This window comes from Parasphingorhabdus pacifica (assembly GCF_054779195.1).
Map to the genome: position 1 here is coordinate 228,898 of NZ_BAAGYS010000004.1, position 57,671 is coordinate 286,568.

49 protein-coding genes and 1 pseudogene (2 of these 50 only partly in view) are annotated in these 57,671 nt (G+C 67.7%); 24 read left to right on the forward strand and 26 right to left on the reverse strand.

The annotated features are described in order from the left end of the window. Positions 1-644, reverse strand: partial view of a sulfurtransferase gene (locus ACYVAN_RS05070; RefSeq protein WP_460956147.1) — the 5' portion only. It extends 178 nt beyond the left edge of the window; the window shows 644 of its 822 coding nt (coding positions 1-644); the start codon lies at positions 642-644; its stop codon lies off the left edge, out of view. A gap of 155 nt (positions 645-799) precedes the next feature. On the opposite strand from ACYVAN_RS05070, the gene ACYVAN_RS05075 reads away from it, so the two are divergent. From ACYVAN_RS05075 to galE, 3 genes are all read left to right on the forward strand, one after another. After that, positions 800-1,495 carry a metal-dependent transcriptional regulator gene (locus ACYVAN_RS05075; protein ID WP_460956149.1) on the forward strand — a complete coding sequence of 232 codons (696 nt, stop codon included), beginning with the start codon at positions 800-802 and terminating at the stop codon, positions 1,493-1,495. Further along, positions 1,492-2,670: a galactokinase gene (gene galK / locus ACYVAN_RS05080; protein ID WP_460956151.1), complete on the forward strand. Its 1,179-nt coding sequence runs from the start codon at positions 1,492-1,494 to the stop codon at positions 2,668-2,670. The genes ACYVAN_RS05075 and galK overlap by 4 nt, the downstream gene beginning before the upstream one ends. 81 nt (positions 2,671-2,751) lie before the next feature. Beyond that, the gene (galE, locus tag ACYVAN_RS05085; protein ID WP_460956153.1) at positions 2,752-3,714 is read left to right on the forward strand and encodes a UDP-glucose 4-epimerase GalE; all 963 of its coding nucleotides are present in this window, start codon (positions 2,752-2,754) and stop codon (positions 3,712-3,714) included. Positions 3,715-3,740: 26 nt separating this feature from the next. Here galE and ACYVAN_RS05090 read toward each other — a convergent pair. Continuing rightward, positions 3,741-4,923: pseudogene (locus tag ACYVAN_RS05090) on the reverse strand (DUF4192 domain-containing protein). A gap of 313 nt (positions 4,924-5,236) precedes the next feature. Continuing rightward, entirely contained in the window at positions 5,237-7,057 is a 1,821-nt protein-coding gene (locus ACYVAN_RS05095; RefSeq protein WP_460956155.1) for a Xaa-Pro dipeptidyl-peptidase, read from the reverse strand. Positions 7,058-7,389: 332 nt separating this feature from the next. Here ACYVAN_RS05095 and ACYVAN_RS05100 point away from each other — a divergent pair, with 332 nt between their 5' ends. Next, positions 7,390-7,695 (forward strand): hypothetical protein, encoded by a 306-nt coding sequence (locus ACYVAN_RS05100; protein ID WP_460956157.1) that lies wholly within the window; start codon positions 7,390-7,392, stop codon positions 7,693-7,695. Between the two features lie 281 nt (positions 7,696-7,976). On the opposite strand, the gene ACYVAN_RS05105 is transcribed toward ACYVAN_RS05100, so the two are convergent. After that, positions 7,977-10,838: a vitamin B12-dependent ribonucleotide reductase gene (locus ACYVAN_RS05105; RefSeq protein ID WP_460956159.1), complete on the reverse strand. Its 2,862-nt coding sequence runs from the start codon at positions 10,836-10,838 to the stop codon at positions 7,977-7,979. 157 nt (positions 10,839-10,995) lie between these two features. Beyond that, positions 10,996-11,508 (reverse strand): transcriptional regulator NrdR, encoded by a 513-nt coding sequence (nrdR, locus tag ACYVAN_RS05110; RefSeq protein WP_460956161.1) that lies wholly within the window; start codon positions 11,506-11,508, stop codon positions 10,996-10,998. Positions 11,509-12,713: 1,205 nt separating this feature from the next. Between nrdR and lexA the strand changes: the two genes are divergently transcribed. Continuing rightward, positions 12,714-13,517 (forward strand): transcriptional repressor LexA, encoded by an 804-nt coding sequence (lexA, locus tag ACYVAN_RS05115; protein WP_460956163.1) that lies wholly within the window; start codon positions 12,714-12,716, stop codon positions 13,515-13,517. Between the two features lie 139 nt (positions 13,518-13,656). On the opposite strand, the gene ACYVAN_RS05120 is transcribed toward lexA, so the two are convergent. From ACYVAN_RS05120 to ACYVAN_RS05140, 5 genes are all read right to left on the reverse strand, one after another. Further along, positions 13,657-14,694, reverse strand: a complete 1,038-nt coding sequence (locus tag ACYVAN_RS05120; protein WP_460956165.1) for a hypothetical protein — start codon at positions 14,692-14,694, stop codon at positions 13,657-13,659. 32 nt (positions 14,695-14,726) lie between these two features. Then, positions 14,727-16,202, reverse strand: coding sequence for a GTPase HflX (gene hflX / locus ACYVAN_RS05125; RefSeq protein WP_460956167.1), 1,476 nt, complete (start codon positions 16,200-16,202; stop codon positions 14,727-14,729). Positions 16,203-16,267: 65 nt separating this feature from the next. After that, the gene (gene dapF, locus ACYVAN_RS05130) at positions 16,268-17,119 is read right to left on the reverse strand and encodes a diaminopimelate epimerase (protein WP_460956169.1); all 852 of its coding nucleotides are present in this window, start codon (positions 17,117-17,119) and stop codon (positions 16,268-16,270) included. A gap of 10 nt (positions 17,120-17,129) precedes the next feature. After that, positions 17,130-18,047 (reverse strand): tRNA (adenosine(37)-N6)-dimethylallyltransferase MiaA, encoded by a 918-nt coding sequence (miaA, locus tag ACYVAN_RS05135; protein ID WP_460956171.1) that lies wholly within the window; start codon positions 18,045-18,047, stop codon positions 17,130-17,132. 11 nt (positions 18,048-18,058) lie between these two features. Continuing rightward, positions 18,059-18,784: a class III extradiol ring-cleavage dioxygenase family protein gene (locus tag ACYVAN_RS05140; RefSeq protein ID WP_460956173.1), complete on the reverse strand. Its 726-nt coding sequence runs from the start codon at positions 18,782-18,784 to the stop codon at positions 18,059-18,061. Between the two features lie 377 nt (positions 18,785-19,161). Here ACYVAN_RS05140 and ACYVAN_RS05145 point away from each other — a divergent pair, with 377 nt between their 5' ends. Beyond that, on the forward strand, positions 19,162-20,487 hold the full coding sequence (locus ACYVAN_RS05145) for a DUF349 domain-containing protein (RefSeq protein ID WP_460956175.1): 1,326 nt from the start codon (positions 19,162-19,164) through the stop codon (positions 20,485-20,487). Positions 20,488-20,610: 123 nt separating this feature from the next. Here the strand turns inward: ACYVAN_RS05145 and ACYVAN_RS05150 are convergent, their stop codons facing one another. After that, a complete protein-coding gene (locus ACYVAN_RS05150) occupies positions 20,611-21,123 on the reverse strand; it encodes an Rv2732c family membrane protein (protein WP_460956177.1) in 513 nt (170 codons plus the stop codon). Continuing rightward, complete coding sequence (gene miaB / locus ACYVAN_RS05155; protein ID WP_460956374.1) at positions 21,120-22,601, reverse strand: tRNA (N6-isopentenyl adenosine(37)-C2)-methylthiotransferase MiaB; 1,482 nt, start codon at positions 22,599-22,601, stop codon at positions 21,120-21,122. The genes ACYVAN_RS05150 and miaB overlap by 4 nt, the downstream gene beginning before the upstream one ends. A 448-nt stretch (positions 22,602-23,049) precedes the next feature. Between miaB and ACYVAN_RS05160 the strand changes: the two genes are divergently transcribed. The 4 genes from ACYVAN_RS05160 (at position 23,050) to ACYVAN_RS05175 (ending at position 26,293) form a co-directional block, all read left to right on the forward strand. Continuing rightward, positions 23,050-23,778 carry an amino acid ABC transporter ATP-binding protein gene (locus ACYVAN_RS05160; RefSeq protein WP_460956376.1) on the forward strand — a complete coding sequence of 243 codons (729 nt, stop codon included), beginning with the start codon at positions 23,050-23,052 and terminating at the stop codon, positions 23,776-23,778. Positions 23,779-23,828: 50 nt separating this feature from the next. Continuing rightward, a complete protein-coding gene (locus tag ACYVAN_RS05165) occupies positions 23,829-24,719 on the forward strand; it encodes a glutamate ABC transporter substrate-binding protein (protein ID WP_460956179.1) in 891 nt (296 codons plus the stop codon). 63 nt (positions 24,720-24,782) lie between these two features. After that, a complete protein-coding gene (locus ACYVAN_RS05170) occupies positions 24,783-25,433 on the forward strand; it encodes an amino acid ABC transporter permease (protein WP_460956181.1) in 651 nt (216 codons plus the stop codon). Further along, positions 25,430-26,293, forward strand: coding sequence for an amino acid ABC transporter permease (locus ACYVAN_RS05175; protein WP_460956183.1), 864 nt, complete (start codon positions 25,430-25,432; stop codon positions 26,291-26,293). Before ACYVAN_RS05170 ends, ACYVAN_RS05175 begins: the two co-directional genes overlap by 4 nt. A gap of 260 nt (positions 26,294-26,553) precedes the next feature. On the opposite strand, the gene ACYVAN_RS05180 is transcribed toward ACYVAN_RS05175, so the two are convergent. Continuing rightward, complete coding sequence (locus ACYVAN_RS05180; protein ID WP_460956185.1) at positions 26,554-27,195, reverse strand: transporter substrate-binding domain-containing protein; 642 nt, start codon at positions 27,193-27,195, stop codon at positions 26,554-26,556. Between the two features lie 311 nt (positions 27,196-27,506). Here ACYVAN_RS05180 and edd point away from each other — a divergent pair, with 311 nt between their 5' ends. The 4 genes from edd to ACYVAN_RS05200 all read left to right on the forward strand — a co-directional run bounded on the left by edd (position 27,507) and on the right by ACYVAN_RS05200 (position 32,508). Then, positions 27,507-29,372, forward strand: coding sequence for a phosphogluconate dehydratase (edd, locus tag ACYVAN_RS05185; protein ID WP_460956187.1), 1,866 nt, complete (start codon positions 27,507-27,509; stop codon positions 29,370-29,372). A gap of 210 nt (positions 29,373-29,582) precedes the next feature. Beyond that, on the forward strand, positions 29,583-30,206 hold the full coding sequence (gene eda, locus ACYVAN_RS05190; protein ID WP_460956189.1) for a bifunctional 4-hydroxy-2-oxoglutarate aldolase/2-dehydro-3-deoxy-phosphogluconate aldolase: 624 nt from the start codon (positions 29,583-29,585) through the stop codon (positions 30,204-30,206). Between the two features lie 155 nt (positions 30,207-30,361). Continuing rightward, complete coding sequence (locus tag ACYVAN_RS05195) at positions 30,362-31,753, forward strand: polysaccharide deacetylase family protein (protein ID WP_460956191.1); 1,392 nt, start codon at positions 30,362-30,364, stop codon at positions 31,751-31,753. Beyond that, positions 31,723-32,508: a hypothetical protein gene (locus ACYVAN_RS05200; RefSeq protein ID WP_460956193.1), complete on the forward strand. Its 786-nt coding sequence runs from the start codon at positions 31,723-31,725 to the stop codon at positions 32,506-32,508. Before ACYVAN_RS05195 ends, ACYVAN_RS05200 begins: the two co-directional genes overlap by 31 nt. Before the next feature lie 49 nt (positions 32,509-32,557). On the opposite strand, the gene ACYVAN_RS05205 is transcribed toward ACYVAN_RS05200, so the two are convergent. Both ACYVAN_RS05205 and ACYVAN_RS05210 read right to left on the reverse strand, forming a co-directional pair. After that, positions 32,558-33,238, reverse strand: a complete 681-nt coding sequence (locus ACYVAN_RS05205; RefSeq protein ID WP_460956195.1) for an HAD family hydrolase — start codon at positions 33,236-33,238, stop codon at positions 32,558-32,560. A gap of 211 nt (positions 33,239-33,449) precedes the next feature. Beyond that, positions 33,450-33,686 (reverse strand): hypothetical protein, encoded by a 237-nt coding sequence (locus ACYVAN_RS05210; protein WP_460956384.1) that lies wholly within the window; start codon positions 33,684-33,686, stop codon positions 33,450-33,452. Between ACYVAN_RS05210 and ACYVAN_RS05215 the strand changes: the two genes are divergently transcribed. Further along, entirely contained in the window at positions 33,583-33,795 is a 213-nt protein-coding gene (locus ACYVAN_RS05215; protein ID WP_460956196.1) for an SDR family NAD(P)-dependent oxidoreductase, read from the forward strand. The genes ACYVAN_RS05210 and ACYVAN_RS05215 overlap by 104 nt on opposite strands. After that, positions 33,759-33,923, forward strand: a complete 165-nt coding sequence (locus ACYVAN_RS05220) for an SDR family oxidoreductase (protein ID WP_460956198.1) — start codon at positions 33,759-33,761, stop codon at positions 33,921-33,923. Before ACYVAN_RS05215 ends, ACYVAN_RS05220 begins: the two co-directional genes overlap by 37 nt. Before the next feature lie 186 nt (positions 33,924-34,109). On the opposite strand, the gene ACYVAN_RS05225 is transcribed toward ACYVAN_RS05220, so the two are convergent. The 3 genes from ACYVAN_RS05225 to ACYVAN_RS05235 form a co-directional block, all read right to left on the reverse strand. Then, positions 34,110-34,670, reverse strand: coding sequence for a regulatory protein RecX (locus tag ACYVAN_RS05225; RefSeq protein WP_460956200.1), 561 nt, complete (start codon positions 34,668-34,670; stop codon positions 34,110-34,112). A gap of 73 nt (positions 34,671-34,743) precedes the next feature. Then, the gene (gene recA, locus ACYVAN_RS05230) at positions 34,744-35,790 is read right to left on the reverse strand and encodes a recombinase RecA (RefSeq protein WP_460956202.1); all 1,047 of its coding nucleotides are present in this window, start codon (positions 35,788-35,790) and stop codon (positions 34,744-34,746) included. A 329-nt stretch (positions 35,791-36,119) separates the two neighbouring features. After that, positions 36,120-36,314, reverse strand: coding sequence for a DUF3046 domain-containing protein (locus tag ACYVAN_RS05235; protein WP_460956204.1), 195 nt, complete (start codon positions 36,312-36,314; stop codon positions 36,120-36,122). 175 nt (positions 36,315-36,489) lie between these two features. Between ACYVAN_RS05235 and ACYVAN_RS05240 the strand changes: the two genes are divergently transcribed. Both ACYVAN_RS05240 and ACYVAN_RS05245 read left to right on the forward strand, forming a co-directional pair. Further along, positions 36,490-36,615 (forward strand): hypothetical protein, encoded by a 126-nt coding sequence (locus ACYVAN_RS05240; protein WP_460956206.1) that lies wholly within the window; start codon positions 36,490-36,492, stop codon positions 36,613-36,615. 140 nt (positions 36,616-36,755) lie between these two features. After that, on the forward strand, positions 36,756-41,369 hold the full coding sequence (locus tag ACYVAN_RS05245) for an ATP-dependent helicase (protein ID WP_460956208.1): 4,614 nt from the start codon (positions 36,756-36,758) through the stop codon (positions 41,367-41,369). Between the two features lie 77 nt (positions 41,370-41,446). On the opposite strand, the gene ACYVAN_RS05250 is transcribed toward ACYVAN_RS05245, so the two are convergent. After that, positions 41,447-42,220, reverse strand: coding sequence for a maleylpyruvate isomerase N-terminal domain-containing protein (locus ACYVAN_RS05250; protein ID WP_460956378.1), 774 nt, complete (start codon positions 42,218-42,220; stop codon positions 41,447-41,449). A gap of 11 nt (positions 42,221-42,231) precedes the next feature. Then, positions 42,232-42,684 carry an SAV_6107 family HEPN domain-containing protein gene (locus tag ACYVAN_RS05255; protein ID WP_460956210.1) on the reverse strand — a complete coding sequence of 151 codons (453 nt, stop codon included), beginning with the start codon at positions 42,682-42,684 and terminating at the stop codon, positions 42,232-42,234. A 362-nt stretch (positions 42,685-43,046) separates the two neighbouring features. Here ACYVAN_RS05255 and ACYVAN_RS05260 point away from each other — a divergent pair, with 362 nt between their 5' ends. Continuing rightward, positions 43,047-43,625 carry a GNAT family N-acetyltransferase gene (locus ACYVAN_RS05260; RefSeq protein ID WP_460956212.1) on the forward strand — a complete coding sequence of 193 codons (579 nt, stop codon included), beginning with the start codon at positions 43,047-43,049 and terminating at the stop codon, positions 43,623-43,625. A gap of 52 nt (positions 43,626-43,677) precedes the next feature. Here ACYVAN_RS05260 and ACYVAN_RS05265 read toward each other — a convergent pair whose 3' ends face one another. After that, positions 43,678-45,363 (reverse strand): DUF885 domain-containing protein, encoded by a 1,686-nt coding sequence (locus tag ACYVAN_RS05265; protein ID WP_460956214.1) that lies wholly within the window; start codon positions 45,361-45,363, stop codon positions 43,678-43,680. Between ACYVAN_RS05265 and ACYVAN_RS05270 the strand changes: the two genes are divergently transcribed. From ACYVAN_RS05270 to crtI, 3 genes are all read left to right on the forward strand, one after another. Next, positions 45,357-46,181, forward strand: a complete 825-nt coding sequence (locus ACYVAN_RS05270) for a DUF3153 domain-containing protein (RefSeq protein WP_460956216.1) — start codon at positions 45,357-45,359, stop codon at positions 46,179-46,181. The two genes, ACYVAN_RS05265 and ACYVAN_RS05270, sit on opposite strands and share 7 nt — an antisense overlap. Positions 46,182-46,356: 175 nt before the next feature. Further along, the gene (locus ACYVAN_RS05275; protein WP_460956218.1) at positions 46,357-47,484 is read left to right on the forward strand and encodes a polyprenyl synthetase family protein; all 1,128 of its coding nucleotides are present in this window, start codon (positions 46,357-46,359) and stop codon (positions 47,482-47,484) included. Then, the gene (gene crtI, locus ACYVAN_RS05280) at positions 47,484-48,950 is read left to right on the forward strand and encodes a phytoene desaturase family protein (RefSeq protein ID WP_460956220.1); all 1,467 of its coding nucleotides are present in this window, start codon (positions 47,484-47,486) and stop codon (positions 48,948-48,950) included. Before ACYVAN_RS05275 ends, crtI begins: the two co-directional genes overlap by 1 nt. Before the next feature lie 36 nt (positions 48,951-48,986). Here crtI and ACYVAN_RS05285 read toward each other — a convergent pair whose 3' ends face one another. Continuing rightward, positions 48,987-49,400, reverse strand: a complete 414-nt coding sequence (locus ACYVAN_RS05285) for a hypothetical protein (RefSeq protein ID WP_460956222.1) — start codon at positions 49,398-49,400, stop codon at positions 48,987-48,989. Between the two features lie 333 nt (positions 49,401-49,733). After that, positions 49,734-50,099 (reverse strand): Rv2175c family DNA-binding protein, encoded by a 366-nt coding sequence (locus tag ACYVAN_RS05290; RefSeq protein ID WP_460956224.1) that lies wholly within the window; start codon positions 50,097-50,099, stop codon positions 49,734-49,736. A gap of 228 nt (positions 50,100-50,327) precedes the next feature. Between ACYVAN_RS05290 and pknB the strand changes: the two genes are divergently transcribed. Further along, entirely contained in the window at positions 50,328-52,370 is a 2,043-nt protein-coding gene (pknB, locus tag ACYVAN_RS05295; RefSeq protein ID WP_460956226.1) for a Stk1 family PASTA domain-containing Ser/Thr kinase, read from the forward strand. 392 nt (positions 52,371-52,762) lie between these two features. Next, the gene (gene mptB / locus ACYVAN_RS05300) at positions 52,763-54,418 is read left to right on the forward strand and encodes a polyprenol phosphomannose-dependent alpha 1,6 mannosyltransferase MptB (protein ID WP_460956228.1); all 1,656 of its coding nucleotides are present in this window, start codon (positions 52,763-52,765) and stop codon (positions 54,416-54,418) included. Between the two features lie 249 nt (positions 54,419-54,667). Here mptB and ACYVAN_RS05305 read toward each other — a convergent pair whose 3' ends face one another. The 3 genes from ACYVAN_RS05305 to ACYVAN_RS05315 form a co-directional block, all read right to left on the reverse strand. Then, positions 54,668-56,056 carry a class II 3-deoxy-7-phosphoheptulonate synthase gene (locus ACYVAN_RS05305; RefSeq protein WP_460956230.1) on the reverse strand — a complete coding sequence of 463 codons (1,389 nt, stop codon included), beginning with the start codon at positions 56,054-56,056 and terminating at the stop codon, positions 54,668-54,670. A gap of 189 nt (positions 56,057-56,245) precedes the next feature. Beyond that, positions 56,246-57,283 (reverse strand): 6-phosphofructokinase, encoded by a 1,038-nt coding sequence (locus ACYVAN_RS05310; RefSeq protein ID WP_460956232.1) that lies wholly within the window; start codon positions 57,281-57,283, stop codon positions 56,246-56,248. Between the two features lie 109 nt (positions 57,284-57,392). After that, positions 57,393-57,671: the 3' portion of a polyadenylate-specific 3'-exoribonuclease AS gene (locus ACYVAN_RS05315; RefSeq protein WP_460956234.1), read on the reverse strand. 225 nt of this gene lie beyond the right edge of the window; 279 of the gene's 504 nt are visible here — the last part of the coding sequence; its start codon lies beyond the right edge, outside the window; the stop codon is at positions 57,393-57,395.

Consider the following 57,671-nt stretch of genomic DNA (forward strand, 5'->3'; position numbering starts at 1 on the left):
CTGTCCACCCCGAGGCGGGTGAAACGCTCGGCGAGTTCGGCCGCCGGACGCCACTGACCCGCGGGATTGATGTGCTCGGCGAACGGCGCGTTCAGCGCACCCGGGATGTGGCCGGCTCGCGGATCCAGCGGTTCGGATTCGCCGCGATAGCGCATGGGCGCCCTGGCATCCAGCAACACGCCCTCTCTCGCGAGCCGCGCGGCGCCTTCGGCATCCAGCACCGGCATCTGCCCGGGCCGCACCCGGAAGTTGCCTTCTCGGGGAGCCGGTACCTGGGTCGTGGTCGGCAGACCCTCCCGGACCCAAGCCGCGTAACCGCCGTCCAGGACCTTCACGTCCGGATGACCCGACCACCGCAGCAGCCACCAGGCTCTGGCAGCCGCCGAGCCGTTGTCGCCGTCGTAGACTACGACGGTCCGGTCGTGGTCGACTCCCGTCCGCCGCCACACGCCTTGGAGATCATCCGGGTCGGGCAGGGGGTGTCTGCCCACGCGGCCGGGCGGTGCGGCGAGTTCCGCATCGAGGTCGACGAACACCGCACCCGGCAGGTGACCCACGTCGTAGTCATGTCGCCCGGATGGCCCGAACAACGTCCACCGGACGTCCAGTAGGGCCGGGGGCGAGTCCCCACCGAGCAGGGACATAAGATCGTCAGTACGGATCAAAGGATGCATAACGGCCTTTCGTTCCCCGGCGACGAGGTCTACCTGAGATCAATTTGAAGACAACTGTTTGAGCCACCGACCGCGTGTCGTCCACTGGGACTAACATCGTAGGTGGGACTGAATGGGGAGTCGGCGTGAACGATCTCATCGATACCACCGAGATGTACCTTCGCACGATTTATGACCTGGAAGAAGAAGGTGTCATCCCGCTGCGCGCCCGCATTGCGGAGCGGCTCGAACAGAGCGGGCCAACCGTCAGTCAGACGGTCGCACGCATGGAGCGCGACGGTCTGCTGACCGTCGCCGAGGACCGACACCTCGAACTTACCCAGGCCGGTCGGACCCGCGCGGTCCGCGTGATGCGCAAGCACCGTCTCGCGGAGCGTCTGCTGGTCGATGTCATCGGCCTGGAATGGGAACACGTGCACAGCGAGGCCTGCCGTTGGGAGCACGTGATGAGCGACGCGGTCGAGCGCAAGCTCGTGACGCTCCTGGGCAGTCCCAGCACCTCCCCGTACGGCAACCCGATTCCGGGACTGGACGATCTAGGGGTGGGCGAACCGGCCCCACCGGTCGAATCGGACCTGCAGCGCGTCGACGAGATCGCCCGCCGAGGCGGCGGTCGCACGTTGGTCTGCCGCATCGCCGAACACGTCCAGCTGGATCCGGACCTGATGAGCGAACTGAAGGATGTGGGAGCGATCCCCGGTAACGAAATCGAGGTTATCGGCGTCGCCGGGACGAGTAAGTCCATCGAGGTACGCGGCTCCAAGGGAAGCACGCAGCTTCCGCCGAGCATCGCCCACGCGGTCATGGTGCGTCGCCGGTGAACGCGGTCGAGCTCGCGCAGTCCGCGTTCACCACGGAGCACGGTCGCTTTCCGCAGTCCGTGTGGTCCGCACCGGGCCGAGTGAACCTCATCGGTGAACACACCGATTACAACGACGGGTTCGTTCTCCCGTTCGCCCTCCCCCATCGCACAACGGTGGCCACCGCGCCTCGCGACGACGGCTGGTTTTCGGTCGCCACCCTCGGCGGTGACAAGGTGGTGCACCGCGCTCCCGTCCTGTCGCTCGCGGAGCTCACTCCCGGGCACATCACCGGATGGGCGGCCTATGCCGCCGGTGTGGCGTGGGCATTGCTGGATAGCGATATTGCTCTGACCGGCGCGGACCTTGTCATTGCCGGAGATGTGCCGACCGGCGCAGGCCTCTCTTCCTCTCATTCGTTGGAGTGCGCGGTGGCGCTCGCGCTGCTCGACATCGCGGGCCGAGCACAGGACGGCCCGGACCCGGTCGGCCTTCCGACGATCGCGCGCCTGGTGCAACGGTCGGAGAACGAATTCGTCGGAGCGCCGACCGGCCTTCTCGATCAGACCGCCTCGTTGTGCTGCACCCGGTCGCATGTCCTGTTCTTCGACGTCCGATCCGGCGATATGCAGCAAGTGCCCTTCGAAACGGACTCGGCCGGCCTGGAAGTGTTGGTGATCGACACCAGGGCAAATCATTCGCACAGCGACTCCGGCTATGGGGAACGCCGCCGAGGATGCGAACGCGCTGCCGAGATTTTGCAGGTCAAGGCACTGCGTGACGTCGCGACCGATGACCTGGAATCCGCTCTGGCACTCCTTCCGGAAGAGCTGCGCCCGTTGGTTCGCCACGTGGTGACCGAGAACGAACGTGTGCTCACGACCGTTTCGAAGCTGCGGGCAGGCAGGCTCGACGAGATCGGGCCGTTGCTGTCGGCCTCCCACACCAGCATGCGGGACGACTACCGCATCTCCTGCCGGGAACTCGATCTCGCGGTGGACAGCGCGATGGTCGCGGGTGCGTTGGGGGCACGCATGACCGGCGGCGGGTTCGGTGGTTCGGCCATCGCACTGGTACGCGCCGATGACCGGGAACGTGTCGAGCACGAAGTCCGCGAAGCGTTCGCGGCCGAGGGCCTCACGGCACCGCGCCTGTTCACGGCTGTGCCGGCCGCGGGTGCGGGACGAGACCAATGACCGCGTGAGCATGCCCCGGCCGCGACGACTCTCGTCCACGAATACATCGGACAACCATTTCCACAGGAAGGCGGAACGCAGGTGAAGCTTCTCGTCACCGGCGGAGCGGGATACGTCGGCAGTGTGTGCGCAGCTCGCCTGCTGGAGTCCGGTCACGAGGTCGTCGTCGTCGACGACCTCTCCACCGGTCATGCTGACGCGGTTCCGGAGGGCTGCACGTTCGTGCGGGCCGACCTCGCCGAAGCGGCCGATGAGCTGCTCGCGGACAACTTCGACGGGGTTCTGCACTTCGCGGCGAAATCCCTGGTCGGAGAATCGATGGAGGATCCGCACAAGTACTGGCAGGGCAACGTCGTCACGTCGTTGCGACTGCTCGAGGCGATTCGGAAGCACCGAGTTCCCCGCCTGGTGTTCTCGTCCACGGCTGCGACCTACGGCGAACCGGAGGTCGTACCGATCTCCGAAGACGCTCCCGCGAAGCCCACCAACACCTACGGGGCGACCAAGCTCGCGATCGACCACGCGATCAGTTCCTATGCCGCCGCCCACGGTCTGGGAGCGGTCAGTTTGCGGTATTTCAATGTCGCGGGCGCCCACGGCTCGGTCGGCGAGCGCCATACCGTCGAAACCCATCTGATTCCGATCGTGTTGCAGGTCGCGCTCGGTCAGCGGGAGCAGGTCCAGATGTTCGGTGATGACTGGCCCACCGAAGACGGCACGTGCGTGCGCGACTACATTCACGTAACCGACTTGGCCGACGCCCACCTGCTCGCGCTGGATAACGCCGAGGCCGGAACGCATCGGATCTTCAACCTGGGAAACGGGATGGGCTTCTCGGTCAAACAAGTGATCGACACCTGTCGAACCGTGACCGGTCATCCGATCCCCGCGCACGTGGCACCCCGCCGGGCAGGCGATCCCGCCAGCCTGGTGGCAGCGAGCGGACGGGCACGTGACGAGCTGGGGTGGAAGCCCCAGCACGCCGATCTCGAAGTCATCGTGCGAGATGCCTGGGAGTTCACTCGCGCCCGTCACCAAGCCTGATACCAGCTCGGCTTCACGCATCCCGCTCACCATTCGCTGTCTTCCTCGATCAGCATCCGGGCATCGTCGGCGGCATCGCGGGCGATAACGGAGAGTTCGGATGCCGGTAGCCCGGCATCCAACGCCTGTCGCAGCAGATTCCCGAGCCGGTGATCGGGGCGCGTGGACTCGATGCGTTGTAGTGCGGCTCCGGCCAGTGCGCCCTCACCACGGAGGTAGGCGGAGAATGCGAGCAATGCCGCAACATCGGCCAGCTCGGGTGAGGGCGCCTTCCGCACCAGGATCAACCAGAGTTGTTCAGCCGCGCTCGCGAGGTCACCGAGCGCGGTTCCCATCACCAGGTCCCGCACCCGGCTATCGGACAGCGCCAGCAGTATTCGCGCGTGGTCGTCCTCGGTGAGGGCGATTCCGTCATGGGTGCGCTGAACGCCGGCATAGACCATCCGCAGGTCCTCCTGAACCGCCGCCGCACCCGACCGCTGCCATTCTCGATCTTCTTGCAGCCCGTCCAGCTTGGCGGCGCGACGTGCGACGAGATCGTCGGCTTCGGGAGCTACGAGTGCCTCGACATCCTTGCGACTGTCGAAGGTGACAGCTCCCGAAGCCGCCATCGCAGCGGCCAGCACGGAACCCTGCGGGTCGGGTACGTCGCCGCTGCAGTCGGCCTTCCGCATAACATGCCCATGTCCCACCAACACGGACCTCCGGCGTCCACACCGAGTGGAGCACTTCGATACCCGCGCTCGTGAAAGCACCGGTGAGGTCTTCGACGAGTTCGCGATGCGGGAGCGTGCTCGCGACCACTGAAGGGACGTCTTCTCCCGAGTCGACGCTGTCCGCCGGCTCAGCATCGTCCGCCGAGTCGCCGCCACGTCCGGCATCAGGAGCAGGCGGACCCGCTTCTGGTTCGGAGTGGGCGGGCGCGTGCGCATCGCCGTGGTCGCTCCCACCCACCAACACCAGCACCACGGCGTTGACCTCCTGGTTGCGCAACGGCCCGTTGATCAAGTAGTCGGCCAGCGCCCGGTGATCCCCTGTTCGCGGAAAATCCGACCGTAGCGTCATGCCGAAGCGGATCGATCGCTCCTCGTTGCGAAATCCGATGAGAACCAGCGAGTCGGTCGGCCAGAAACCGAGAAGATGCGGCACCGCGGCAACCAGGTCGCGGGGACTGTTCATTTTGATGGTGCTCTGCGTTGACGTGGTCATACATCCACCATCAAGCAGCCATGACCTGCACAGAAGACCGAATCCATGATCTGTGGACAACCCGAGGAGCTGTGGACAACCAAGGGTCGAATGCACCCGGGGGTCACACTGAGGAGTTACCCAAAACAGTGGGAAACACAATTCGTAACCGAGGGTTCAAAGGAACCCCGCGTACCACCCCTCGGAAACGCGTCATCAACAGCGCAGGAACTCCGGAGACCGTGCGGGCTGCTCCGGAAACCGGGTGGACGGAGAGTCGGCAACGATCCGACTGCCGCTCCCCGTCCGGCGAACCTCCGACGCAACCGAGCCCTCACCCGCGACCCAGCGCGGCACCTCCACCCACCACGGGCAGGCGGAACTCGGTGTGTGCCAGGTCCAGGGCCAAACCGGTCCCCGGCTCGGGTCGCAGCGTGAAGTCGTGGTCGCTGGAGAGCACCACGAACCCGAGCTGGTGCCCGGCAGGCACCACGTAATCGTGCGGCTGCATCTCGACGTCGATCTTGTACCTGTGCCCGGGCTTGACCGGGACCGTCCGATCGATGCCACGGCGGTTCTGCGGATCCCGCCACCCGCGAGTGACCACAGTGGTCCGCCCGTCAGGTGCCCTGTCCACGAGCAGCGCCGTCACATTGGCCGCAGGACGGTCGAAGGTCAATGCGAGGTCGGCTCGCGCGGTCCCGCTGAAGCGCACCGGGCCGGCGACCGGTTCGGTGAAGTAGGCCAACCGGTGCGGTGAGCTCGGAGCCGCCGCGAGATCCGCCGCTCGACGACCCGCATCGTCCCGCAACCGCTCCTCCACCCGACCGCGGTCCCGCGGATGCGTGATCAAACCGCCGCTCACGTTGCCGCCCGGAGTCGGGCGGAACGTGACCTCACTGGCGTCCGGTGACGGCCACTCGCTTTCCTCCATCCAGCTGGAGTCCTCCCGCTGGATGGTCGCCCTCGGCTCGCCCTCCACACCGTTGTCCACGTCGTGGAGGTAACGGGTGAACCACCGGTTCAGCGTGGTCAGCCACTCTTCCTTGCGCACCGAGATCGGATCGACGTGATCCTGCTGGTGCCACCAGATCTTGTGCGGGACACCGTGCTCCCGCAGGGCGTCGTACCACTGAGCCGCCTGCCTCGTCTTCACGTTCCGGTCGTTGAGGCCGTGCACCGCGAGGACAGCAGCGTGCACGTTGTCCACGTCGTCGAGGTAGTTCCGCTCGTCCCAGAACGCGTTGTAGTCACCGGTTATCCGGTCCTGCCGCTTTTCGATGTCCTCGATGACCGGGCGACAGGGTTCGCGGTCCTCGCGGGTGTGCACGTACTCGGCGAGCACGTCCGCGTCCTCTCCCTGGTAACCACCGGGAGCCACGATCGCCCCATCGGAGCGGTAGTAGTCGTACCAGTTGGAGATCGCCGCGACCGGCACGATCGCTTCCAACCCCTCCACCCCAGTGCTGGCGACCGCGTTGGGCAGCGTGCCGTTGTAGGACACGCCCATCATGCCAACCTGCCCCGTCGACCAGTCCGCCTCGACCTGCGACCCCGCCGAATCCCGGGCCACAGCGCGGGAATTCAGCCAGTCCACCACGGATTTGGCACCGACGGTCTCGTTCTCGCCCCCTGTGGTCGGGCAACCCGTCGAAGCGCCCGTGCCCAGTGATTCCGCGTAGACGACGGCGTAACCCCTGGCGAGGAGGTACTCCTCGTACGCCCAGTTGATCTCGGCGGCACCACTGGCCGCGACACGTTCCTGACCGGTTCCCGCCCCAAGACCGGAGACCGCAGCGCGTCCCGGTTTTCCAGGAACGTGCAGCTCGGTGTCCACGTTGTGGTTGGTCACCTCATTGCCGCCGGAGAAGTACGGACTGGCCTGGTAGACGACCGGCACCCGCAAACCGCGCTCGGTGTCGTCCGGGCGGACCACTTGCACGTGGACCCGGTCGTCCCGGCCATCGCGGTCGCTGTCCACCGGCGCGGTCACGAACAGGTCCTCACGAACGACCTCGGTCGGATCGTAAACCGGTTGTGCCTCGCCGTCGGCGAAGACCGGTTCCTGCGGTGGATCGGCCGCCGCCACCCCGGACACGCCGGACAACGGCAGCGCGAGCACCACCGCGAGCAGAACCGTTCGAACACGCCACATGCGAGCCCCCGTGCAACGATCAGATCGAATCGGACAACCGGAAACCCTTGTCACCTCGGGATCGCGTGTCAACATCAACGCACGGCGGGTTTACGCCAAACGGCCAAACCACACGCGAATGGACCAGCCGCCCACCGAGCCGACTCCAGCAGCCGCGATCACAATTGCTCGCGATGTTTCCCTTGGCTGCTCAGGTCGGGTTCAAGTCCGCTTGCAGTACAGTCGACCACCGCACACCCGATATATCGCCTCGCACGGTGGTGCTCCACCAGCGGTGATCCGACCACCACGCCTCACCCGCACCGCAAGAGTTCCAAGCCGAAGGAGCCCACATGCGCAGCATTCCCGCCGGCCTGTTGACCTCGGCCGGACTGGTCGGCGGATTCGCCGTCTCCAAAGCCACCAAGCACCGGCACTGGGGTGGTGCGGTGGCCGCGCTCGCGGGCATCGGTGCGGCGGAGAGCTGCCGCCGTCGCACCGGGATGGCGCGCGCCTCGGTACTGGCGGTCACCTACGCGTCCGCGCTCGCAGGCTCGCACCCGCTCGCCCGGAAAATCGGTGCCTGGCCCGCGGTCTGCACCGTCACCGCGGGCACCGCGGGAGCTGCTGCACTGCTCAGCCGCCGAACCGCGAAATAACTCCCCGACAGCCCGTCGGCCAGAGCTCGACACCACCGCCCCGAATCGCAACCGGTAGTAGTCGAGGTGCCAGATACCGCCGCTGAACAAGGTGGGGGCGGCCAGTTCCGCTGTGCGTTCCAGGACGGTGGAATCTGTTCGGCAGGAACGTGCGCGACGAGTGCCGCGGGGCATTCGATAAGGAGTCCCGGATTCGACCGGTCAGATGTGGGTTCGGGGAGCTGGTCCACAGACCAGCTCCCCGAACCCACGCTCAATCGCGGCTCCGTCGCCGCTCTACGTCAGCTGCAGCCGGAAGTGGACCCGCAGCCCTCGCAGAGGTAGCAGGACCCGGAGGGACGCATCTTCGTGCCGCAGGTCATGCACAGCGGCGCGTCAGCGGCCTTGCCCAACCGCAGCTCCAACAGCTCCGTCGAGCTACCGACCCGGTTTCCGTCCGAATCGACCTCTTCGGACGCCGGAGCCGAATCGTTCGCCGAATTCGTGGAGTTCGCCGGGTAGTCCACCGTGGACCGCATGGTGTCGAGGTCGACACCGTTCTCGTCGGACGGCGTGGTGTCGTAACCGGCCGCCTGCGCGGTTCGCTCGTCCGCGGTGAACACGCCCAACTGGGCACGCTTCTCGTAGGGCAGGTAGTCGAGCGCCAACCGGCGGAACAGGTAGTCCAGCACGCTGCTGGCCATCCGCACATCGGGATCGTCGGTCATCCCCGCCGGTTCGAAGCGAAGGTTCTGGAACTTCGCGACGTAGAACTCCAGCGGAATGCCGTACTGCAGACCGACGGAGATGGACATCGAGAAGGCGTCCATCACACCGGCCAACGTGGACCCCTGCTTGCCGAGCTTGACGAACATCTCGCCGAGCCCATCGTCCGGGTACGACCCCGCGTGCAAGTAGCCCTCGGCACCACCGACGGTGAACGACACCGTCTGGCTCGGACGCTTCTTCGGGAGGCGCTTGCGAACCGGGCGGTACTCGATCTGCTTCTCGGAGGCCTTGTCGCTCTCCTTCCGACCGCCCTTGCCCACCGAAAGCGGCTGGCCGACCTTGCAGTTGTCGCGGTAGATCGCCAGCGCCTTCAGGCCGAGCCGCCAACCCTCGAAGTAGATCTCCTCCACATCCGAGACCGAAGCCTCTTCCGGCATGTTGACCGTCTTGGAGATCGCCCCGGAGAGGAACGGCTGGACCGCCGCCATCATCCGGACATGGCCCATCGGGGCGATGGAACGCTGTCCCATCGCGCAGTCGAAGACCTCGTAGTGCTCCGGCCGCAAGCTGGGCGCGTCGATCACGTGGCCGTGCTCGGCGATGTACTCGACGACCGCCTCGATCTGCTCATCCTGGTAGCCGAGCGCCTTCAACGCACGGGGCACCGTCTGGTTGACGATCTGCATCGAACCGCCGCCGACGAGCTTCTTGAACTTGACCAGCGCCAGGTCGGGCTCGATGCCGGTCGTGTCGCAGTCCATCATCAGGCCGATGGTTCCGGTGGGCGCCAGCACCGACGCCTGCGCGTTGCGCCAGCCGTTCCGCGCACCGATGGCCAGTCCGTCCTGCCACACGCTCGTCGCCCGACGGTGTACGGCGACGTCGTTGCGGTGGTAAGTGCGGACCAGGTCGTTGGCAGCCGCGTGCTTGCGCATCACCCGCTGGTGCGCCTCTTCGTTGCGCGCGTATCCCTCGTAGGGACCGACGGCTCCGGCCAGCTCGGCCGACCGCTTGTAGGCGGTACCGGTCATCAGCGAGGTAACCGCCGCGGCGAGCGCACGCCCCCCGTCGGAGTCGTAGGCGTGACCGGTGGCCATCAACAGCGCGCCCAGGTTGGCGTAGCCGATGCCGAGCTGCCGGAACTTGCGCGTGGTGTCACCGATCGCCTCGGTCGGGAAGTCGGCGAAGCAGATCGAGATGTCCATCGCCGTGATGACGAACTCGACGGTCTTCTCGAAGAGCTCGGCATCGAACGTGAGGTCGTCGCGCAGGAACTTCATCAGGTTCAACGACGCCAGGTTGCAGCTGGAATTGTCCAGGTGCATGTACTCCGAGCACGGGTTGGACGCCGAGATCCGGCCGGTTTCCGGAGCGGTGTGCCAGTCGTTGATCGTGTCGTCGTACTGGATACCCGGGTCGGCGCACTCCCACGCCGCCTTGGCCATCTTGCGGAACAAGTCGCGGGATTGCACGGTCTCCACGCTCGAGCCGTCAGTGCGCGAGCGCAGCCCGAACCGCCCATCGCTCTCGACCGCACGCATGAACTCGTCGGAGACACGAATCGAGTTGTTCGCGTTCTGGTACTGCACCGACGAGCTGTCGGCGCCGCCCAGGTCCATGTCGAAGCCCGCATCGCGCAGCGCGCGAATCTTGTGCTCCTCCTTGGCCTTGGTCTCGATGAACTCCTCGACATCCGGGTGGTCGACGTCGAGGACAACCATCTTCGCCGCACGCCGGGTGGCGCCACCGGATTTGATCGTGCCTGCCGAGGCGTCCGCGCCACGCATGAACGACACCGGCCCCGAGGCGGTACCGCCGGAGGAGAGCAGCTCCCGCGAAGAGCGGATCCGGGAAAGGTTCAGGCCTGCGCCGGAACCACCCTTGAAGATCAGCCCCTCTTCCTTGTACCAGTTGAGGATCGACTCCATCGTGTCGTCGACCGAGAGGATGAAGCACGCCGAGACCTGCTGCTTCGAACTGGTGCCGACGTTGAACCACACGGGCGAGTTGAAGCTGAACACCTGGTGCAGCAGCATCCAGGTCAGCTCGTGCTCGAAGATCTCCGCGTCCTTGTCGGTGGCGAAGTAGCCGTGCTCGACACCGTTGCGCACGTAGGTGTGCACGACGCGGTCGATGAGCTGGCGCAGGCTGCTCTCGCGCTGTTCGCTACCGGCCGCTCCCCGGAAGTACTTGCTGGTCACGATGTTGACCGCGTTCAACGACCAGAATTCGGGGAACTCGACACCCCGCTGCTCGAAATTGACCGAACCGTCACGCCAGTTCGTCATCACCACGTCTCGGTGTTCCCAGGTCACCTCGTCGTAGGGATGCACCCCCTCCGTCGTGTAGACCCGATCCACCCGGATGCCCTCGCCCCGGGCACCTGTGTCCGGCTCCCCCGCAACACCGGCCGGGCTGTCGACGGTCTCTGTCATGACCTGACCCTCTTCCTCATCGCTCACTGGTCGTGCCTTGCCCCCGTCCGGGCTCCCCGTCCGGTTCGGTCGCATTTCGTCTTGCAGTGACGGCCCACCCTGGACCGCCGAACGCCGCGCATTGGCCGTACCACCACGGCCCGACCGTCGCCGCGACTTACCCATTGCTTCCCGCCTTCTCCTCAGCGCCATCGCCCTCGGCAGCCTCGGACTTCCGCTCATCGGCGACCCGGAGCTCCACGATCTCCCGCTCGAAGTCCTCGACTGAGGAGAACGCCCGGTACACACTCGCGAAGCGGAGGTACGCGACCTCGTCCAGCTCGCGGAGCGGCCCGAGGATCGCGAGACCCACCTCGTGGCTGGGCAGCTCCGATACCCCCAACGAACGCACGGCTTCCTCGACCCGATGGGCGAGCTGCTGCAACGCGTCCTCTTCGACCGGCCTCCCCTGGCACGCCCGGCGCACGCCGCGCACGACCTTCTCGCGGCTGAAGGGTTCGGTCACGCCGGAACGTTTGACCACGGAAAGCACGATCTCCTCGATCGTCGTGAACCTGCTGCCGCACTTCGAACACGAGCGCCTGCGCCGAATGGCCTGACCTTCCTCGACTTCACGCGAGTCGATCACACGGGAGTCGTCCCCACGACAGAACGGACACCGCACCAACACTCACCCCCTTCCCATGATCGTCCGACCCGAACGAATTACCACCGAGCGATCAGCTTGCACGTGCCGTAATCGCGAGGACACCGCAGTCGCAACTTGTGGAGTAACTACACCGACGAAACTACTAGATGTTGTGGTCCAGCTTAATCCGCCCCGCACCCGTAAGCCAAACCGACACGGCGATGCGGCAACGACCGGCGAAGACACGCAGGCAGACACACCTGAAGGCCCGAACAAACCCGGACACTCCTGAAACCGCCCCGGAAGAGCACTCACCAGACGCCGGCGGCACTCCCCCAGTCCGGCCGGACCGCCCCTTCGGCCCCAGACCGACCCAGGATCGCGGCATCCCACAGGCTCCCACTCGGCTCCGCCGAAACCGGCATCGCTCCCACTCGTTCGAGCGGTACATCACCGCCGTTACCGAACAGGCCCAGCAACACCCCCAGAAGGACGGTGAAGACGGCCACAGCGCCCAACCAGACCCACTCGCATTGATCACGTCGGTCGCGTTCGGCCACGCATCCGACCGGCAAGCGCGCTCGTGCCGAACTGTGCGCGCTCTCGGCGTTCGAACGCCGCGGCCCCGCACTCCGGGCACGCACCGGAGGACACCCCGGCCCCCTTCCACGCCCCACCGTCGACGAACGCTGCGAGCCATCCGGAGCGACACTCCGACCTCGCGCCACCGCCGTCCGCTTCGGCACCGGAGCTTTCGCCTCCCCGTGGACCGCCATCACGCCTCCCGCACTATCCGCCATCCCGGCAGCCACTCACTCGTCCCGGCAGCCACTCACTCGTCCCGGCAGCCACTCGCTCGTCCCGGCAGCCACTCATTGGGTCGAAAGAATGTTCGATCGAATCTGTGTGCGATTGTGTACCAATCCGGGCGGGGAAATCGACCCTTGTCGTCCAATCGATTCGAAATTAGCTCGAACAGGTGTTTGATCTCCGTCTCTGTCCGGTCTACTGTGGAAATCAGGAGTCTCAGAGCTGCTCAGCCAGGGGTAACGCTGGCTAGGCGTAACTCCGGCCAGGCGTAGCGTCGACCCGGGGTAACTCCGGCCAGGGGCAACTCCAGCCAGGCGTAACGCCGGCCAGGAGCGACGCGGTAGGGCAGCTCACGGCTGGGAGCAGCTCTCGACACGGGGTCGAGTCGGCAAGGGGCTTCGAGTCGTAAGCGACTTCGGTCACGTGGTCAGGAGGCAATGTTGACGAGGAATGCGATCAGCCCGACCGAGGACGGTCCCACCGAGGACGGCCCTACTGCGGAGGGCGCGACCGGGGACGGGGTGACCGGGAACGGGGTGACCGCGGACCGGGCGACCGAGGTCGAGGACCCGCCTACCGAAGTTCATGCCCTCCCCCAGCAGCCCGGCCCCGCCGAAGAAGAGCTGAGCCAACGCCAGCTCAAGGTCCTCGAAGCGATCCGCGAATGGATGCGTGACCATGGCTACCCGCCGAGCGTCCGGGAGATCGGCGACGCGGTCGGACTGACCTCGACCTCGTCGGTGGCGTATCAGCTGCGCGTGCTCGAGAAGAAGGGCTACCTGCGGCGGGATCCGCATCGGCCTCGAACGGTCGGCGTGTTGGTCACCGATTCCGAACAGGCGAACGCCGATCTCGAGACGCAGACCAAACCCGCCTACGTTCCGGTGGTCGGTCGCATCGCGGCGGGTGGCCCCATTCTCGCCGAGGAAGCGATCGAAGACGTCTTTCCACTGCCCAAGGAGATCGTCGGCGAAGGTGCGCTGTTCCTGCTCCAGGTGGTCGGAGATTCCATGGTCGACCTCGCGATCACGGACGGCGACTGGGTTGCGGTGCGCCAGCAACCGGATGCCGATAACGGCGACGTCGTGGCAGCGATGATCGACGGCGAGGCGACGGTCAAGACCTTCAAGCGCACCGACGACCACGTCTGGCTCGTTCCGCACAACGAAGCGTACGAAGCCATCCTCGGCGACGACGCTACGGTTCTCGGCAAGGTGGTCGCGGTCCTGCGTAGGCTCTGAACCGTCTCAAGTCGTTTCGGACACGAGTTCGCCCAACGCCTGTCGCCCAACGCCTGACACCGCCCCAACGCCGCTCCCGCGGGTCTTACGCCGCCCCTCCACCGACGTGCTCAGCGTCGACGCCCTTGGGCGGACGTGCTCAGCGCCGACGGAGCCGGCTACCCACGAACATGATCACAACAGCGAGACACCCCGCGAGGATCAGCGCTCTGCCGGTCGGCATCGACTCGGACGACTGCCGCGGCTCCTCCTGCGACGCGGCGCTGTCCGGTCGGCCCGATTGCGCCTCCGGCCGGCCCGATCGTGTGTCCGGACTTTCCGTGGCCATCGGCATCTCACGTGCGACCTCGGATGCTCCCGAAACGGCCCGTACCGGGTACTGCCCTTCCGAGGCCGAAAGCAGCGTGCCGTCCGGTTCCCAGGCGATCGCCTCGCCCTGCGGCTCGTTCGGCAGGGGAACTCGAAGTGGCTCCCGTTGGAGGGCCGCGACCACATCACCGTCCGGAGCGTGAAAGATGTACGCCTCGGTGTAGGTCCGGACGGCCACGAGCGTGCCGTCCCGGCTCACCGACGCCCCGGTCACCATTCGTGATCCGATGTTGCTGGCTACCGGACCACCCGGCGAGTCCGTACTGCTCAACGCCAGTGAACCCACTCGCTGCAGCGGAACCGCGGCGTCCGCGGTCAGGGCCTCCGTCGGCCGGTATACCCCGGCCTCACCGAACGGCTCCTTGGTGACGATGTGCGGCACACCCGCACGGTCGAGCAGCAACGCCTCCGCATCGTGTGATCCATCCGGGTAGGCCATGCGGAACAGTTCCGATTCTCCTCCCGGTGCGAGCACGTGCATCGCGACCGTTTCCCGTCGGCCACGGTTGTCGCCGATGTCCGCGAGCCACACGTCACCCCCGGGCGCCAGTGCCAGGTCCTCGACGTCGTACGGATCCTGCTCGGCGGTACGTACTTCACGCACCGCGCAGTTCGCCGGATCCAGTACGAATACCCGCAGCGAAGTACCGCCGTCGTTGGTCGCGAACCAGGACGTGCCGTTCGAAGCGAGCCCGGAGAGTTCGTTCAGCCGCGGGTCATCGACCGTGCAACGCTCGGACGGGGCAGAGACCCCATCGCCCGCACGAGGTGCGGCCGCCGCCGCACCTGAGGAAACAGGCAGCAACACCGCGACAGCGAAGCCGCCGAGCAGCCGACGCCTCATGCACTGGCGGCGAACGGTTCGAGCACCCCCGCCAGGTCCGACTTCACCTTCGCCCGGACGTGGGTGCCCTCGGCGGTGTGTTCCTCGTCGACGATCTCGCCTTCCGAGTGCACTCGAGCCACCAGCTCACCTCGCGTGAACGGCACCAGCGCATCCACGAAGATCTCCGGGCGCGGCAACCGGTCGGCGATGATCTCGCGTAGCGAATCCACGCCGGTCCCCGTGTGGGCGGATACGAACACCGCCCCGGGCAACAACCTGCGCAGCTCGGCGACCCGGGTGGCACCGATGGCATCGGTCTTGTTCACGACGAGGAGCTCCGGTGGGACGGCTTCCCCGTTCTCCTCGGCAATCTCGTTGAGGACCTGCCGGACCGCGACCACCTGCTCGTACGGTACGGCCTCCGCACCGTCGACGACGTGGACCAGGAGGTCCGCGCCGGTCACTTCTTCCAGCGTCGAACGGAACGCCTCGACGAGCTGGTGAGGCAGATGCCGCACGAACCCGACCGTGTCGGTCAGCGTGTAAGCGCGGCCGTCCGGGGTTTCCGCGCGTCGAGTAGTGGGGTCGAGGGTCGCGAAGAGCGAGTCCTCGACCAGCGCCCCCGCATTGGTGAGGGCGTTGAGCAGACTCGACTTGCCCGCGTTGGTGTACCCCGCGATCGCGACGCCCGCGACCTCGTTGGCGTAGCGCTGCCCGCGCTTGGTGTCGCGGACCGTGCGCATCGCGCCGATCTCCTTGCGCAACTTGCTGATGCGCTTGTGGATACGCCTCCGGTCGGTCTCCAACTTCGTCTCACCAGGACCACGAGTACCGACGCCACCATTGGCACCACCGGCACGGCCACCGGCCTGCCGGGACATCTTGTCGCCCCAACCGCGCAGGCGCGGCAGCATGTACTGGAGTTGGGCGAGCTCGACCTGCGCCTTGCCCTCCTTGGAGCTGGCGTGCTGAGCGAAGATGTCCAGGATCAGCGCCGTGCGGTCGATGACCTTGACCTTCAGTTTGTCCTCGAGCTGGCGCAACTGGCCCGGCGAGAGTTCGCCGTCGCAGATGACGGAGTCCGCTCCGGTGGAGGCGACCACATCGCGCAGCTCTCGCACCTTGCCGGAGCCGACGTAGGTCGCCGGGTCCGGGCGAGGACGGCGCTGGATGAGACCTTCGAGCACTTGGGAGCCCGCCGTCTCGGCGAGCAGCCCCAGTTCACTGAGCGAAGCGTCCGCGTGGGCCGCATCGCCTTCGGTCCAGACGCCGACTAGGACAACGCGTTCGAGCCGAAGGCGTCGGACCTCGACTTCGGTGACGTCCTCGAGTTCGGTGGACAGTCCGACGACTCGACGCAGGGAAACGCGGTCGGCGCGATCCATTTCCCCCGTGGACGGTTCGTCTCCGAGGACCGGTTCGTATCCGTCGGCTTCAACTCCGTCGGTTTCAACAGGGTCGAAGTCCGCAGTTCGGGCAGATTTTCTCATATCGCCATCATTGTCCCACGGCACGCGACCGGTTTTCACCCTCCGCGCGGGCCGAACCCCTGGGTTCAGCCGAATTCGATCGCGCGCCACCAGCGAGCGTCGAGCCGACCTTCCCCGACCAGCACGGCGGGCCCGGTGAGGTAGCTCGTGGATTCACCGATCTCGACCTCGACCGCACCGCCGAGAACCTCCACGATGCGACTGCCCTCGGCGAGTCCATCGGCGCGCAGGGCCGCGACCGCCGCAGCCACGGTTCCGGTTCCGCAGGACTTCGTCTCGCCTACACCCCGCTCGTGCACGCGCATGCGCACCTCGTCCTGCCGGGTACGACGCACGAACTCCACGTTCACCCCGTTCGGGAACACGCCCGTATCGAAGCTCGGGGCGTCCGCAAGGTCGAGCACGTCGAGGTCCGCGTCGGTCACGCAGGCCAGGTGCGGATTTCCGAGGTCCACGGCGACACCGGCGAACTCCGCACCGTCGATCACCGCGCTCGACTCGGCGAAGACCGTGGCGCGCCCCATGTCCACCGTCACCCGTCCATCCGGGTGAACGACTACCGGACGAACACCGGCGCGCGTGCCCACCAACACCTCGCCGACACCCGCCAAGCCTGTCTCGACGAGGTACTTCGCGAACACGCGAACCCCGTTGCCGCACATCTCGGCGATGGACCCGTCGGCGTTGCGGTAGTCCATGAACCAGACCTCGGGCGGCACCTCGGCGGGAGCATCCGGTAGCTCCCCGGCGCGAACGACCCGCAGGACCCCGTCACCACCGACTCCCGCACGCCGGTCGCACAGCGCGCGCACGTGGGCCTCCGTGAGCTTCAGCCGGCCGTCCGGATCGGGCAGCACGACGAAGTCGTTCTGGGTGCCGTGGCCCTTCGCGAATTCGGGCCCGTCGGAGAAACGCACGCCGGTCATCCTACGTTTCGAACCGGGAACCGGCCGCGGCCACCAGGTTCGGATCCGCCGCATCCAACCAGTGGATCCGCTGGTCCCGCCGGAACCACGACCGCTGCCTGCGGACGAACCGCCTGGTCAGCTTCGCGGTCTCGGCCGAGGCCGCGGCCATGTCCCCGCCACCGTCGAGTTCGGCGAGCACCTGCTGGTAACCGAGGGCGCGAGAAGCGGTCCGACCACGTCGCAGTCCCCGCTGATCGAGCGCACGCACCTCCTCGACCAGGCCAGCGTCGAACATGCGGGTCACGCGCAGATCCACCCGATCGTCGAGATCCGCCACGGGGCGGTCCAACCCCAGGAGCACGGCGTCGTACCGGGGCGACCCCGACTTCGGCAGATTCGCCGAGAACGGCCTGCCGGTGATCTCGATGACTTCGAGGGCCCGCACCAGTCGCCGCCCGTTGCTGGGCAGGATCGATTCGGCCGCCGTCGGATCGAGCATCGCGAGGCGGCGGTGCAGCTCGGCGGCGCCGCTCCGGTGCAGCTCCTCTTCCCACCTCGCGCGCACGGTGGGGTCCGTTCCCGGAAATCGCAGGTCATCCACGACAGCCTGCACGTAGAGTCCCGATCCGCCGACGAGCACCGGTGTCTTCGACCTGGCCAGGACGTCTTCGACTACGGCTCGCGCCTGCCGCTGATAAGCAGCGACCGAAGCGGTCTCGGTGACGTCGAGTACGTCGAGGAGGTGGTGGGGGATTCCCCTCCGCTCGATCGGGGCGAGCTTCGCGGTGCCTATGTCCATCCCCTGGTAGAGCTGCATCGCATCGGCGTTGATCACTTCGCCGTCGAATCTCGTGGCGAGTTCGACACCGAGTTCGGACTTGCCCGTCGCGGTGGGACCGACGACGGCGACCAGCCGGGACAGGGACACAGTGGACACGAGGACCGAGCCTAACCGTTCCCGCGGGACCAGACCGCCACGTGGTAGGTCACACCGAGCGGAGTGGCGGAGTACAACAAGTCACTTCGCCACTCTCCAGCCGCAGAGCTGACGACACCGACCATCGCGTGCAGCGCGGCGCGTCCACGCACGCCCAATTCCCCCGCGAGCCCGGCGTCCAGATCGGTCAAGCCCTGCGGGTCCGCGCCTGCCAGCGCATCACGCATCCGTGCGTCGAAACCGGCCGCGCGCTCGTCGGGTGGAACGGGAGAGCGCTCGTCACTCCGGTCGGTGCCGTCGCAGAGCACCAGCAGACCCGTCGGGTTCGGTCTCGCGGCAGCTTCGATTCGCGCTCCGCGGGCACGGCACTCCTCCGGGCCCGCGGTTTCGGGCAGCAGGTGGGTGGTTACCCGATCGGCCCCGCTCCGCCCTCGCAACCACCCTGCCATCAGGGCGGGCAGCGGCAGCTGTGGATCCGGTGGGAGTCCGCCGCGTCCGCCCAGCGTGACCGGCACGTCCACCCCGTAGCCCGCGAATGTGCCCGCGGTTTCCGGCCCGCAAACCCGTGAACCGGATGGTTCTGCACCGAGGGCCACCCATTCCGGAGCGACTTCAGTCACACTGGACGCAGCGCGCAAGCAGGCGCTCCGCAGCTGCTCGACCTCCGCGCCGGCCCGCACGGTCAGCTCGGGGACCAGCAGCGGTGGATACGGCACCACAGCGATACGGTTGATCACACCCATGCACGGTAGAGGCCCCGAGCAGCACTTGGTGGAACAGGGAGCGGATAAGCGCGTGAACCGCGTGCTTCTCGCAACCTGTCCGCCCGTGCGCGGCGCTGCCTGCGTGCTATCAGGCAACCGATCAGAATGGGAGCAGTGCCGGCCACGACGCGCACCGGAGACCCCCGGGACGTGGTATCAGGGAAGTTCGGACACCACCGGAACCCACGCGGGCGCCTCGGAGTACCGGTGCGAGCCGTGACCTGTTTGAATGCGCCAGCGAAGGCCGGACCGTCCACAGGGTTCGGGCCGACGCTTGCTGGGCCCCGCCACGCGGGGCGTCCGTGCACTGCACGGGCATCGATGCGCCGCATGCGAGGAGGAAGCCGGCCATGAAGCACGAGGACACGACCCCGGAGGCCGTTGCCAACGCGACGACCACGGATTCGACCACAGGCGATACCGGGTCGACCACGGCTCCGCCCGCGGTTCGAGCCGCCTCCAACAACCCTTCCAAGTGGGGTCGGGTCGATTCCGACGGCACGGTGTACGTGCACACCACCGAGGGCGACCGCGCGGTTGGTTCCTGGCAAGCCGGTGACACCGCCGAAGGACTGAGCCTGTTCGCTCGGAAGTTCGACGACATGCTCACCGAGGTGGAGCTCCTGGAGACCAGGCTCAACGCGCACGCAGGTGACCCCAAGCAGGCTCTGGCCACAGCCAAGCACCTGCGCGACGGGCTGGCCGATGCGGCCGTGATCGGCGACCTGGAGTCGCTGGGAGCGCGAATCGACCACCTCATCGAGCACGCCACGAGGGCGGTCGAAGACGCGAAGACCCAGAAGGATCAGGCCCGGGCGGACGCGATCGCGCGGAAGGAAGCGCTCGTCGCCGAAGCCGAGCAGATCGGGTCCGAGGCGACTCACTGGAAGAACGCCGGGGATCGGTTGCGGAAGATCTTCGAGGAGTGGAAGTCGATCCGAGGGGTCGACCGCAAGACCGACGAGCAGCTGTGGCGCCGCTTCTCCAAGGCGCGGGAGACCTTCAACCGGAGGCGCGGCTCTCACTTCGCCGATCTGGACCGCCAGCGCGCCGCCGCGAAGGCCCACAAGCAGGAACTCGTCGACATCGCCGAATCACTGACCGATTCCACCGACTGGGGACCGACCGCCAACCGGTACAAGCAGCTCATGGCGGATTGGAAGGCTGCCGGACGCGCGCCGAAGGACAGCGACGAGGCACTGTGGCAGCGCTTCCGGGCGGCCCAGGACACGTTCTTCGCCAGGCGCTCGGAGGCCTTCTCCGAGCGCGATGCGGAGTTCGCCGAGAACGCCAAGCTCAAGGAGGAACTGCTGGCGGAAGCCGAGCAGATCGACCCCTCCACGGGTCTGAAGGCGGCCCAGAACCACTTGCACCGGATCCAGCAGCGCTGGGACGAGATCGGCAAGGTTCCCCGGGAGCGAATGCGCGAGCTCGAGAACCGGCTGCGCACGATCTCCGACCGCGTTCGCAATGCTTCGGACGCGCAATGGCGCCGCAGCGACCCGGAGGCGCAAGCCCGGGTCGATCAGTTCCGGGAGCGGGTGGAGCAGTTCCAGTCGCAGGCGGACAAGGCCCGCGCGGCGGGCGACGAACGGCGCGCCAAGAAGGCCGAGGAGCAGGCTGCGCAATGGCGAGAATGGCTCACGGCCGCGGAACAGGCGTTGGCCAGCCGCTGACGGAGACGAGGCGGGGCCCCCGAGCAGGTATTCCGGTCCGGGGGCCGCAGCCCGGCTGGCGGCTGGACAGCCGCGTTCGAACGCGGCCGGTTCAGACGCTCCCGGTTCGGCCGCGCGAGCCGGTCAGCTCCGGGACCACGCGATGCGCAGCCACTGGATTGCGAGCACCAGCATGCAGAGCACCGCGAGGGCCAGTCCGAAGGACGGGCCGGCGTGCGGTGTGGTCTGGCGGGACCAGATCGCGATCAGACCTTCGAACGACACGATCCCCGACGTGAAGGCGGCGAGGAAGGCCAAAGCCCACCGCCGGGTCACAAGCGCGACCGCACCGATGCCCACTCCTGCGATACCCGAGTTGATCGCGAACAGTCGGGGCAGCAGCCCGACGTCGAGGGCGGGATCCGCCTGTCCCGAAAGCACCTGCCAACCGGGCGCCGCCGCGATCCAGGGCATGAGCGACGAGCTCACCAGTACCAGCATGACCGCGGCGATGACCAAGGCCCGCTTGCCCGGATCGATCCTGCGTAGCAGTTCTCGCTCGGCCTTCGGGAGCTGTTGCCGGTGTTCCCGGCCGGCCTGCGAAATGCGCGGTTGATCCGCCGGATGTTCCGGCTGGTTCGGGTCTCGCTCACTCAACAGGCACATCCCTGATCGGTCTTCGGCTCGTCGGCTGGCGCGCCAAAGGAAGGCAGACCCAGGGTCACTCCGGAGGTCTTGGGACGCCGTCCCTCCTCCCAATGGTCACCGGCGCGGGTGCGCCGGTGAGCGAGGATCTCGGCGTCGGCGACCAAGTGGTGCGGCGCGGCACGAGTGATCGTGGTGTGCACGACGTCGCCCGGCCGGATCTCCCCATCGACGCCGTCGGGAGCGAAGTGCACGAGCCGCCCGTCCCTGGCGCGCCCGGAAAGCCTGCGGGTCTCGCTGTCCTTGCGCCCCTCGCCCTCGGCGACCAGCAGTTCCACCTGTCGCCCCACGAGCTCCTTGTTGAGTTCCCAGGAGATCTCGTTCTGCAGCGCGACAAGGCGCTCGTAGCGCTCCTGCACCACTTCCTTCGGGAGCTGCCCGTCCATGTCGGCGGCCGGGGTACCGGGGCGTTTCGAGTACTGGAAGGTGAATGCACTGGCGAACCGGGCCTGGCGGACGACTTCCAGAGTCGCTTCGAAGTCCTCTTCGGTTTCGCCCGGGAACCCCACGATGATGTCGGTGGTGATCGCGGCATCCGGCATCGCTTCCCGTACCTTCCGCAGGATGTCGAGGAAGCGTTCCGAGCGGTAGGAGCGACGCATCGCCTTGAGGACGCGGTCCGAGCCGGCCTGCAGCGGCATGTGCAGCTGGTGGCAGACATTGGGCGTCTCGGCCATCGCGGCGATCACGTCGTCGGTGAAGTCCCTGGGGTGCGGCGAGGTGAACCGCACCCGTTCCAGCCCTTCGACGTCCCCGCACGACCGCAACAGCTTGCCGAAGGCGAATCGGTCCCCGAACTCGACACCGTAGGCGTTCACGTTCTGTCCGAGGAGCGTCACCTCGAGCACGCCTTCGGACACCAGCGCCTCCACCTCGGAGAGCACCTCACCCGGTCTGCGGTCCTTCTCCTTGCCACGCAGGGCGGGCACGATGCAGAAGGTGCAGGTGTTGTTGCAGCCGACCGACACCGACACCCAGCCGGAATAGGCGGATTCGCGCCGCGCGGGCAGGGTCGACGGGAAGACGTCGAGCGATTCGAGGATCTCGACCTCGGCCTCTTCGTTGTGCCGGGCGCGTTCGAGCAGGGTGGGTAGCGACCCGAGGTTGTGGGTGCCAAAGACGACGTCGACCCACGGCGCGCGCCGGACGATCTCACCGCGGTCCTTCTGCGCCAGGCAGCCGCCGACGGCGATCTGCATGCCGGGGTTCTTCTGCTTGGCCGGTCGCAGGTGGCCGAGGTTGCCGTAGAGCCGGTTGTCGGCGTTCTCCCGCACCGCGCAGGTGTTGAACACGACCACGTCCGGCGCGTCGACATCACCGGGTGCGCGCACATATCCGGCGTCTTCCAGCATCCCGGACAGACGCTCGGAATCATGCACGTTCATCTGGCAGCCGTACGTACGGATCTGGTAAGTCTTCTCGCCCGTCATCGCGCTCACGTTCCCACCGTATCCCCTGATCAGAGGCCCTGTTGCAGCACCCACCCGGCAGCACCCACCCGGCAGGGTCGAGCCGACGTCTCGAGATCATCGACTACCGGGCGCGGCGGGGAGCCATCGGCTCCGGCGCGCGCACGCCAGGGCACATCGCCCTGACGACCAGGACCGTTCGGCGTCGCCCGGCCACTTCGCGAACGGCCACCTCACGAAGCCCCAGGGTAGTTCGAGCGCATACCGCTCCCGAATCGGCATCGTCACCAGCAGACACGCCGAGTGCCAAATCGGACACAAAGGTCATACGTAATTGATTTGCAACCTCAGGAGCAGCAGTTTCCACTGGACCTTTCCAGTCACGGGCTCTAGGTTTTGCGCCATCGCTTTCGAGTTGTATCGATCAGGAGAGTGCATGACCGCAGAGGAAACGGACCCGCCCGCACCGATGATCCGGATGTCAGCGGTCGACAAACACTTCGGCTCGCTGCACGTCCTGAAGAACATCGATGTCGAGGTTCCTCGCGGTCAGGTCGTCGTGGTGCTGGGCCCGTCCGGGTCGGGCAAGTCGACGCTGTGCAGGGCCATCAACCGACTCGAACCCGTCGATTCCGGCAGTGTCGAGATCGATGGCGTTCCGCTGCCGGTCGAGGGACGCGGGCTGGCCGAGCTTCGGGCCGACGTCGGAATGGTCTTCCAGCAGTTCAACCTGTTCGCGCACAAGAGCATCCTGGACAACGTCACGCTCGGGCCGATCAAGGTTCGCAAGCTCGACAAGGCGACCGCGAGAGAAGAGGCGACCAGTCTCCTGGAACGCGTCGGTATCGCCGACCAGGCGGACAAGTATCCCGCCCAGCTCTCCGGTGGCCAGCAGCAGCGGGCAGCGATCGCCCGTGCGCTCGCGATGCGGCCGAAGGTGATGCTCTTCGACGAGCCGACCTCCGCGCTCGACCCCGAGATGGTCAACGAGGTCCTCGACGTCATGACCGGCCTCGCGTCCGAGGGCATGACGATGGTCGTCGTCACCCACGAGATGGGGTTCGCCCGCCGCGCCGCGCACCGCGTGCTGTTCATGGCCGACGGCGAAGTCGCCGAGGACACCTCACCGACGAAGTTCTTCAGCGAACCCGAAACGGATCGGGCGAAGGACTTCCTCGGCAAGATCCTGACCCACTGACGCGCAATGGGGCGAGGCAGCCGGGAATTCACGGAAGGTATGGAGAGATCATGAAGCTACGCACGCTGGCAGCAGGGCTCCTGGTCGGCAGCCTCGCCCTGGCGGGTTGCGGCCGCGAAGGCAGCCCGAACCAGGACGGACCCGAACTCGACTACACGGTCGCGAGTGACGTAGCGGTCGAAGGTTCGCCGACCTTCGATCGGATGAAGCAGCGGGACAAGGTCATCGTCGGGGTCAAGGAGGACCAGCCGCAGCTCGGTTATCGGGATCCCGTGACCAACGAGTACTCGGGCTTCGACGTGGAGATCGCCCGCATGGTGACCGCGAAGCTCGGTTTCGACCCCAAGACCAAGATCGAGTACCGGCCGATCCCGAGCACCGCGCGGGAGCAGGCCATCGCCAACGGCGAGGTCGACTACTACGTCGGCACCTACACGATCAACGACAAGCGCAAGCAGCAGGTGGGCTTCGCCGGGCCTTACTACATGGCCGGTCAGGACCTCCTCGTACGCGCGGACGAGGGCGAGATCACCGGACCGGAGACGCTCAAGGGCAAGAAGGTCTGCTCGGCGACCGGTTCGACACCGATCCAGCAGGTCCGGGAGAAGCAGCTGACCGAGCCGGAGAACATCGTCGAGTTCCAGCGCTACTCCGAGTGCGTGCAGCAACTGCTCGACGGTCAGGTCGACGCCGTCACCACCGACGACGCCATCCTGAAGGGCTATGCCGCCGAGGACTCCGAAAAGCTCCGTGTCGTCGGCAAGACCTTCTCCGATGAGCCCTACGGCGTGGGCATGGCGAAGGACGACGCCGCGCTGCGCGACAAGGTCAACGACATCCTGGAGCAGGCCGCCGACAGTGGCGAGTGGAAGCGCATCTACGACGCGACGCTGGGCAAGTCCGGCAGCGACGCCGAAGCTCCGCCCGTCAACCGGTACTGATCGTCTCCGCGTGCCCGGGCGATGTCCTCGCCCGGGCACGCGGTCGTCGACGGAGGCAAATCCTTGTTCGACATCCTGCTGGACTACTGGGATGTATTTCTCAACGGATTCGTGCACACCATCCAGCTTTTCCTGCTCTCGGCAGCGGGTTCGCTGGTGTTGGGAACGATCCTCGCCACCTTCCGCGTGAGCCCGGTCCCCGCTCTGCGGGCCCTGGGCACCGGCTATGTGACTCTGCTGCGCAACACGCCGCTGACGCTGGTCTTCTTCTTCTTCGTTTTCGCCTACCCGCAACTCGAACTGATGGAGTTCCCGTTCTTCACCGCCGCGGTGGTGGCGCTGACGGTGTACACCTCGGCGTTCGTCTGCGAGGTAGTGCGAGCGGGAATCAACACCATCCCGGTGGGGCAGGCGGAGGCCGCGCGCGCGATCGGACTCGGTTTCCGCCAGTCGCTGGGTTCGGTGATCCTCCCCCAAGCCTTCCGCGCGACCGTTCCGCCCCTGGTGAGCGTACTGATCGCACTACTCAAGAACACCACCGTCGCCGCGGGCTTCAGCGTGAGTGAGATCGGATCGGTCATCCCGTACTTCAACGAGGTCGGGGAACCAGCGCTCGACGCCTTCGTCTGGATCGCAGTCGGATTCCTGATCCTGGTCATCCCGTTGACGCTCGTCCAGCGGGCTTTCGAGAAGCGGTGGAGCGTGACGCGATGAGCAACGTCCTGTTCGACACCCCGGGGCCGCGCGCCCGCGCGCGCAACCGCGTGGTCAGCCTGGTCAGCCTCGTTCTGGTGCTGGCGGCGATCGGCTACGTGCTCTATCGCTTCTACCTCACCGGCCAGTTCGACGCGAGCAAGTGGGACTGGCTGCTCTACGAGCAGATCCAGCTGAGCCTGCTCGACGCGCTGTGGAAGACGCTGAGCGCGTTCGCCACCGGTGCTGTGCTGTCGCTGGTGTTCGGTGCGCTCTTCGCCCTCGGCCGGGTCTCCGACCGCGCTTGGATACGCGTGCCAGCCGGCGCCGTCGTGGAGCTCTTCCGCGCGTTGCCACTGGTCATCCTGATCTTCTTCCTCTATTATGCGGCGCCCTCCATCGGGTTCGACGTCGGCCAGTTCTGGTCGGTCGTGCTCGGCCTGATGCTGTACAACGGTTCGGTCCTCGCCGAGGTCTTCCGGGCAGGCATCGCCTCGTTGCCGCGCGGCCAGACCGAAGCTGCCTACGCCATCGGACTCCGCAAGAACCAGGCCATGACCAGCGTGGTGCTGCCCCAGGCGCTGCGCGCCATGCTGCCCGCGATCGTCAGCCAGCTGGTGGTGCTGCTCAAGGACACCGCACTCGGTTTCCTGATCACCTACCAGGAGCTGCTGTACTACGCCCGCTACCTCGGTGGTCTGCCGACCCTGGACCGACCGATCATCCCGGTCAGCATGGTCGTGGCGGCGATGTACATCTCGCTGTGCTTGTTGCTGACGTGGTTCGCCCACTACCTCAGCAAGCGCAGTGCGCGCACGCCCAAGAACAAGCGGACCGCCGCGAACGTCGACAAGCCGGTCACCGCGGCCCTCGACGAGTAGGCTGCTCGCCGACCGGGCGCACTGCCGCTGTGACGTCCCGCTGTCCCCGGCGACATCCGTCGTCGGGGGCAGTTTTCGGTCGGTCGGCTTCGACGTGAGATCCGGAGACGACGTGGCACGTCACCGGATCGTCGACCTGGCAGGGCGACCGGTTCCGAGCAGCCTGGACGGCCTGCGATGACCGTGGGCGGTGCCAGTCGGGCTGTTCGGCGTCGGCGGGTCCGGCTCTCCTCCTCGGGAAGGCCCGCGATTGGGGCCGATCAGCCCGGGAGCGGACGGGCCTGCACTCCGGCCTCGCCGAGCGTCGCGTCGTAGGCCCGCTGCCAACTGCCGTCGGCGACGGCCTCGTCGAGGATGCGGCGCACCTCGTCGCGCATCACCTCATCACCCGGCCGCATGCCGATGAAGTGCTCCTGCTCCGTACCCGGTGGACCGGTCACCGCGTACGGCCCGACCGCCTCCACCCCGGGGGCGGCCGGATCGAAACCACCCAGCTGCACATCGACGTTGCCTCCGGACATGGCCTCGAGCACCAGGGACGCGGGCAGGCGCCGGTACGAGATCCCGGTCTCCGGGTCCACACCCATCCCCTCGGCGATCATGCGTGCGATCTCGACGTCGAACCCGCCATAGGAACCAGCCCCGGTCCGCTCCACGAACAAGGGCTCATCCGAACGCACTCCGACGATCAGCTTGCCGCGCTGCTTGATCTCCTCGATGGTCGGGGACGATCCCAGCTCGATCGGCTCGGGAGGCGGCGGAACCGCCGCACCCGGCGCCTCGTCGACCGGAGCCTGCAACGGAGGCGGAGCCGAGACACCCGGGGCCCCTTGACCACCACACGCCGACAGCGCGGCACCCACCGACAGCACCGCGGCCAACAACCGCATCCGCTTCCGCATCCGCGCACCCTTCACCAAGCACCGGTTCAGAGGTCTCCTCGCCTCATGATCGCGCATCCGTCCCGGCAGTGTCCGAAGCAGGACGGATTCGTCCGGCGACTTCTACGATCTTCCCGGCGAAAGCGCAGGTCAGGTCGAACCGCCGAGCGCGACGACGACACCGGTTCCCCGCCTGTCGGATGTACGGCGTTTTACATCGAGGCAACTTGATCGTTTTGGAAATCCGGACATACGAGTTACTGTGTCGACTGTCACGACTCGAGGCGCCAACGTCGTCGCCCGCATCACCAGCTACACCAGGGAGGCGGCCAATGGCGTCGAACGCGTCCGTTCATCCTGCCGTTCAGCAGGTAACCGACCGGATCAAGGCACGCAGCGAAGCAGCACGAAACGCGTATCTCGACCGCGTCCGCGCCGCAGCGTCCGAAGGCCCCGTGCGAGCCGGTATGCCCTGCAGCAACCTGGCGCACGGATTCGCCGCCTGCGGCGGCGACGACCGGTTGGCGATCCGTGGAGAGACCAAACCCGGAATCGCTATCGTGTCGGCCTACAACGACATGCTTTCGGCCCATCAGCCGTACGTCGACTACCCCGCAGCGCTCAAGGACGCCGTGCGGGAGTCGGGCGGGGTCGCCCAGTTCGCGGGCGGTGTCCCCGCCATGTGCGATGGCATCACGCAGGGACGAACCGGCATGGAACTGTCGCTGTTCTCCCGGGAGGTCATCGCGATGGCCACCGGGGTTGCGCTCTCGCACGACATGTTCGACGGCTCGCTGCTGCTCGGGATCTGCGACAAGATCGTGCCCGGGCTGCTCATCGGCAGCCTCACCTTCGGCCACCTGCCGAGCATGCTCGTTCCCGCAGGACCGATGCCGTCCGGCCTGCCGAACAGCGAGAAGAGCCGCATTCGCCAGCTGTTCGCCGAAGGCAAGGCCACCAGGGAAGACCTGTTGGAGGCCGAGTCCGCCTCCTACCACTCCCCCGGAACCTGCACGTTCTACGGAACGGCCAACTCGAACCAGCTCGTCGTGGAAGTCATGGGCCTGCAACTGCCGGGTTCCAGTTTCGTCAGCCCGGGCACGCCGCTGCGCGAAGCGCTCACCGCGGAGGCATCCCGGCGGATCGTCCAGATCAGTCGTGGTGACGACTACACGCCCATCGGCGAGATCATCGACGAGCGCGCGATCGTCAACGGCGTGGTCGCGCTGCTTTCCACCGGCGGCTCGACCAACCACACGCTGCACTTGGTCGCAATCGCCGCGGCCGCGGGCATCGAACTGACCTGGGAGGATTTCGCCGAGCTCTCCGCGGTCGTTCCGTCGCTGTCCCGCGTCTACCCGAACGGGTCGGCCGACATCAACCACTTCGCCGCTGCGGGCGGCGTGCAGACCCTCGTCAGCCAGCTGCTCGACGCCGGGATGCTGCATCCCGACGTCCGCACCGTCGCCGGCGACGGCCTGGAGCACTACCGCAAGCAACCGTTCCTCGAGGACGGACAGCTGGTGTGGCGGGACGGGCCGAGCAGCAGCCTCGACCGGGACGTGCTGCGCGACTTCGACGACCCGTTCGCCCCCGACGGTGGCCTGCGCGTGCTCGACGGCAACCTGGGCCGTTCGGTGATCAAGGTGTCCGCGGTCAAATCCGAACACCGCGTGGTCAACGCGCCCGCCCGGATCTTCGATGACCAGCAGGCATTCAACGCCGCGTTCAAAGCCGGCGAGCTCGATCAGGACGCCGTCGTGGTGCTCCGCAACCAGGGCCCGCAGGCCAACGGCATGCCCGAACTCCACGGGCTCACCCCGGCGCTGGGGGTGCTGATGGATCGCGGTCACCAGGTCGCGCTCGTCACCGACGGCCGGATGTCCGGCGCGTCCGGCAAGATTCCGGCGGCGATTCAGCTCACCCCGGAGGCCAGCGCGGGTGGCCCACTGGCGAAGCTGCACGACGGCGACATGGTCCGGCTGGACGCGGACAACGGAACCCTCGAGGTGCTCGTGCCGGACTCCGAATTGCATACCCGTCGGCCCGCACCCGGCGCCCCGAGCACGCAGTTCGGCACCGGACGTGAACTGTTCGCACCGTTCCGCCAGGCAGTGGGCCGCGCGGATCAGGGCGCGACGGTATTCACCCCACCAACGGAGCAGACCCGCGTGACATCCGGTCAGCCGCAGCACTGACCTGAACCGCCCCGGACGTCCAGATCCGGTTCGAGCGCGGCCGACGACGAGCACACCCGCAACTCCCCATGGAGTGGGCAATACTCGCCTCATCGGCAGACCCGAGCTCGCACCGGCCGGACCCACCACGACTCGCCGACCACTCGGCGACAGCCGCGCCCGGTCCCGCTGCTCCACCGTAGTCCGGGACCGGCGCCGATAGGAGTTTCGATGAAGACAGCAGCCGAGGTGCTGGACATCAGCCCGGTCGTTCCCGTCGTCGCACTCGATGATGCCGCCCACGCCGTCCCGCTGGCCGAAGCCCTACTGCGCGGCGGCATCCGCACCATCGAGGTCACCCTTCGCACTCCCGCCGCTCTTCCCGCGATCGAACGACTCGCGGCGGAGGCCCCCGACATCGTCGTCGGCGCAGGCACCATCACCGAACCGGGCCAAGCGGGCAAGGCCGCCGATGCGGGTGCCCGCTACTTGGTGACCCCCGGATACACCGATCGCCTGCTCGACGAGTTGGACGACTCGGGCCTGCCGTACCTGGCCGGAGCGAGCACGGTTTCCGAGGCGATGCGGTTGGCCGAGCGCGGCGCGACCGGAATGAAGTTCTTCCCGGCCGAACCCAGCGGTGGTATCCCATACCTCAAGTCGATCGCCGGACCGCTACCCAACCTGCGCTTCTGCCCGACGGGCGGAATCACCCCGGAATCCGCACCGCGCTACCTCGCCCTCCCCAACGTGGGATGCGTCGGTGGATCCTGGCTCGCGCCTTCCAGCTTGCTCGCCGCCGGCCAATGGGGCCAGGTCGAGGCGCTGGCACGCCAGGCCGCCGCCATGGGGTGAGTCCGGCATCGCCGTGCCGGTTCCAACCGGCCGGCACGGCGGTGAATCTCGTGCAAACGCGGTACCGGCCACCCCTGCGACGCCTGATTCGGCTGAGCACGCTCCCCCCGTAGCGTCGGGCTCGCAGCGCAACCGACCTTCCGGGTGGTCGCGGTATGGCCAGTGATGACAGCACGGACGCCCCTGCGGGCACGCCACGACGTGCCCGCAGACGGTGGCCGGTCCTGGCCTCCCTCGTACTGGTCCTGGCCGTCGCGGTTCCCCTGCCCGCGGGCGCGCAGGAAGGTCCGACCACCATCGTCAGCTTCACCATCGATGACGGGACGGTGTCCCAACCAGTGGGTGCCGACATCCTCACCCGGCACCAGATGCGCGGAACCTTCTACATCGTCTCCGGCTCGATCGGAAAACCCGGTTACATGAGCCACGACGACCTCAGGCGGGTCGCCGCTGCCGGCCACGAGATCGGTGGCCACACGGTCAACCATCCGGATCTGGCTACCACCCGCCCCGACGAAACCCGGCGGCAGATCTGCCAGGACCGCAACAACCTCACCGAGTGGGGCTACCGGGTCACGTCCTTCGCCTACCCGTACAGCACCCGCTCGCAGACGGCCAAGACCGCCGCGGAAGACTGCGGTTACAACAGCGCCCGCGCACTCGGAGATCTCTACTCGCCGCACGAGTGCGCCGACTGCACGCCGGCCGAGACCGTTCCTCCCCGAGATCCCTACGAGATCCGCTCGCCGGGCATGGTCGGTCCGAGGTGGACATTGCGCGACCTTCAGCAGGTCGTGCTCCGAGCCGAACAGTCGGGTGGTGGCTGGGTTCCGCTCGTATTCCACCGGACCTGCGACTTCTGCGGCGAGATGGCGATCCGTCCACAGGTGCTCGACGAGTTCGCCGGCTGGCTCGCGAAGCGCGAATCCCGCGGAACGGTGGTGCGAACGGTCGACCAGGTCATCGGCGGCCCGGTACGAGCGTCCGCCGAGGGACCGCCGGTCGAAACAGTCCACGAACTGCCGAATCCGTCGCTCGAACTGAGCGGCCACGCCCCGGCCCCGCGGGGCTGGTCTGCTTCGACGTGGGGCAACAACGAATCGACCGGGACCCGCACCCGGGACGCACGCACCGGCGAGTGGGCGTATCGGGTCGACGTCGCGCGACACGTCGACGGCGATGCCAAGCTGATGCCCGAACTCGACCTCGGCGCATCGGCCCCGGCCATCCGTCCGGGCAATCGGTACACGGTAAGCACCTGGTACAAGGCCTCGGCGCCGACCCAGCTCGCGCTCTACTACCGCGATCAGGACGGAAGATGGCAGTACTGGTCATCGAGTCCGTCGTTCGCCGCCTCGGAGGACTGGCAGCAGGCCAGCTGGACCAGCCCGCCCGCCCCAACGGAGGCGACCGGCCTCAGCTTCGGGCTTGCGCTGTTCTCCGACGGTTCGGTCACCACCGACGACTACGCGTTGGACGTGGCCCCCGACCCCACCCTCTGCGACCGCCTCGACCTGTGGGCACCGCTGCGATGGGTGTGCGACTGATCCGGATGCGGAACCGGTTGCCGGGAACTCTGCTCGCGGCAACGCTGGCCGTGACGGCATGCGTCGCCGACTCGCCGGTGGACGCGCCCCACGGCCGGGTGTACCCGCTGCACACCGGCATCGTCGCCACCACGTTCTGGGTCGGCGAAGTCCTCGATCCGACGGCCTCGGACGGTAGCCAGGTCGTCTCCGCCTACGACTCGGACTGGATGGAGCACTACGGCGGTTGCGACGGTATCCGGCGTGGCGACACGTGCACGACCGAACGACGCACGGCCGCCAACGACTTCTTCCCGACCAGGATGGTTCCCCAGGAGAACCCGTTCTACCTGGATCTGCCGTTCGACGATCTCAACGATCCGACCGCGTTCGCCCAGCGAGCCGCGGTCGTGCCGTGGAGCGATGATCCCGGATATGCGGGTCATGCCACCGACCCGTCGTTCAGCTACCTGAAGAACCGCTGGGTGATGATCTCCAACGGCACGGCCACCTGCTACGGACAGATCCAGGACGCGGGCCCCGGCGAGTACCACGACGCGGAGTACGTGTTCGGCGCCCACGATGCCCGTCCGGCCAACCAGAAGTTCAACGGAGCGGGCATGGACGTCTCTCCTGCGCTGAACGGCTGTCTGGGTTTTCAGCAGCTCAACGGGAACCAGGACGTGGTCGACTGGAGGTTCGTCGACGCCGAGGACGTTCCGCCCGGACCGTGGAAACGCATCGTCACCACCCGTCCGCCCGTACGCGACTGGTAACGCACGCACAGCACCGCCACGGTGCGAAATACCGGCTGCGCAATACCGGCTACGCGGCGGCCTCGGCATCGATCAACCGTATCGCCTCGGGGATCGAGTCGACGACGGGGAAACCGGAGCCTTCGAGTGCACGACGACTCATGACACCGGTGGTCAGCAATACGCAGTCGGTACCCACCCGGCTCGCCGCGACCGCGTCGTCGAGCACATCGCCGATCAGCACGACACCGGCCGGATCCAGCGCCAGCTCGGCGACGTGCCGCTGCAGGTGCTCGGCCTTGGATCCGCCGCCGACCTCGTCGCGAAGTCCATCGACCCTGGCGAACAACGACCGCAGACCGAAGTCCTCCACCAGCGGTACGAGCTCCTCGTGGAACCACATCGACAGCAGCGACTGGGTCCCGCCCGCGACCTGCCAGTCGCGGAGCACTCCGGGAACGCCCCGGGCCAGGTCGCAGCTGTGCAGCAATTCCCCGTAGGCCTCGTGGTAGAGCCCGTCGATGCGAGCCCACTCCTGTTCGGTCAGGCTGCGCTCCAGCACCCGCTCGTAGCACTGCAGCAACGGGCGGCTGAACACCTCGCGCCATCGTGCGAGGTCGATGCCGGGATGGTCGAACGATGCGCACACGGTGTTCACCGCTGAGAGCACCGCGTGATTATCATCGAAGAGAGTGCCGTTCCAGTCCCACACGATGTGCGACGGGCTGGGCACGCCGGTCTTGTTCGCCACGAGCGGGGACTCTACGAGAATGCCGTGCGGCTCGGAACGCCGGTACCGGACTGCTGTCGACCGAGTGGAATCGAGGCTCGATTCGCCCGCCCCTGAAACGCCCGCCCCTGCGGGACGACGCGACTTGGGTTTGCCCGCTGTTGAACTCGGCGAGGATCCGATGGTTCCAGGTTCGATGTCAGGTTCCGAGTCCCGTGAGCTGATCGAGCTGTCAGACGGAGCCGACGTGAGTGGGAGGTTGCTCGCCGAGGTGGGTTTGCAGGTCGTCGAGGAAGACGCGGAGTAGCTCGGACAGGGCGGCCTGCTGGTCAGCAGTGGGGCCCGAGATGAGCTCGGCCTCGCGCATGAGGACACGGTCGACGAGTTGCTCGACTAGTTCGTGTCCCGCCGAGGTCAGCGTGCGAACTGTGTTGGTAACCGGCGGCGGAACCGGCTTCGGTCTGGCCATAGCAACCCGGTTCGCCAAAGACGGGGACCGGGTGTACATCACCGGGCGTCGGAAAGCTGTCCTGGACGAGGCATGTCGATCCCTCGGCGGGCAGGCGCGGGCGCACTGACCGCACTGAGCAGGCACGGTCATCCCGAGGAAATCGCCGACACCGTCCACTTCCTCGCCTCCCCCGGAGCGCGCTTCACCACCGGACAAGTGATCAACGTCAACGGCGGTGCGCGCACCACCCGATGAACAGACCACAGCACGCCGGAACGGTCCCTGCTCCTACACGCCGGGGTAGTGCCGCGTCGCCGCCGCTACCCCCGCGAGGCACTGTTCGGCAACGTCGTCCGACATCGTCCGCAGCGCGCGAGAGAAGCTGACCTGCTAGGGCGAACCAGTCCCGCCGACGCTCACCCCTCGGCCGGGACGGCCCGCTTACTCGTCCACCTCGACGTCCGCGTCCGGAAAGCCGAAGTGCTCGATCTCCTCCCGCACAACCCGGAAGGCCAGACCTTCGCCATATCCCTTGCGTGCCAGCATCCCCACCAGTCGGCGGGTGCGCTTCGTGCTGTCCACCCTGGCCATCGCGGGCATCTTCCGGCGGACGAGCTCCCGGGCGCGCTCGACCTCCGCTTCTTCGTCGACAGTGGACAGAGCTTCGGCGACGAGGTGTTCCTCGACACCCTTGCGCCGCAACTCGAACCCCAAAGCCTTGCGCCCGAGCCCCTGGTACTGATGCCGCTCGTGCACCCAGCTCTCGGCGAACGCGGCATCGTCGACGAGCCCCGCGTCGACGAACTTCCGCAACACATCCTCGGCGACCTCTTCGTCGATCTCCTTGCGCAGCAGGGCCTGCCGGAGTTCGGCCCGGCTCCGCGCCCGGACGGCGAGGAGCCGGTACACCACGTCCCGCGCCAACTGCTGGGTGTCGGTTCCCTCCGTTGCGGAAGAGACGGGTGCCTCCCGGCCGGCCTCGGGGTCGTCGGCAGCCGACACCGTCTGGCCGTCGCGAGAGCGACCCGACGCGCCGCTCCCACGACGGTGAGAACTGTCAGTGCTCATAGATCACTCAGAACTCCACCGGGGCCGGACTTCCGCCCTCTTCCTCGGAATCCACCGTGGCCCCGATTCCCAGCTTCTCCTTGATCCGCTTCTCGACCTCGTTGGCGATGTCGGGGTTGTCCCGCATGAACTTTCGGGCGTTCTCCTTGCCCTGCCCGAGCTGGTCTCCCTCGTAGGTGTACCAAGCGCCGGACTTGCGGATGATTCCCTGCTCGACGCCCATGTCGATCAGCGAGCCCTCTCGGCTGATCCCGGTGCCGTAGATGATGTCGAACTCGGCCTGCTTGAACGGCGGTGCGATCTTGTTCTTCACGATCTTGACCCGGGTCCGGTTGCCGACCGCGTCGGAACCGTCCTTGAGCGTCTCGATGCGGCGCACGTCCAACCGCACCGACGCGTAGAACTTCAGCGCCTTACCGCCGGTGGTCGTCTCGGGCGACCCGAACATGACGCCCACCTTCTCGCGGAGCTGGTTGATGAAGATCGCGGTCGTCTTGGCGTTGTAGAGCGCGGACGTCAGCTTCCGCAGCGCCTGGCTCATCAGCCGGGCCTGTAGACCGACGTGGCTGTCCCCCATCTCGCCCTCGATCTCCGCCCGGGGAACCAGCGCGGCCACCGAGTCGATGACGATGCAGTCGAGGGCACCGGAGCGAATGAGCATGTCCGCGATCTCCAGTGCCTGCTCACCGGTATCCGGCTGGGAGACCAGCAGGTTGTCGGTGTCCACTCCGATCGCCTTCGCGTACTCCGGGTCCAGGGCGTGCTCGGCGTCGATGAACGCCGCCGTGCCGCCCAGGCTCTGCGCGCCGGCCACGGCGTGCAGCGCCACGGAGGTCTTACCGCTGCTCTCCGGGCCGTAGATCTCGACGACGCGCCCCCGCGGCAACCCGCCGATGCCGAGCGCCACGTCCAGCGAGATGGATCCCGTGGGGATGACTTCGATCGGCGCGCGCGTCTCGTCTCCGAGCCGCATCACCGAGCCCTTGCCGTACTGCTTGTCGATCTGGGCGAGGGCGAGCTCAAGCGCCTTGCCCTTGTCGGGTGTCGCTGCCATCGGGGTCCACCTCGGTCAAGTCGGGCTTCGTCGTATCGGAATCGACGCTACGGGTTGGGACCGACATTCCATCCGCCGACTCGCGGCCCACGGGGGCAGCCGTCCCTTACACCCCCATACTAGACGAACGCGTGTTCGATCAGACGGTCGACACGCAGGTGAATCCCACCACCGGGTGGCGGTGGGCTCTCGCCCTCACACAGGTATCCACCGTCCGGCCAGTATCCGGCCTCCGCCGTCGGCAGTATCCGGTCGACGTGCTCGCGCCGGCACGAGCACTCCGCCGGAGAGGCCTCCGCAGGTCCGCACCCGACCGCGCGTCGCGCCGTTCAACGCCGTTCGGCGGGAATGTCGAACGTGTCGCAGACGGCGTGCCAGACCTCCTTGGGGAACAACCCCGCGTCCAAGGCCTGGTCGACGGTGCGGCCACCCAACTCGGCCATCACGTGGTCCTGGGCGAGCATCTCGGCTCGGATCTCGCCGAATTCCTCGGCCATTCGACGGCGGAACGCGGTATGACGCATCACCACCAAGCCTACGGGGCGCTCGCAGCGCCCCTGAGAACTCGTCCTCACCCGGTCGTCACCGAAGATCAGCGGACCGCAGTAGAAACGACCCGAGCAGGTCTCGCACCACCGCGCGGGAGTCCGACCGACGTGCCGAGCGTCGCGCGCCGGAGTTCTCACTAGACTGACGGGTGTGCTACTCCTCCAAGCCGATCCGACAGGACTGTCCAGTCCACTGGGCCAGTTGGTGATCGCGGCCGGTTTCATCACCGTGATCGTGGTGGCCGTCCGCTGGTTCTGGGACCAGCGGAAGAAGTAGTTGAGGCACGCTCGCAGACCCTGCGGGTGACTCACCGAACTCGACCCGCGCCTTCGCAGCCCCCGCTCGCACGACCCCGCTCTCGGGCGGACCGGACACTCACGACCTGCGGTGTCGGTGGCGTGGTCCAGCATGGAACGGTGACCGATGTGCTGGACCTGTTCTCCCCCGCCACCCGGGACTGGTTCCGGGACGCGTTCGCCACGCCCACCGAGTCGCAGACCGGAGCGTGGGAAGCGATCGCACGGGGAGAGCACGCGCTCGTGGTGGCCCCCACCGGTTCGGGCAAGACGCTCGCGGCGTTCCTCTCCGCGCTGGACTCGCTGGCGGTGCGCGAACGGCCCGAGGACCCCACGAAACGCTGCCGGGTCCTGTACGTCTCGCCGATGAAGGCGCTGGCGGTGGACGTGGAACGCAACCTACGGGCGCCGCTGGCCGGTATCCAGCAGGCCGCGCGGCGAAGGGGGACGCAACCACCGGACATCACCGTCGGCCTTCGAACCGGCGATACCCCGGCCGATCAGCGACGCCAGTTCACGCGGAAGCCGCCGGACGTGCTGGTCACCACCCCGGAATCGCTTTTCCTGCTGTTGACCTCGGCCGCTCGGGAATCCTTGCGCGGTGTCGAGACGGTGATCGTCGACGAGGTCCACGCGGTGGTGGGCACCAAGCGCGGCGCACACCTGGGGCTGTCGCTGGAGCGCCTCGACGACCTGCTGTCCGGCCCCGCACAGCGAATCGGACTGTCGGCCACGGTGCGACCGATCGACGAGGTGCGCACGTTCCTCGCCGGTGGGCGCCCGGTGCGCACCGTCCAGCCGATACGCGGAAAGCAGGTGGAGGTCCGGGTCGAGGTTCCGGTCCCGGACATGGCCGAGCTGGGCGCACCGTCCGGCGAGGTCGAAGGATCGGCCGCCGGCGCCGAGCAGCACACCTCGATCTGGCCATCGGTCCAGGAGCGGATACTCGAGCTGCTGCGCGGGCACCGGTCGACGATCGTGTTCGCCAACTCCCGCCGCTTGGCCGAACGTCTGACCTCGGGCATCAACGAACTCGCCGAGGAGGAGACCGACCGGCAGGCAGAAGTCGGCAGGCAGGAGGCGACCGGGCGGTTCCCCGCCGAAGCCGTGGGTGGCTCGGGCATCACCTCGGGTGCCACGACAGCGGTCGCCAAGGCCCATCACGGATCGATGTCCAAGGAACAGCGCTCCCAAGTAGAGGAAGAACTGAAGTCGGGACGGCTGGCATGCGTCGTGGCCACCTCGTCACTGGAGCTGGGCATCGACATGGGTGCCGTGGACCTGGTCGTGCAGGTCGAGACACCACCCAGCGTGGCTTCCGGTCTGCAGCGGATCGGGCGCGGCGGGCACCAGGTCGGAGCGGTGTCCCAGGGCGTGGTGTTCCCGAAGTTCCGGGGCGACCTGGTCGGCTGCGCGGTGGTCTCCGAGCGCATGGCCGACGGGTTGATCGAATCACTCGCGTTTCCCCGCAACCCGCTGGACGTGCTGGCCCAACAGGTCGTCGCGATGGTCGCGATGGACAACTGGCCGCTGGACCGGCTGACCTCAGTGGTTCGCCGGGCGGCTTCCTTCGCCGGCCTGCCCGACTCGGCACTGCACGCGGTGTTGGACATGCTCGCCGGGCGCTACCCCAGCGAGGAATTCGGCGAGCTGCGCGCCCGCATCGTGTGGGATCGGATCAACGACGAACTGCGCGCACGTCCCGGTGCCCAGCGCCTGGCCGTGACCTCCGGCGGCACGATCCCCGACCGAGGCCTCTTCACCGTCACCACACCCGGGGACGACACCGCGGGCAAGGGCGGAGTACGCGTCGGCGAGCTGGACGAGGAGATGGTTTACGAATCACGGGTGGGAGACACCTTCCTGCTCGGGACCTCCTCGTGGCGGGTCGAGGACATCACCCACGACCGGGTGGTGGTGGTTCCGGCACCCGGACAGCCCGCCCGGATGCCGTTCTGGAAGGGCGATTCACCGGGGAGACCGCTGGAGCTGGGCAGAGCGCTCGGTGCCTTCGTCCGGGAGCTGGTGGCGGCGGACCCGGCGAAGGCGGCTGCCCGCGTGGAGGCTGCCGGGTTGGACACGTGGGCCAGGGAGAACCTGCTCGCCTACTTGGAGGAGCAACGCAAGGCCACCGGCCGGGTGCCGGATGACCGCACGGTTGTCGTGGAACGGTTCCGCGACGAGTTGGGCGACTGGCGGATGGTCGTGCACTCGCCGTTCGGCGCCCAGGTCAACGCCCCGTGGGCGCTCGCGATCGGCGCGAGCCTGCGCGAGCGCCGCGGTATCGATCCGCAGGTCGCGTCATCGGACGACGGGATCGTGCTCCGACTGGCGGATGCGCTCGACGAGTCCGGCACCGAAGTGCTCCCCTCCGCAGCGGACGTGCTGCTCGCCTCCGACGAGGTCAACCAGGTGGTGACCGCCGAGGTCGGGGGTTCGGCGTTGTTCGCGTCCCGGTTCCGGGAGTGCGCTGCTCGGGCACTGCTGTTGCCCCGACGGGACCCCGGGCGGCGGTCGCCGCTGTGGCAGCAGCGTCAGCGAGCGGCCCAGCTGCTCGCGGTCGCCTCGCGCTACGAGGAGTTCCCGATCGTGCTGGAAGCCATGCGGGAATGCCTGCAGGACGTGTACGACGTGCCGGGACTCACCGAGCTGATGTCCCAGGTCGAGTCCCGCACGGTCCGGGTGGTGGAGGTCGAGACGCCGACGCCTTCCCCGTTCGCGCGAAGCCTCCTGTTCGGCTACATCGGAATGTTCCTCTACGAAACCGATGCTCCGCTGGCCGAACGCAGATCCGCGGCGTTGAGCCTGGACTCCACGCTGCTGGCCGAACTGCTGGGTTCCGAGGCGTTGCGCGAGCTGTTGGATCCCGAGGTCGTCGACGAGGTCGAGGCCCAGTTGCAGCGCTTGGTTCCCGAGCGGCACGCGGGCGACGAGGAATCGACCGTGGACCTGCTGCGCTTCCTCGGCGATCTCACCACCGAGGAAGCCCGACAGCGTGGCGTGCGCACCGAGTGGTTGGAGGACCTGCGGGATCAGCGTCGGGTGCTAGAGGTGCGGATCGCGGGCCAACAGCGCTGGATCGCGATCGAGGACGCGGGCAAGATGCGGGACGCGCTCGGGGTGGCTCTCCCGGTGGGCGTTCCCGAAGCGTTCACCGAGCTCGTAGCCGATCCGGTCGGTGAGCTGCTCATCCGGTATGCCCGCTGCAGAGGACCGTTCACCGCCGATGCCGCCGCGCATCGGTTCGGTCTGGGAGTGGCGGTGGCGCACGGCGTGCTGGATCGGTTGACGTCCGGAGGACGGCTGGTTCGCGGTGAGCTCCGCCCGCTCGAAGCCGGTGGCGGCAATGCTCTGGAGTACTGCGATGCGGAGGTGCTGCGCCGGTTGCGGCGTGGCTCGCTGGCCCGGCTCCGATCCGATGTAGAGCCGGTGGAGCCGTCGACGCTGGGACGGTTCCTGCCCGCTTGGCACGGCATAGGGACGCGTTCGCGGTCCTCGCCCACGGTCGACGACGTGCTCGGAGTCGTCGAGCAGCTCGCGGGAGCGCCGGTTCCGGCCAGCGCGCTGGAGTCGTTGGTCCTGCCCGCTCGACTGCCCGGCTACACACCGGCACTGCTCGACGAGCTGACCGCCACGGGGGAGGTCAGCTGGGTCGGGTCCGGAGCGCTCGCCGGTGGCGACGGCTGGGTGGCGCTGGCACCGACCGATGTCGCGGACCTGCTCCTTCCGGACCGGCCCGATGCCGAGGCGCCGGATTCACCCCTCCACCGCGCCATCCTGGCCGCGTTGGAGGGTGGCGCGCTGTTCTTTCGGCAGCTCGTCGATCGGACGAGTGCCGCGTTGTCGGAGATCGGCGAGGGTATCCCCACGGACGAGAACGTCACCGCCGGGCTGTGGGAGCTGGTGTGGTCGGGCTCGGTCACCAACGACACCCTTGCGCCGCTACGCTCGCTGATCTCCGGGCGGGGTGCCGCGCACAAGCCTCGGCGCAACGCACCGCGAGGCCGCTACGCACGGCTCCGCGCGGGTCGACCGTCGATGCCGAGCCGCACCGGTCCCCCCACGGTCTCCGGCCGGTGGTCGCTCGCCCCGAATCCCACCACCGAACCGACCCGCCGCGCCCACGCTCGTGCCGAGGCCTTTCTGGAGCGGCACGGCGTCCTGACCCGCGGAGCGCTGGACACCGAACGAGTCACCGGCGGTTTCGCTGCGGTCTACAAGGTGTTGCGGGCGATGGAGGAATCCGGCCGGTGTCGACGTGGTTACGTGATCGAGGGGCTGGGGGCCGCCCAGTTCGCCGTTCCCGGCGCGATCGACCGGCTGCGTGCGCTGTCCCGCGCCGACGGTCCGGGAGAACCCGATGAAGCCGAAACCGTCGTGCTGGCAGCCGCGGATCCCGCCCAGCCGTACGGGGCGGCGCTGGAGTGGCCTGCCCCGATCGGCGAGACGCGGCATCGTCCCGGCCGCAAGGCGGGTGCCCTGGTGGTGCTCGTCGACGGGGACGCGGTTTTCTACGTCGAACGCGGCGGCAAGTCGTTGTTGTCGTTCACCGACAAGGACGGGCCGCTCCGGTCCGCTGCCCGAGCATTGGCCGGCAGTGTCCGGGAAGGGTGGCTCGAACAGCTCGCGGTGCAGCGCGCCGACGGCGAGGGGGCGCTCGGCTCACATCTGGCTGGTGTGCTTACCGAAGCGGGCTTCCGCGCGACTCCCAAGGGATTGCGGCTACGGTCCTGAGACACCTGGTCCTGAAACGCCTGGCGTGGCCGGCCCCCGGCAGCCCACCGTCCGCCGCTCGCCACCACCCTCGCCGCTCACCGAGTGGCGAGCTGAAGCAGTCCCCACAGCTGCGCGACGGCGTCCGGATCTCCCTCCGTTTCGATCACTCGATCCGGTAGACGTCCCCATAGCCAGAGGTAGATCGACACGGGATCTCCGTGAATGAGCGCATCCCCGCCCCGGCGGGTTCCTGGGTCCGAGCCGGGTTCCCGCACATCGCTTTCCGCTTCGACCCGATCGGGGTCTGCCCGGACCCACCAGGTCTCACCGGCCGACCGGATCTCGACGGAGAACGGCCGGGAGGAACCGATGTCCATCGAACCGAGCCGATGGGTGAACCACGTCCGCAGCACCTCGTCGATGCCGTCGACGGCGATCGCGCCCTCGATCGGGGTCATTTCCACTCCGGCCGCGGTCTGCACGTCCACCCGGTGCAGGGTCGTCGCGTGCACCATGCGGCGCACCCAGAAACCAACGCTGTGGTCGCCGGGCCACCACGTCCGGCACGAGTCGTCCGGCGGGCGAGTCCCGAACTCCGCCAGCAGGTCCGCCAGCCGGGCCGCGAACCGGTGAGTGAGTTCGCGCAGGCTAGGTTCGTGCGGGAGTTCCCGATTTCCGGATGCGACATCGGAGGCATCCATCCAGGAGAGCGTGTCCTCGCACAGATCGCCGATGTGGCGCACCGTGGCACCCAGAGTTCGACCGGAAGCACCCGCCACCAAAGCATCCGGCCGGGCGTCGAGAGTGGCTGCCGTGAGCAGCTGCCCTTCCGTACCCAGCAAGTCCAGCATTCGATCGTGGTCGATCATCAGCACGGGACTCATCGTGCCGCGCCGGAGAGCTCGATATCGACGAGATCCAAAAACTCACCGGCTCGGCGCAGAACTCGGTCGGCCTGCTCATCGGACACCCCCGGAATACCGGCCTCCGCGATCGCCCGACGTTCGGAGCCCGCCGCAAAGAAGGCCGCCCATTCGCCGAACTCGGGCGCCACGTCGCCGAGCAGCCGCCAGACGCTGACCGGTCGGTCACCGACCCGCCGGGGGCCGCGCGCAACGACGATCGCGGTAGCGGCCCGGAGCGCAGCCAGGTGGGCGGCCACGTAGCGCTCGGTCGGCGGGCCCGCGCGCTCGCCTTCCCGCAGGCGGTTCCCGGCCCGGACGAGCAGCGCGCGAGAGCTCGCGGAGGCCGCGCTCCCACCGGAAACAGCTACCGGGCGGTCATCGACCGAGCGCCGAGGCACCGGGATGGAGAGTTCGTTGGATTGTGACATCGGCGTCCTCCTCGAAGATCACGTTCACGACGTCTCCGGTGACACCTGGCCCACGCGCGGAGCTACGACACCGGAAGGACGGATTCGTGCTGCGCCGGGGGGAAGCCGGCAGTCCGGTGGTGAGGTGCTTCCCCCACCTCACCACCGGACGCTGTTTTCGAACCTCAGTTCGAACGCCTTCAGATTAGCCCCTCCGGGGGCCGGACTCAAGCACCGCGACCTAGCTCACCTGTTCGAGGCAGTCGACGCGTCGGAACAACGACCAGCGGCTTCGCGCGGAGCGCATGACGCCCCCGACACGCCACGCCACTCAGCCCGCACCACAGCGCGATCATCAGACCCGACCATCTAGGGTTCGGTGAGTGACCGCCGCGCGCTCCCCGCACTGCGACCGGGTCGTCGAACTCTCCGCCGACCAGTTCCGCACTCGACTCCACGAAGCCCTGCAGATCTACATCGACGCGATGGACTATCCACCGGTGACCGCCCAGCAGCGTGCGCCGATGTGGTCCGCGCACGTTCACCGGCCCGGCTGGCGTTGCGTCGGCGCCTTCAATGCCGACGACGAGCTGCTCGGCATCGGATACGGCTATCGGGGCGTGTCCGGGCAGTGGTGGCACGAGCAGGTACGACGCGGGCTGCTCGTCGCCGGAGCCTCCGACGCCGACGCGTGGCTGGAGGACTACTACGAACTGACCGAGCTCCACGTCCACCCGCAGAGCCAGGGCAGCGGCCTCGGCGAACAGCTCCTGCGCCGACTCCTGGACGGAGCTCCGGGGCGGACCGTTCTGCTGTCCACCCCGGAGGGGCCCACCCGGGCGTGGAAGCTGTACCGCCGAGTCGGATTCGTCGACGTGGTCCGCCATTACCGGTTCACCGGCGACCCGCGACCGTTCGCCGTCCTCGGCCGCTCACTGCCCCTCGAGCCGGACGACGCCTGAAGCACGCGGGGGCGGTGCCAGTCGATCCGGGCAGCCGCGAGCTCCTCCCCGCTCAGATCAGGGCGAGCTGCTCCCGCAGGGTGTCCAGCCCCATCGGACCCATGCGAAGTGCCTTCCCGTGGAAATCCTGCAGGTCGAAGGCCGATCCCTTGCGCTGGCGGGCTTCGTCGCGTGCAGCCAGCCACAACCGTTCACCGAGCTTGTACGAGGGCGCCTGGCCGGGCCAGCCCAGGTAGCGGTCGATCTCGTCGCGCACGTGGTCGGCATCCGTGATCGTGCGGTCGAGCATGAACTCCAGCCCCAGCTCCGGCGTCCAGCGCTCACCCTCGTGGAAGCCACATCCCGCCGGAAGTTCCAGTTCCAGGTGCATGCCGATGTCGACCACGACCCGAGCGGCGCGGAAGAGCTGATCGTTGAGCATGCCGAGCAGATCACCGTCGTCGGTGAGGTACCCGAGCTCGCGCATCAGCCGCTCGGCGTACAGCGCCCAGCCTTCGGCGTGACCGGAGACCAAGCAGGCCAACCGCTGGAACTTGTTCAACCGCCCCGACTGGTACACAGAGGTCGCCACCTGAAGGTGGTGACCCGGTACTCCCTCGTGGTAGACGGTCGAAACTTCCCGCCAGGTCGGGAACTCCTCCTTGTCCTCGGGAACCGACCACCACATCCGGCCCGGCCGGGAAAACCCGTCCGTCGGCCCGGTGTAGTAGGCGCCGACCCCGCCACCCGGCGGCGCGATCCGGCACTCGAGCTTCATCAACTCGTCGGGGATCTCGAAATGGGTACCTCGCAGTTGCAGCAGCGCCTGATCGGAAAGTCCCTGCATCCATTCCCGAAAGGCCGCCTGGCCGCGCACCCGGTAGCGCGGATCGGCGTCGAGCGCGGCAGCGGCCTCGGCGAGGGTCGCTCCCGGCTTGATGCGATCGGCGACCTCCTTCATCTCCGCCTCGATCGCGGAGAACTCCCGCCAGCCCCACTCGTACGCCTCGTGCAGGTCGAACTCGGCTCCCGTGAAGAACCGGGACCACAGCCGGTACCGCTCAGCGCCGACCGCGTCCTTTCCCGGAGCCCTGGGCAGCAGGTCCGCGCGCAAGAAATCCGCGAGTTCGCCGTACGCCCCCGCCGCCCGGTCGGCCGCGTTCTCCAGCTCGTCGCAGAGTCCGGACTCGATCCCCGCTTCACGCGCGGGGGCAACCATGCCACGGAAGAAGGAACGCTGTTCCCGTCTTCCCGCCCAGGTCTCGCACTGCTCGGCAACGCGCTTGACCTGCCGGGCAGCCGAGATGTGCCCTTCCGCCGCGGCGTGCCGCAGACCGGAGCGCAGCCCGGACACGGCCGAGGGCATCGCCGACAGCCGTTTGGCGATCGTGCGCCAGTGCTCCTCGGTCTTGGACGGCATGAGGTCGAAGACCTGCCGAAGCTCCTGCACCGGACTCGCGATCACGTTCAGGGCCGACATGTCGGCGCCCGCTTCGTGCAGCTCGACATCGAGGCCCACCCGCTCGAGGAAAACCGCCTTGGCCACCCGTTCGCCCTCGTCAACGGGCTCCGCCGCCGACATTTCCGCCACCGCCCGGCGGGCCAGCTCGGCCCGTGCGCGGTAGCCGTCGGGCGAGAAGTCGGTCAGCTCCTCGTCACCACCGGGGATACCGAGGTGAGTAGCCACGATCGGGTCGAGACCGGCCAGGTCGTCGACGAATCGATCACTGATCTGATGAACACCATTGTCGGATGTCATGCGGGGAACGCTACCGCGCCGGACCGACGACGCTGATCACCGCGGATCGCCCTACCGTGGTTCGCGGTCGGCGAGTTCAGCGGCACGGTGGGAAAGTCGTCGAGGTGAAGGGCGAAGCGTTCCGAACCGCAGCGGCACGACCCCAGACCGTCCTGGCACTGCTGATCCTGGTGATCGGAGTGCTCCTGAGCGGTTGTCTGCATACGCGGGCAACCTTGAACCTCACCGAGAACGACACCGCCTCCGGAGAAATCCTGCTGTCGACCCAGACACCGGACGGGCAGGTTCCGTTCCGGTTGCGACCGCCCGAAGGCTTGGCCGACCGGGTGAACGTCACGCCCTACTCGAAAGAGGGGCGTACCGGATCACGGCTGACTTTCCAGAAATTGACCTACGACGAGGTCGAAAAGCTGGCGTCCGAAGTAAGCCAGGGCCACCGCCGCTACACATTCGACTTGCACCGTTCCGGTTCACTCGTGTTGTTCAACGGTTCGGTCGACCTCACACCGCTGGAGGAGAACAGTTCCTCCTTCCTCCTCGAGATCAGCACACCCGGTGAGGTCACCACCACCAACGGCCATGAATCCGCCGGGGTGGTGAGCTGGCGACCCGAAGCTGGTCAGGTCACCGAACTATCGGCCGCTTTCCAATTCGCAGGCGCGGGCTCGAAGTACTGGATCTGGTGGACGCTGCTCGTCGTCGCGCTGTCCTTCGGCGCAGCCGGGTTCGTCGCCTACCTCGCGCAGCGGGCCCACCACGAGCACCACCATCCCAAGGCTTCCTCGGCGCAGCGCCCGGAGGAAAGCATCAGCACCTGAACACGATCGGACGGTGCGGACAGTGCGGCCGGGCAGCCAGCGTGAGCCCACGAGCTCGGTCACATCCGTTCCGGCTCGGCACCGTCCGGTCACCCTCCGAATCCGAACCCGCGACACGGGGAGAGCACTCCGGACCCACGACCGGCCCCGGAGCCGTGTCCCGGAAGATGGACCCGTGCTCCTACAAGACTCCACCCCCCGCCAAGACATCATTGAGGACACCGCCGTGGAAGTCGACCTGCCGGGCCAGGTACAGCATTGCCTGTTCACCTACCTGGAACGTCGCATCGCCGAATGCGAGGGCCTCGACCCCGCGTTCGCCGAGGCAGCTCGGGAACTCGCGAAGTTCGTGCTCGGAGGGGGCAAACGTCTCCGTCCCACCTTCGCGTGGTGGGGCTGGCGGGCCGGTGGCGGCGCCGCCACCGGCTCCGAGGCCACCGCGATGCTGCAGGCAGCGAGCGCCCTCGAGCTCATCCAGGCATGCGCCCTCGTGCACGACGACCTGATCGACGACTCGGACACGCGGCGTGGAAACCCCACGGTGCACGAGCTGTTCGCTCGAACCCACCGGGACACGGGGTGGGAGGGGCCGAGCGGGCGCTTCGGTGCCGCCGCCGCTGTGCTGCTCGGCGATCTCGCCTTCGCCTGGGCCGACGACATGCTGCACACCGCCGGGCTGGCGCCCGAAGCACTCTCGCGGGCGCTTCACCCGTGGCGATCGATGCGCACCGAGGTGCTCGCCGGGCAGTACCTGGATGTGCTGGGACAAGCGCGAGCGGACGAGACCCAGCAGGCCGCACTGCGGATCGACGAGCTCAAGACCGCCTCGTACACCATCCAGCGCCCGCTGCAGCTCGGGGCGGAGATCGCGGGGGCCGACGTCGATGTGCTTTCGGCCTTGCACCGGTTCGGCACCGACATCGGCGTCGCCTTCCAGCTCCGCGACGACCTGCTCGACGTTTTCGGCGATCCCGAGGTCACCGGGAAACCCGCGGGTGACGATCTGCGGGAGGGCAAGCGCACAGTGCTCATCGCCGAAGCCGTGGAACGAGCAGGCTTGCAGGACGACAAGGAGGGGCTCGAACTGCTCCGCCGATCACTCGGCGACGCCGAACTCGACGGAGACGGGGTCGAACGTGCCAGGCGCGTGCTGACCCGGGTGGGCGCGGTCGACGCGGTAGAAGAGCGCATCACCGAGCTGACCTCCTCGGCGATGGCGGCGTTGCACACCGCCGACCTCGGCGAGCCCGCCACGACCAGGCTCGGCGAGCTCGCGATCGACGTGACGGATCGAAACCGCTGATGCGTCGAGTCGCCGGCCCCACCGAGCACGTCGTCATCGTCGGTGCCGGCCTGTCCGGCCTGTCCACGGCCCTGCACCTGGCCGGGGCAGGCCGTCGGGTGACCTTGGTGGAGCGGGCGAGTGTTCCCGGCGGGCGAGCGGGCGTGCTGGAACTCGACGGTTACCGGGTCGACACCGGTCCCACCGTGTTGACCATGCCGGAACTCGTCGACGAAGCGCTCGCCGCAGTGGGAACCTCGCTGCGGGCGGAACTGGACCTGCTCCCGCTCGACCCCGCGTACCGGGCCTGTTTCGCGGATGGTTCCGCCCTGGACGTGCACACCGACCCGGCCGCCATGGAAGCGGAGGTGCGCCGGTTCGCCGGACCGGCCGAAGCAGCCGGGTACCGCAGGCTGCGCCGCTGGTTGAGCGAGATGTACCGGGTGGAAATGCACCGGTTCATCGACGCAAACTTCGATTCCCCGCTGGACCTGCTCACTCCGCAGCTGGCCAAACTCGTCGCGCTCGGCGGTTTCGGGCGCCTCGGTCCGGCGATCGGTCGGTTCCTGGGGGACGAACGCCTACAGCGGGTGTTCTCCTTCCAGGCGCTGTACGCGGGACTCGATCCGCGACGCGCGCTGGCCCTGTACTCGGTGATCTCCTACATGGACACGGTGAACGGGGTCTGGTTCCCCCGGGGCGGCATGCACGCGCTACCGACCGCGATGGCCGACGCCGCCCGCCGAGCCGGGGTGGAACTGCGCTACGACACCGAGGTGGAAGCGCTCGAGTGGAACGGCAACCGGGTGCGGGCCGTGCGCTGCTCCGGAGGTGAGGCGATCAGCGGCGATGCGTTCGTGCTCACCCCCGACCCGCCGGTCGTCCAGCGGCTGCTCGGTCGGTCCCGGAACCGTCGACTCCGCTGGTCACCCTCAGCCGTGATCGTGCACGCGGGGACCTCTCGGAGCTGGCCGGGCACGGCCCACCACACGATCTCGTTCGGAACCGCGTGGCAGAACACCTTCACCGAGATCATCCAACGAGGGCACCTGATGAGCGACCCGTCGTTGCTGATCAGCCGACCGACCGCGACCGATCCGTCGCTGGCTCCCGAAGGGCGCGAACTGCACTACGTCCTGGCGCCGTGCCCGAACCTCAGCACAGGCCCGTTCGACTGGGAAACCCTGGGCCCGGCCTACCGGGACGAATTGTTCACCCTGCTCGATGCCCGAGGATTCACCGGCTTCGGTCAAGCCGTCGAAACCCAGCGACTGGTCACACCGGCGCACTGGGCGGCGCAGGGCCACGCCGCTGGTACACCGTTCTCCGCCGCGCACACCTTCGGCCAGACCGGGCCGTTCCGGCCGCGCAACTTGGTGCGCGACGTGGACAACGTGGTGCTGGCCGGTTCCGGGACCACGCCGGGCGTCGGGGTGCCGCCCGTGCTGATCTCCGGCAAGCTCGCCGCTCGCCGCATCACGGGCTGACCAGCGCACCAGCCTTCCCTGCGGTCAACCACCACCTCAGGATCGGAACACCCAGCACGTCGGCGAGCCGCCCACCCCAAGGCCCTGCCTCCGCTCGACCAGCCCGATCTGGTGCGGCTCCTCGTCGGAGAGGTCTTCGTGGGCTGGATCGGACTTCACGTAGATGCGGTCCACGAACCACCACGCCCGTCCGGGGCCAACCCGCACACCGGAGGACGCCGCCTCGCCGCCGCACGGTACGGCGCTGAACCACATCGCGTCACCGTCCCACGCGCCCCACCCCGGCCTCAGGTGCCGTGGCCCGTCGGGACACTCCGTCGCCGTCCAGAAGCCATCCGCTCCGGACAACCGCTGTTCAACCCACGAGCACGTCACCGGCCCGCTCGAGTCGGCCGAACCGCCGGTGCCGAAGCCCGTTTCGAACAGCCGGGAAACCACCGGTACCACCATCACGATCACCTGCTCGTGTCCTGCCTCACCACGAGCATGACCCGAACGGCTCGTCCGCGCCGCTCGGTGAGGCAGCTCCTCAGGTCTGGCGGCATCCGGACCGCGCGGCATCCGCGCCGCCGGGGAGGCGACCCGATGAGCAAGAGGCTGCCGCGAGCACGGATTCGTCCTCGAACCGGCGTCCGGCGCCATTCGCCCCGACGGTCCGAGCGGAGCCGACCGGGAAATGCACCCATCCGAAAAAAGCCGGGCCACCGATCGGTGGCCCGGCTGACGAACACGGACAGCGAATACGAATGCATTCGCGTCGCCGACGCGGCAGAACTGCGGGTTCTAGAAACCCATCGCCTGGGCCCGTCGCTTCACCTCACGGCCGCGGTCTCCACGCAATGCATCGATCGGGGTTCCGGGCAACGAGTCGTCGGCGGTGAACAACCACGTGAGGATCTCGTCCTCGTTGTAACCGTTGTCCCGGAGCAAGGTGATCGTGCCACCCACTCCCTTGACGATCGCGGTCTCGGTCAGGAAAGCGGCGGGCACGCTCAGCACCCCCTCGCGGCGCATGGCGAGCAAATGCCCATCACGAATCATTTGGTGCACCCGGGTTACCGGCTCTCCGAGTCGCTCGGCGACATCGGGCAGCGGAATCATCTCCACGTCGGGAGCAAGCACATCCGGGGCGGCAGGGATCGCACTCACACCACACACAATGCCACATCGCCTGCACACATGCCGTGCGCCGGACGGGTAACGGCTTCTCCTACGATCGCGACTGACCCGCGGCGGCCCTCCGGCGGCAGCCCACACCAGCGAGCGCCTGAGCCATACCTGGTGCGGACGGTGGCTCGACAACCGTGGCGGTCGGCGACCTTTCGGCCATCCCTGGAAGAATCGCGCAGGCAACCAGCGTTCTACGGTAGGCGGACGATGACCCCTGAGACACGACCCGGGCACGGCTCCAACCTCGTGGGAGCCATGCTGGAGCGTCGGTACCGGGTCGACTCGCTGATCGCGCGAGGCGGCATGTCGGCGGTCTACCGTGGCCTGGACACCCGACTGCAGCGGCCGGTGGCGCTCAAGGTCATGGACGCGCAGTACTCGGGTGATCGATCTTTCGTGGACCGGTTCGTGCTGGAGGCCCGTTCCGCGGCAAGCTTGCACCACCCGAACGTCGTGGCCGTCTACGACCAGGGCGTGGATCGCGAGGCGGAGGGCGACCACGTCTTCCTCGTGATGCAGCTCGTGGAGGGCTGCACGCTGCGCGATCTGATCCTGGACCGGGGCAGCCTGCCGCTGCCGCTCGCGCTGAGCGTGCTGACGCCGATGCTCTCGGCGCTCGGGGCCGCGCACAACGCGGGCATGGTGCACCGGGACATCAAGCCCGAGAACGTGCTGATCGGGACGGACGGTTCGGTTCAGGTCGCCGACTTCGGCCTGGTGCGCGCGGCGGCCTCCGCAGGTACCACCAGCGGCAGCGTGATCCTCGGGACCGTTGCCTACCTCTCCCCCGAGCAGGTCACCACCGGCGCGGCCGATGCGCGTACCGACCTCTACGCCGCCGGGGTGGTGCTCTACGAGATGCTCACCGGGCGCCCGCCCTATACCGGCGACACCGCGCTGTCGGTGGCCTACCGGCACGTCAACGATGATGTCCCCGCCCCGAGCGAGCAGGCCCCCGAACTGCCCGGGCCCGTCGACGACCTCGTGGTGCACGCGACCCGCCGGGAACCGTCCGCCAGGCCGGAAAGCGCCGAGGCCTTCCTGGCCGAGGTGGAGGCGGTGCGGGACGTCCTGGACCTGAAACCGGTACCGGTCCCGGTCCCGGCCGGCGACGACCGTACTGCCGAAATGCTCCCCGCCGACCTCGGCGACGAGCCGCCCACCGAGCGGTTTCCCCAGGTGGGAACGAGCCCGATGACGACCTCGGACGACGAGTTCCACTCGACCGGAGGCCCGCGGGGAACCCGCGCCATGCGCCGTCCGGTCGACGACGCCGAGCAGACGCAGAATCTCAGCGCTGTGGAGGCCGCAGAACCCGAGCCTCGCGCTGCCCGAGCACCTGCCCAGGAGCAACAACGCCGACGTAGTCGCCGCAAGTTCGCGGTGGTCACCCTTGCTGTTCTGCTGCTCGCCGGGCTCATCGGCGGGACCGCCTGGTGGCTCGGCAACGTCCGCTCCGTGGAGGTTCCCACGGTGGTCGGCAAGAGCGAGTCGGTGGCGCGGGACGCGCTGGTCGGCGCGGAACTCACTCCCCGGATCACTCGGGAGTACCACAACTCCGTTCCCGATGGCACGGTGATCAGCTCCTCACCGGGGCAGGGTTCCCACGTCTCCACCGGCGAAGAGGTCGAGCTCGTCGTCTCGCAAGGCCGACCACAGGTTCCGTCCATCGCCGAGGGCGCCTCCGTGGAGGAGGCCGAGCGCGTGCTGCGGGACACCAAGCTCCGCCCGCGCCTCGACGAGGCCGCGAACCAGTACCACCCCACCGTTCCCGAGGGGAAAGTACTCGGTGTCTCCCCGGAAGCGGGCAGCCGAGTCGAGATCAGCAGCGAAGTCACGGTCGTGCTGAGCAAGGGCCCGGAACCGGTTCCGGTGCCGGACGTGACCGGTGCGAGCAAGGAGCAGGCGTTCGCTGCGTTGCGCGAGGCGGGATTCGAACCACACGAAGCCGCCAGGAAGTTCGATTCCGACGTCCCGCGTGACCACGTGATCAGCACGACTCCCAGCCCCGGAACCGAGGTGCAACTCGTCGGCCGCCCCAAGGTGGGTGTTGTCGTTTCGAATGCCGTGACGGTCCCCGACCTCAATGGCGTCCGTCTCGTGGAGGCCGAACGCCAGATCGCCGAGCTGGGGTTGAAACTGAAAGTCCGGTCCCTTTTCAACCGGGAGAACGGTCTGGTCCTCGGCCAGTTCCCCCTCGCGGGAAGCAAGGTGGAACCGGGGTCGACGGTGCACGTCAACGCGATCTGAGCGTGCGGTCGTCATCACCGCGGCCCGGGGCTGGTGGCCCGGTGGGCGCGGCCCTCGTGGGCGCCGCCTTGGTCGCACGGCCTTGGTGACGCCGATTTCGCGGATCGACCCGGCACGGTCGTGCTGATTCCGGCGTCGAGCGCCCTTCGATGTGGGGCGCGTTCGGATTGCCGCCATACTGTCATCCGGCATGGCGAAAATCACTCGATTAGTCCGAGCCGAATCGACTCAGCATGTAACGAAGAGTAAGCACGGTTCTCCCATCTGCGTCCCCACCTGGACAAACACGAACCGTGATCAACCCGCCCATTCCGGGGGCAATTATTTCAGCGGAATAACTTTCACTGGTCAGGACAGGGCCACTGAGCGCATGTGGAAGCATTGGGGCCACCATGGCCCCCACCGAGCACACCACCACAACCGGAAGCCAGTCGATTCCGAACCGGTCGAAACCGGACGAACGTTCGAAGACGCCACCACGCGCCGTGGTCACGGCGATCTCCGAAGACCGGCACGACTCGCTTCCGCTGCGCACCATCGCCCTCGGCACGATCGGCGCGCTGCTGCTGCTGATCGGCGCCCTCGGCGGCGCTGGCACTTTGGTGACCGATCCCATCTTGTCGGATGGTCCGCTTTCCGCCATGCGCTACGGACATGGCAAGGACCTCGCCACCGCGGTGCTCTACATCGGGTTCGGACTGCTTGTCTGGGCTTGGATCCGGCTGGGACGCGGAGTGCTCGCCCGGCTCGTCGGCTCACGTGGCGTGCTTCTGGCCACCGCGGCTTGGACAGCGCCGATGCTGATCGCACCGCCGATGTTCACCCGGGACGTCTACAGCTACCTCGGCCAGGGACTGCTCGCCCTGCACGCGATGGACCCGTACGCGATCGGCCCGGCCGCGCTCACCGGCCCCATTCCCGACAACGTGCACCCCACCTGGCAGAACACCCCCGCCCCGTACGGCCCGCTGTTCATCGGGATCTCGAAAGGCGTCATCCTGCTCGCAGGAGACAGCATGATCTCCAACATCATCGTGATGCGCCTGGTGTTGCTGATCGGGCTCGGGATGCTGATCTTCGCACTACCCGGGCTGGTCCGCCACCTCGGCGGGGACCTGCCCACCGCGCTCTGGCTGGCCGCGGCGAGTCCGATGACGGTGGTTCACCTGGTGGGCGGACCGCACAACGACATGCTCATGATCGGCCTGCTCGCCGTCGGCACCCTGATGCTGCTGGACGGGCGACACGCGGGCGGCATAGCACTGGTCACCCTGGCGATGGCGATCAAGGCAACGGCCGGACTACTCCTGCCCTTTCTGGTGTGGGTGTGGGCGTCCCGGCTCTCCGGATCGTTCTGGGAACGGTTCGTCCGCGCTCTCCTTCCCGCGCTGACCGTGTTCGCCGTGGTTTTCGCGGCCTGCACCGCCCTGGCCAAAGTCGACCTCGGGTGGCTTCCCGCCCTGTCCGCACCCGGCAAGATCGTCAACTACCTCTCGATGCCCACCGGGCTGGGCCAGGCGGTCCACGGCGTGGTTTCCCTGTTCGTCGACGTGAATCCGGGCATCTTCATCGACATCGGCCGGACCTTGGGGTCGGTCGCGCTCGCGGTGCTGGCGGTGCGCCAGTGGTGGCGGGCGCGCGCGGGAGATGTGGACACCATTCGTCGTGCGGCCCTCGTGCTGTTCGCGGCCGCGCTGCTCTCGCCGACCGTGCTGCCGTGGTATCTGACCTGGGGGTTGGCCCTGGCAAGCGCGCTGCCGTGGAGCAGGCAGGCGCTGCCCTACGTGGTCGGCGGCTCGGTGGTACTCGCGTTCGCCTACTACCCCGACGGTGAGCAGGCCATGTACAACTGGCCGTTCGTCGCTTTCGGGGTCGCTGCCGCGATCGTCGGTGCCCTGTCGCTGCTCCGCTTCGACCCGCTCGGCTTGAGCCCGCGTGCAGCCGGCCGGTCTTCCGCACCGACGAACAGCCACCCACCGAATATCGACGCGGCTCGTCCGCCGGTGCCCACCGAGGACCGGGGCGACACATCGCGGGCGATCCACTGAGGCACCTCGCTGACACCTGTGGTTCTCGGTCTCGGCCTGAACCGCCACCGTCGGCTGATGGTTACCTGACCAGACCACTTGGTCCCACACGGACATCTTCCGGGCAGCCACAGTGCCGGAGCACCGAATCGGAAGCGCCCCGCTCCGGAGAAGCCGGAACGGGGCGCTCGAAGGATTTCACCGCCGTCGACGAGGGCGATCGTCTCGCCGACGAGGTTCAGCCGGGCCTGCCGGACCGGCTCGGACGATTCACGACCGGAGCATCTCGGCCACGAGGAAAGCGAGCTCCAGCGACTGCTGAGTGTTCAGCCGCGGGTCGCAAGCCGTCTCGTAACGACCCGAGAGGTCGGTGTCGGAGATGTCCTGCGCACCGCCAATGCACTCGGTCACGTCCTCACCGGTGAGCTCGATGTGGATCCCGCCGGGATGGGTGCCCAGCCGGTGGTGCACCTCGAAGAAGCCCTGGACCTCGTCCACCACCCGGTCGAAGTGCCGGGTCTTGTACCCGGTGCTCGCCTCGTGGGTGTTGCCGTGCATCGGATCGCACTGCCACACCACCTGGTGTCCGGACGCGGTGACCTTCTCCACGATCGGAGGCAGCAGATCCCGTACCTTGCCGTTGCCCATCCGGCTGATCAGCGTGATCCGCCCGGGCTCGTTGTGCGGATCCAGCCGCTCCACGTATTCGACCGCCGCCTCCGGTGTCGTCGACGGCCCGATCTTCACACCGATCGGGTTGGAGATCAGCTCGGCCAACGCCACGTGCGCACCGTCGAGCTGCCGCGTCCGATCGCCGATCCACAAGAAGTGGCCGGAGAGATCATAGAGCCGCGGAGACTCGTGCGAATAGTCGAGCCGCAGCATCGCGCGCTCGTAGTCGAGCACCAGAGCCTCGTGGCTCGCGTAGAAGTCGACCGTGTGCAGGCTCGAGTCATCGACGCCGCAAGCGGCCATGAACCGCAGACCGCGGTCGATCTCGGCCGCGACGGACTCGTAGCGCTCACCGGCCGGTGAGTTCAGTACGAAGTCCTTGTTCCAGTCGTGGACCTTGGTCAGCGCGGCCATGCCACCGCTGGTCAGCGCCCGGGACAAGTTCATCGCGGCGCTCGCGTTGGCATAGGCACGAATCAGGCGGCCCGGGTCGTGCTCCCGCGCTTCCTCGGTGGCCACCAGCGAATTGACCATGTCGCCCCGGTAGCTCGGCAGACCGAGCGCATCCAACGGATTCGACCTGGGCTTGGCGTACTGGCCCGCGATACGCCCGAGCTTGACCACCGGCATGCTCGCTCCGTAGGTGAGCACGACCGCCATCTGAAGCAGAGTCCGGATGTTGCCCCGGATGTGCGCCTCGGTGTTGTCCGCGAACGTTTCCGCGCAGTCGCCGCCTTGGAGCAAAAACGCCTCGCCCCGGGCGACAGCCGCGAGCTGCGCCCGCAGGCGCTCGACCTCGGAAGGCACGGTTACCGGCGGAACGCTTTCCAGCACTTTCCGCACGTTCTGTGCCTGGTCCGGGTTCGGCCACTCCGGCTGCTGGGCCGCGGGCCGCGCGAGCGCGTCGTCAAGTTGCGAACGCATTTCGGGCGGCAGCGGAGGCAGTTCGGGAAGGGTATCCACCGGTACGTCAACGCTCCAGTTCACGCCCCCAGCGTAGGCGGTCCCCGTCCTGCTCATTCATCCGGGAGAGCAGTCCCACAATATGAACGCAGAAGCCCGATCAGAGCACACTTCGATTCAGTACTGCCGGCGACACTCCCGGCGACTCGGTCCGTGCGGTTCCGCGCCGTCCGGCAGGTGCCGACCGCGAGGAACCGCACGCCGTGCGAGCGCCTACCCGAAGAGGACCTCGGCTTCGGCATAGCGTTCGAGCGGAACGGTCTTGAGGCTGGCGGTGGCTTCTTCCAACGGAACCCGGACTATGTCCGTACCGCGCAGCGCGACCATCTTGCCGAAGTCCCGCTCACCGATCGCGTCGATGGCGTGCAGCCCGAACCGGGTCGCCAGCACCCGATCGTAGGCGGTCGGCGTGCCGCCTCGCTGGGTGTGACCGAGCACCACGGCCCTGGATTCCTCGCCGGTGCGGCTCGCGATCTCCTCTGCCAGCCAGGTGCCGACGCCACCCAGTCGCACGTGCCCGAAGGCGTCCTTCTCCCCCGCCTGCAACACCTCTTCGCCGCCGTCCGGGACAGCTCCCTCGGCGACCACGATGATCGGTGCGTACTGGCGCTCGAACCGCTGCCGGACCCAGTCGCACACCTGCTCGACGCTGAATCGCTTCTCCGGCCCGAGGATCACGTTGGCCCCACCGGCGAGCCCGGAGTGCAGTGCTATCCAACCCGCATGCCGTCCCATCACCTCGACGACGAGCGCACGGTGATGGGACTCCGCTGTGCTGCGGAGCCGGTCGAGCGCTTCGGTGGCGATGTGCACCGCGGTGTCGAATCCGAAGGTGTAATCGGTGGCGCCGAGGTCGTTGTCGATGGTCTTCGGAACACCGACCACCGGAACGCCGTCCGCCCCCAACTGCTGGGCGACGCCCAGGGTGTCCTCCCCGCCGATCGCGATCAGCGACTCGATGCCCTGTTCGTCGAGGGTCGCCTTGATCCGATCCACACCGTTCTCGACCTTGTACGGGTTGGTGCGCGAAGTTCCCAGGATCGTGCCGCCCCGGCTGAGGATCTCCTCCACCGAATCGAGCCCCAGCGGCTTCGTCCGCCCCTCGATCGGGCCCTGCCACCCATCGCGGAAGCCCACGACGTCGTACCCGTACACCGAGATGCCCTTGCGCGTGACCGCGCGCAGCACCGCGTTGAGACCGGGGCAGTCGCCGCCACCGGTCAGCACTCCGATACGCGTTCCAGCCGGCATGTAGCCGCCTCCTCATCGATCCATCGAACGTGACCTGGATCTCCCCGAGTGAAGCCTGTCACGGACTGGATCGGTGCAGCAAGGCAACTACGCGCCCACCGGGCGATCTTCAGCTCAGCGGGTAACCCTTTCGGCTCTGTTGGTCCTCGATGACCTTCCACCGCTCGAGGTTGTGCTTGGCATCGGCCAGCGCATCGTGCGCGTTGGCAGGCGGCGAAGGCAGCTTCGGCTTGCCCACGTCCTCCCACCGCTGACGCAGATCACGGGTGAACTTGGGGATTCTTGAGGGCAGTGCGGGCATCGGCCCCCACAGCTGCGCGAGCGTGACGTGGTCGTAGGCGGCGTACCAGGCCCACAGCTCGATGTCGCCGCCTCGAGCGGTCAAGAA

Bases quoted from the DNA above. Each gene is read 5' to 3' on its own strand.
- ACYVAN_RS05145 (WP_460956175.1), top strand. From the start codon at position 19,162: ATGAAGCACGAGGACACGACCCCGGAGGCCGTTGCCAACGCGACGACC.
- mptB (WP_460956228.1), top strand. From the start codon at position 52,763: ATGGCCCCCACCGAGCACACCACCACAACCGGAAGCCAGTCGATTCCG.
- hflX (WP_460956167.1), bottom strand. From the start codon at position 16,202: ATGAGAAAATCTGCCCGAACTGCGGACTTCGACCCTGTTGAAACCGAC.
- ACYVAN_RS05160 (WP_460956376.1), top strand. From the start codon at position 23,050: ATGATCCGGATGTCAGCGGTCGACAAACACTTCGGCTCGCTGCACGTC.
- miaB (WP_460956374.1), bottom strand. From the start codon at position 22,601: ATGACGGGCGAGAAGACTTACCAGATCCGTACGTACGGCTGCCAGATG.
- ACYVAN_RS05095 (WP_460956155.1), bottom strand. From the start codon at position 7,057: ATGTGGCGTGTTCGAACGGTTCTGCTCGCGGTGGTGCTCGCGCTGCCG.
- ACYVAN_RS05215 (WP_460956196.1), top strand. From the start codon at position 33,583: ATGAGGACACGGTCGACGAGTTGCTCGACTAGTTCGTGTCCCGCCGAG.
- ACYVAN_RS05100 (WP_460956157.1), top strand. From the start codon at position 7,390: ATGCGCAGCATTCCCGCCGGCCTGTTGACCTCGGCCGGACTGGTCGGC.
- crtI (WP_460956220.1), top strand. From the start codon at position 47,484: ATGCGTCGAGTCGCCGGCCCCACCGAGCACGTCGTCATCGTCGGTGCC.
- ACYVAN_RS05285 (WP_460956222.1), bottom strand. From the start codon at position 49,400: ATGGTGGTACCGGTGGTTTCCCGGCTGTTCGAAACGGGCTTCGGCACC.
- ACYVAN_RS05270 (WP_460956216.1), top strand. From the start codon at position 45,357: ATGTCATGCGGGGAACGCTACCGCGCCGGACCGACGACGCTGATCACC.
- ACYVAN_RS05255 (WP_460956210.1), bottom strand. From the start codon at position 42,684: ATGTCACAATCCAACGAACTCTCCATCCCGGTGCCTCGGCGCTCGGTC.
- ACYVAN_RS05250 (WP_460956378.1), bottom strand. From the start codon at position 42,220: ATGATCGACCACGATCGAATGCTGGACTTGCTGGGTACGGAAGGGCAG.
- edd (WP_460956187.1), top strand. From the start codon at position 27,507: ATGGCGTCGAACGCGTCCGTTCATCCTGCCGTTCAGCAGGTAACCGAC.
- lexA (WP_460956163.1), top strand. From the start codon at position 12,714: ATGTTGACGAGGAATGCGATCAGCCCGACCGAGGACGGTCCCACCGAG.
- ACYVAN_RS05235 (WP_460956204.1), bottom strand. From the start codon at position 36,314: ATGCGTCATACCGCGTTCCGCCGTCGAATGGCCGAGGAATTCGGCGAG.
- ACYVAN_RS05165 (WP_460956179.1), top strand. From the start codon at position 23,829: ATGAAGCTACGCACGCTGGCAGCAGGGCTCCTGGTCGGCAGCCTCGCC.
- ACYVAN_RS05220 (WP_460956198.1), top strand. From the start codon at position 33,759: ATGTCGATCCCTCGGCGGGCAGGCGCGGGCGCACTGACCGCACTGAGC.
- ACYVAN_RS05195 (WP_460956191.1), top strand. From the start codon at position 30,362: ATGGCCAGTGATGACAGCACGGACGCCCCTGCGGGCACGCCACGACGT.
- ACYVAN_RS05210 (WP_460956384.1), bottom strand. From the start codon at position 33,686: ATGGCCAGACCGAAGCCGGTTCCGCCGCCGGTTACCAACACAGTTCGC.
- eda (WP_460956189.1), top strand. From the start codon at position 29,583: ATGAAGACAGCAGCCGAGGTGCTGGACATCAGCCCGGTCGTTCCCGTC.
- recA (WP_460956202.1), bottom strand. From the start codon at position 35,790: ATGGCAGCGACACCCGACAAGGGCAAGGCGCTTGAGCTCGCCCTCGCC.
- ACYVAN_RS05265 (WP_460956214.1), bottom strand. From the start codon at position 45,363: ATGACATCCGACAATGGTGTTCATCAGATCAGTGATCGATTCGTCGAC.
- ACYVAN_RS05310 (WP_460956232.1), bottom strand. From the start codon at position 57,283: ATGCCGGCTGGAACGCGTATCGGAGTGCTGACCGGTGGCGGCGACTGC.
- pknB (WP_460956226.1), top strand. From the start codon at position 50,328: ATGACCCCTGAGACACGACCCGGGCACGGCTCCAACCTCGTGGGAGCC.
- ACYVAN_RS05180 (WP_460956185.1), bottom strand. From the start codon at position 27,195: ATGCGGAAGCGGATGCGGTTGTTGGCCGCGGTGCTGTCGGTGGGTGCC.
- ACYVAN_RS05175 (WP_460956183.1), top strand. From the start codon at position 25,430: ATGAGCAACGTCCTGTTCGACACCCCGGGGCCGCGCGCCCGCGCGCGC.
- ACYVAN_RS05105 (WP_460956159.1), bottom strand. From the start codon at position 10,838: ATGACAGAGACCGTCGACAGCCCGGCCGGTGTTGCGGGGGAGCCGGAC.